The sequence below is a fragment of the Streptomyces sp. HNM0575 genome (genome assembly GCF_012726265.1).
Classification (GTDB): domain Bacteria; phylum Actinomycetota; class Actinomycetes; order Streptomycetales; family Streptomycetaceae; genus Streptomyces.
On record NZ_JAASAG010000010.1, the window covers coordinates 1 to 57671 of the forward strand.

The 57671-nt window shown below is 72.2% G+C and carries 44 protein-coding genes (1 of these 44 running past the window's edge); 13 read left to right on the forward strand and 31 right to left on the reverse strand.

Features of this window, described 5'->3' with window-relative positions:
- Positions 1 to 502 precede the first annotated feature (502 nt).
- The 3 genes from proC to HCC61_RS22565 all read right to left on the reverse strand — a co-directional run bounded on the left by proC (position 503) and on the right by HCC61_RS22565 (position 3128).
- Positions 503 to 1312, reverse strand: a complete 810-nt coding sequence (gene proC / locus HCC61_RS22555; protein ID WP_169138194.1) for a pyrroline-5-carboxylate reductase — start codon at positions 1310 to 1312, stop codon at positions 503 to 505.
- Positions 1313 to 1459: 147 nt separating this feature from the next.
- Positions 1460 to 2197, reverse strand: a complete 738-nt coding sequence (locus tag HCC61_RS22560; protein ID WP_169138196.1) for an ABC transporter permease — start codon at positions 2195 to 2197, stop codon at positions 1460 to 1462.
- 118 nt (positions 2198 to 2315) lie between these two features.
- Complete coding sequence (locus HCC61_RS22565; RefSeq protein ID WP_169138648.1) at positions 2316 to 3128, reverse strand: ABC transporter ATP-binding protein; 813 nt, start codon at positions 3126 to 3128, stop codon at positions 2316 to 2318.
- 252 nt (positions 3129 to 3380) lie between these two features.
- Here HCC61_RS22565 and HCC61_RS22570 point away from each other — a divergent pair, with 252 nt between their 5' ends.
- Both HCC61_RS22570 and HCC61_RS22575 read left to right on the forward strand, forming a co-directional pair.
- Entirely contained in the window at positions 3381 to 3758 is a 378-nt protein-coding gene (locus tag HCC61_RS22570; protein WP_169138198.1) for a hypothetical protein, read from the forward strand.
- 244 nt (positions 3759 to 4002) lie between these two features.
- Positions 4003 to 5679 carry a SulP family inorganic anion transporter gene (locus HCC61_RS22575; protein ID WP_169138200.1) on the forward strand — a complete coding sequence of 559 codons (1677 nt, stop codon included), beginning with the start codon at positions 4003 to 4005 and terminating at the stop codon, positions 5677 to 5679.
- Positions 5680 to 5767: 88 nt separating this feature from the next.
- Here the strand turns inward: HCC61_RS22575 and ilvD are convergent, their stop codons facing one another.
- From ilvD to HCC61_RS22595, 4 genes are all read right to left on the reverse strand, one after another.
- Positions 5768 to 7609, reverse strand: coding sequence for a dihydroxy-acid dehydratase (gene ilvD / locus HCC61_RS22580; protein WP_169138202.1), 1842 nt, complete (start codon positions 7607 to 7609; stop codon positions 5768 to 5770).
- Positions 7610 to 7949: 340 nt separating this feature from the next.
- On the reverse strand, positions 7950 to 8570 hold the full coding sequence (locus HCC61_RS22585; RefSeq protein ID WP_169138204.1) for a TetR family transcriptional regulator: 621 nt from the start codon (positions 8568 to 8570) through the stop codon (positions 7950 to 7952).
- 14 nt (positions 8571 to 8584) lie between these two features.
- On the reverse strand, positions 8585 to 9460 hold the full coding sequence (locus tag HCC61_RS22590) for a sugar phosphate isomerase/epimerase (protein ID WP_169138206.1): 876 nt from the start codon (positions 9458 to 9460) through the stop codon (positions 8585 to 8587).
- A gap of 347 nt (positions 9461 to 9807) precedes the next feature.
- A complete protein-coding gene (locus tag HCC61_RS22595) occupies positions 9808 to 10740 on the reverse strand; it encodes a Ppx/GppA phosphatase family protein (RefSeq protein WP_169138208.1) in 933 nt (310 codons plus the stop codon).
- 48 nt (positions 10741 to 10788) lie between these two features.
- Here HCC61_RS22595 and HCC61_RS22600 point away from each other — a divergent pair, with 48 nt between their 5' ends.
- Positions 10789 to 11862, forward strand: a complete 1074-nt coding sequence (locus HCC61_RS22600; RefSeq protein ID WP_346777338.1) for a hypothetical protein — start codon at positions 10789 to 10791, stop codon at positions 11860 to 11862.
- 85 nt (positions 11863 to 11947) lie between these two features.
- Here the strand turns inward: HCC61_RS22600 and HCC61_RS22605 are convergent, their stop codons facing one another.
- The gene (locus HCC61_RS22605; RefSeq protein ID WP_169138210.1) at positions 11948 to 13897 is read right to left on the reverse strand and encodes a sigma-70 family RNA polymerase sigma factor; all 1950 of its coding nucleotides are present in this window, start codon (positions 13895 to 13897) and stop codon (positions 11948 to 11950) included.
- Positions 13898 to 14208: 311 nt separating this feature from the next.
- Here HCC61_RS22605 and radA point away from each other — a divergent pair, with 311 nt between their 5' ends.
- Both radA and disA read left to right on the forward strand, forming a co-directional pair.
- A complete protein-coding gene (gene radA / locus HCC61_RS22610) occupies positions 14209 to 15630 on the forward strand; it encodes a DNA repair protein RadA (protein WP_169138212.1) in 1422 nt (473 codons plus the stop codon).
- Between the two features lie 70 nt (positions 15631 to 15700).
- On the forward strand, positions 15701 to 16828 hold the full coding sequence (disA, locus tag HCC61_RS22615; protein WP_169138214.1) for a DNA integrity scanning diadenylate cyclase DisA: 1128 nt from the start codon (positions 15701 to 15703) through the stop codon (positions 16826 to 16828).
- Between the two features lie 136 nt (positions 16829 to 16964).
- Here disA and HCC61_RS22620 read toward each other — a convergent pair whose 3' ends face one another.
- Entirely contained in the window at positions 16965 to 17837 is an 873-nt protein-coding gene (locus tag HCC61_RS22620) for a hypothetical protein (protein ID WP_169138216.1), read from the reverse strand.
- 421 nt (positions 17838 to 18258) lie between these two features.
- Here HCC61_RS22620 and HCC61_RS22625 point away from each other — a divergent pair, with 421 nt between their 5' ends.
- On the forward strand, positions 18259 to 19215 hold the full coding sequence (locus tag HCC61_RS22625) for an A/G-specific adenine glycosylase (protein WP_169138218.1): 957 nt from the start codon (positions 18259 to 18261) through the stop codon (positions 19213 to 19215).
- Between the two features lie 206 nt (positions 19216 to 19421).
- Here the strand turns inward: HCC61_RS22625 and HCC61_RS22630 are convergent, their stop codons facing one another.
- The 3 genes from HCC61_RS22630 to HCC61_RS22640 all read right to left on the reverse strand — a co-directional run bounded on the left by HCC61_RS22630 (position 19422) and on the right by HCC61_RS22640 (position 22185).
- The gene (locus HCC61_RS22630; protein WP_169138220.1) at positions 19422 to 19886 is read right to left on the reverse strand and encodes a VOC family protein; all 465 of its coding nucleotides are present in this window, start codon (positions 19884 to 19886) and stop codon (positions 19422 to 19424) included.
- Positions 19887 to 19980: 94 nt separating this feature from the next.
- Positions 19981 to 20466: a helix-turn-helix transcriptional regulator gene (locus tag HCC61_RS22635; protein WP_240969206.1), complete on the reverse strand. Its 486-nt coding sequence runs from the start codon at positions 20464 to 20466 to the stop codon at positions 19981 to 19983.
- A gap of 12 nt (positions 20467 to 20478) precedes the next feature.
- Positions 20479 to 22185, reverse strand: a complete 1707-nt coding sequence (locus HCC61_RS22640; RefSeq protein ID WP_169138222.1) for an MDR family MFS transporter — start codon at positions 22183 to 22185, stop codon at positions 20479 to 20481.
- 142 nt (positions 22186 to 22327) lie between these two features.
- On the opposite strand from HCC61_RS22640, the gene HCC61_RS22645 reads away from it, so the two are divergent.
- Positions 22328 to 22897 carry a TetR/AcrR family transcriptional regulator gene (locus HCC61_RS22645; protein ID WP_169138224.1) on the forward strand — a complete coding sequence of 190 codons (570 nt, stop codon included), beginning with the start codon at positions 22328 to 22330 and terminating at the stop codon, positions 22895 to 22897.
- A gap of 96 nt (positions 22898 to 22993) precedes the next feature.
- On the opposite strand, the gene HCC61_RS22650 is transcribed toward HCC61_RS22645, so the two are convergent.
- Positions 22994 to 23731: a M23 family metallopeptidase gene (locus tag HCC61_RS22650; protein ID WP_169138226.1), complete on the reverse strand. Its 738-nt coding sequence runs from the start codon at positions 23729 to 23731 to the stop codon at positions 22994 to 22996.
- A 491-nt stretch (positions 23732 to 24222) separates the two neighbouring features.
- Between HCC61_RS22650 and HCC61_RS22655 the strand changes: the two genes are divergently transcribed.
- A complete protein-coding gene (locus HCC61_RS22655; protein ID WP_169138228.1) occupies positions 24223 to 26994 on the forward strand; it encodes an NACHT domain-containing protein in 2772 nt (923 codons plus the stop codon).
- Between the two features lie 252 nt (positions 26995 to 27246).
- Positions 27247 to 30006, forward strand: a complete 2760-nt coding sequence (locus tag HCC61_RS22660) for an NACHT domain-containing protein (protein ID WP_240969207.1) — start codon at positions 27247 to 27249, stop codon at positions 30004 to 30006.
- A gap of 179 nt (positions 30007 to 30185) precedes the next feature.
- Here HCC61_RS22660 and HCC61_RS22665 read toward each other — a convergent pair whose 3' ends face one another.
- The 10 genes from HCC61_RS22665 to HCC61_RS22710 form a co-directional block, all read right to left on the reverse strand.
- Positions 30186 to 32714 (reverse strand): ATP-dependent Clp protease ATP-binding subunit, encoded by a 2529-nt coding sequence (locus HCC61_RS22665; RefSeq protein WP_169138230.1) that lies wholly within the window; start codon positions 32712 to 32714, stop codon positions 30186 to 30188.
- A gap of 1004 nt (positions 32715 to 33718) precedes the next feature.
- Positions 33719 to 34051 carry an Lsr2 family protein gene (locus HCC61_RS22670; protein ID WP_169138232.1) on the reverse strand — a complete coding sequence of 111 codons (333 nt, stop codon included), beginning with the start codon at positions 34049 to 34051 and terminating at the stop codon, positions 33719 to 33721.
- Between the two features lie 189 nt (positions 34052 to 34240).
- Positions 34241 to 34768, reverse strand: coding sequence for an amino-acid N-acetyltransferase (locus HCC61_RS22675; protein WP_169138234.1), 528 nt, complete (start codon positions 34766 to 34768; stop codon positions 34241 to 34243).
- A gap of 195 nt (positions 34769 to 34963) precedes the next feature.
- Positions 34964 to 35371: a BlaI/MecI/CopY family transcriptional regulator gene (locus HCC61_RS22680; protein ID WP_169138236.1), complete on the reverse strand. Its 408-nt coding sequence runs from the start codon at positions 35369 to 35371 to the stop codon at positions 34964 to 34966.
- Between the two features lie 51 nt (positions 35372 to 35422).
- Positions 35423 to 35593: a hypothetical protein gene (locus HCC61_RS22685; protein ID WP_169138238.1), complete on the reverse strand. Its 171-nt coding sequence runs from the start codon at positions 35591 to 35593 to the stop codon at positions 35423 to 35425.
- A gap of 154 nt (positions 35594 to 35747) precedes the next feature.
- The gene (locus tag HCC61_RS22690; protein ID WP_169138240.1) at positions 35748 to 36545 is read right to left on the reverse strand and encodes a type III pantothenate kinase; all 798 of its coding nucleotides are present in this window, start codon (positions 36543 to 36545) and stop codon (positions 35748 to 35750) included.
- On the reverse strand, positions 36545 to 37798 hold the full coding sequence (gene nadC / locus HCC61_RS22695; protein ID WP_169138242.1) for a carboxylating nicotinate-nucleotide diphosphorylase: 1254 nt from the start codon (positions 37796 to 37798) through the stop codon (positions 36545 to 36547). The genes HCC61_RS22690 and nadC overlap by 1 nt, the downstream gene beginning before the upstream one ends.
- On the reverse strand, positions 37795 to 39813 hold the full coding sequence (locus HCC61_RS22700; RefSeq protein ID WP_346777339.1) for an L-aspartate oxidase: 2019 nt from the start codon (positions 39811 to 39813) through the stop codon (positions 37795 to 37797). Before HCC61_RS22700 ends, nadC begins: the two co-directional genes overlap by 4 nt.
- Positions 39810 to 41057: a pantoate--beta-alanine ligase gene (gene panC / locus HCC61_RS22705; RefSeq protein WP_169138244.1), complete on the reverse strand. Its 1248-nt coding sequence runs from the start codon at positions 41055 to 41057 to the stop codon at positions 39810 to 39812. Before panC ends, HCC61_RS22700 begins: the two co-directional genes overlap by 4 nt.
- Complete coding sequence (locus HCC61_RS22710) at positions 41054 to 42037, reverse strand: DUF2520 domain-containing protein (protein ID WP_346777340.1); 984 nt, start codon at positions 42035 to 42037, stop codon at positions 41054 to 41056. The genes panC and HCC61_RS22710 overlap by 4 nt, the downstream gene beginning before the upstream one ends.
- Positions 42038 to 42273: 236 nt before the next feature.
- Here HCC61_RS22710 and HCC61_RS22715 point away from each other — a divergent pair, with 236 nt between their 5' ends.
- Positions 42274 to 43521, forward strand: coding sequence for a beta-eliminating lyase-related protein (locus HCC61_RS22715; RefSeq protein WP_169138248.1), 1248 nt, complete (start codon positions 42274 to 42276; stop codon positions 43519 to 43521).
- 304 nt (positions 43522 to 43825) lie between these two features.
- On the opposite strand, the gene HCC61_RS22720 is transcribed toward HCC61_RS22715, so the two are convergent.
- Both HCC61_RS22720 and HCC61_RS22725 read right to left on the reverse strand, forming a co-directional pair.
- The gene (locus tag HCC61_RS22720) at positions 43826 to 44545 is read right to left on the reverse strand and encodes a response regulator transcription factor (protein WP_169138250.1); all 720 of its coding nucleotides are present in this window, start codon (positions 44543 to 44545) and stop codon (positions 43826 to 43828) included.
- Between the two features lie 145 nt (positions 44546 to 44690).
- Complete coding sequence (locus HCC61_RS22725; RefSeq protein ID WP_169138252.1) at positions 44691 to 45968, reverse strand: histidine kinase; 1278 nt, start codon at positions 45966 to 45968, stop codon at positions 44691 to 44693.
- A gap of 384 nt (positions 45969 to 46352) precedes the next feature.
- Between HCC61_RS22725 and HCC61_RS22730 the strand changes: the two genes are divergently transcribed.
- Positions 46353 to 47471, forward strand: coding sequence for an SAM-dependent methyltransferase (locus tag HCC61_RS22730; protein WP_346777357.1), 1119 nt, complete (start codon positions 46353 to 46355; stop codon positions 47469 to 47471).
- On the opposite strand, the gene HCC61_RS22735 is transcribed toward HCC61_RS22730, so the two are convergent.
- Together HCC61_RS22735 and HCC61_RS22740 are read right to left on the reverse strand one after the other, a co-directional pair.
- The gene (locus HCC61_RS22735; RefSeq protein ID WP_169138262.1) at positions 47457 to 49283 is read right to left on the reverse strand and encodes a PH domain-containing protein; all 1827 of its coding nucleotides are present in this window, start codon (positions 49281 to 49283) and stop codon (positions 47457 to 47459) included. The two genes, HCC61_RS22730 and HCC61_RS22735, sit on opposite strands and share 15 nt — an antisense overlap.
- Entirely contained in the window at positions 49280 to 49789 is a 510-nt protein-coding gene (locus tag HCC61_RS22740) for a PH domain-containing protein (protein WP_169138271.1), read from the reverse strand. The genes HCC61_RS22735 and HCC61_RS22740 overlap by 4 nt, the downstream gene beginning before the upstream one ends.
- 224 nt (positions 49790 to 50013) lie before the next feature.
- On the opposite strand from HCC61_RS22740, the gene HCC61_RS22745 reads away from it, so the two are divergent.
- Positions 50014 to 51198, forward strand: coding sequence for an NADH-quinone oxidoreductase subunit D (locus HCC61_RS22745; protein ID WP_169138273.1), 1185 nt, complete (start codon positions 50014 to 50016; stop codon positions 51196 to 51198).
- 38 nt (positions 51199 to 51236) lie between these two features.
- On the opposite strand, the gene HCC61_RS22750 is transcribed toward HCC61_RS22745, so the two are convergent.
- The 4 genes from HCC61_RS22750 to HCC61_RS22765 form a co-directional block, all read right to left on the reverse strand.
- Complete coding sequence (locus HCC61_RS22750) at positions 51237 to 53573, reverse strand: hypothetical protein (protein ID WP_169138275.1); 2337 nt, start codon at positions 53571 to 53573, stop codon at positions 51237 to 51239.
- Between the two features lie 311 nt (positions 53574 to 53884).
- On the reverse strand, positions 53885 to 54898 hold the full coding sequence (locus HCC61_RS22755; RefSeq protein ID WP_169138277.1) for an ABC transporter substrate-binding protein: 1014 nt from the start codon (positions 54896 to 54898) through the stop codon (positions 53885 to 53887).
- A 187-nt stretch (positions 54899 to 55085) separates the two neighbouring features.
- A complete protein-coding gene (locus HCC61_RS22760; RefSeq protein WP_169138658.1) occupies positions 55086 to 55841 on the reverse strand; it encodes an ABC transporter permease in 756 nt (251 codons plus the stop codon).
- 2 nt (positions 55842 to 55843) lie between these two features.
- Positions 55844 to 56725: an ABC transporter permease gene (locus tag HCC61_RS22765; RefSeq protein WP_169138660.1), complete on the reverse strand. Its 882-nt coding sequence runs from the start codon at positions 56723 to 56725 to the stop codon at positions 55844 to 55846.
- 375 nt (positions 56726 to 57100) lie between these two features.
- On the opposite strand from HCC61_RS22765, the gene HCC61_RS22770 reads away from it, so the two are divergent.
- Positions 57101 to 57671, forward strand: partial view of a betaine/proline/choline family ABC transporter ATP-binding protein gene (locus HCC61_RS22770; RefSeq protein ID WP_169138279.1) — the 5' portion only. 662 nt of this gene lie beyond the right edge of the window; the window shows 571 of its 1233 coding nt (coding positions 1-571); the start codon lies at positions 57101 to 57103; the stop codon falls past the right edge of the window.

Consider the following 57671-nt stretch of genomic DNA (forward strand, 5'->3'; position numbering starts at 1 on the left):
TCGCTGTCATCAAAGAAATCCCCACCCCAAGGACCAAGCCCCAGGGCACGGGGTATCAACATATCTGGCGTTGACTTTTGGCACGCTGTTGAGTTCTCAAAGAACGGACGCTTCCATCACAGACCCACAACAGGCCGCTCCGGGCTTCCCTCTCGGTGTTCCCCGACTCTATCAGACGCTTTTCCCGGTCGTTTCCAAGCCCGGTTTCCACGTATCCGATTCCCCAGCCGGAGGGGGCGCCTTCCGACGCGGCCGCCACATTAGAGGAATCCCCCCGGCACCTCAAAATCGAGACACCGCACACCCCCACCGAACTGATTTCCGCACACACACAGGCACACGAAAAACAGCCCCGTGAAGGGGAGATCACATCGTCAGTGGTTGCCGTCGGACGGCGGGAGCGTCACCGGTGTGGCCATCACGGCTGACCGGCAACTGTTAGAGGCTACACCACGCTCGTACGTGTCCCAAAACGAGTTCCGGGAGGGGGCGCGGGCGTGAATCAGCCCTTGCCGGCGGCCAGTTCGCGGCTGCGGTCGCGTGCCGCCTCCAGGGCGTCCAGTACCGCGGCGCGGACGCGGTGGTTCTCCAGCTCGCGGATGGCGTTGATGGTGGTGCCCGCGGGGGACGTGACGTTCTCGCGCAGGGTCACCGGGTGGTCGCCGCTGTCGCGGAGCATCGTGGCTGCGCCCACGGCGGCCTGGACGATGAGGTCGTGCGCCTTGTCGCGCGGCAGCCCGAGCAGGATCCCGGCGTCGGTCATGGCCTCGACGAGGAAGTAGAAGTAGGCCGGTCCGGAGCCCGAGAGGGCGGTGGCGGCGTCCTGCTGGCTCTCGGGGACGCGGAGGGTCTTGCCGACGCCGTTGAAGATCTCCTCGGTGAGGGCCAGGTGCTCCTCGGTCGCGTGGGTGCCCGCGGAGACGACCGACATCGCCTTGTCCACCAGGGCCGGGGTGTTGGTCATGACCCGTACGACGGGGGTGCCGGGCTGGAAGCGCTCCTCGAAGAGCGAGGTGGGGATGCCCGCGGCTCCGCTGATGATCAGTCGCTCGGCGGGGGTGTGCGGGGCGAGTTCGTCGAGCAGGGTGCTCATGTCCTGCGGCTTGACGGTGAGGATGAGGGTGTCCGCGCGCTTGGCGGCCTCGGTGTTGCTGACGGCTTCCACGCCGTGGCGCTCGCGTAGCTCACGGGCCCGCTCGGAACGGCGCGCGGTGACCAGGAGGTTGGACGGTGACCAGCCGCCCCTGAGCATGCCGGAGAGCAGGGCCTCGCCGATCTTGCCGGTGCCGAGGACGGCGACTTTCTGGGTCATGGGGCGGTTCACCTCGTCCAGTGCGTACGCGTGCTGTGCCTCATCCTCGCACCGGCGCGGGGGACGCGGCGCAACCGTCCGGGTGGTGGATGGCGGCGCCGCGACGGCGGCTTTCACGGCGTACCGGTCCTTACGGCGTACCGGTCGTCACGGCGTGCGGCGCCGCAGGGTTGCCGCGCCCACGCAGAGGACGAGGAGGGCCGAGCCGGCGACGATGACGGCGTCCCGTACGAAGTCGCCCGTGGGGTCGGTGTGTTGGAGGACTTCGTTCATGCCGTCGACGGCGTACGACATCGGCAGGACGTTGGAGATGTATTCGAGGACGGGCTGCATGGTGTCGCGCGGAGCGAACAGGCCGCAGAGGAGGATCTGCGGGAAGATCACCGCCGGCATGAACTGCACGACCTGGAACTCAGACGCCGCGAACGCGCTCACGAAGAGGCCCAGGGCCGTGCCGAGGATCGCGTCGAGCAGGGCGATCAGCAGCAGCATCCCGGGCGAGCCCGCGAAGTCGAGGTCGAGCAGCCAGACGGCGACGCCGGTGGCGATGGACGCCTGGACCACGGCCAGTACGCCGAAGGCCAGCGCGTAGCCGGCGATGAGATCGCCCTTGCCGAGCGGCATGGACAGCAGCCGCTCGAGGGTGCCCGACGTGCGTTCGCGGAGGGTGGCGATGGAGGTGACCAGGAACATCGTCACGAGCGGGAAGATGCCGAGCAGTGAGGCGCCGATGGAGTCGAAGGCGCGGCGGTCGGCGTCGAAGACGTAGTAGAGGAGCACGAGGAGCAGTACGGGCACGAGCAGCAGCAGCGCGATGGTGCGGTGGTCGTGGCCGAGTTGGCGCAGTACGCGCCGGGCGGTGGCGAGGGTGCGGGCCGGTTTCATGGCTGTGTCTCCGGGGGGCGGTGGCGGCGGCTGGTCGGGGTCGGGAGGTGAAGGGGCGTGAAGTCTGAACGGGGGCCGCGTCGGCGAGCGCTTCCGTCGGCAGCCGGTTCAGTCCGGTTCAGTCCGTGGCCGACTCTGCCTTGCGGGCCTCGTCCACGAGGTGCAGGAAGGCGTCCTCGACCGAGCCGGTGCCGGTGCCGGCGCGCAGGGCGTCCGGTGAGTCGTCGGCCAGCAGCCGCCCCGAGCGCATCAGCAGGAGGTTCTGGCAGCGGTCCGCCTCGTCCATCACGTGCGAGGAGATGAGGAGGGTGGTGCCGCGCTCGGCGGCGAGGCGGTGGAAGAGGTTCCACAGGTCGCGGCGGAGTACGGGATCGAGGCCGACGGTCGGCTCGTCGAGCACGAGCAGCTCGGGGGAGCCCAGAAGCGCGACCGCGAGAGAGACGCGGGAGTGCTGGCCGCCGGAGAGGTTCGCCGTGAGGGAGTCGCCGTGGTCGGCGAGGTCCACGTCGTGCAGGACGCGGTCCACCATCGCGGGGCGCTCACGGCGGGGGACGCCGAGCACGGCCGCGTAGTAGTCGAGGTTCTGGCGGGCGGTGAGGTCTCCGTAGACGGAGGGGTCCTGGGTGACGTAGCCGACGCGGGCGCGCAGCGGTGCCGAGCCCGCCGGGCGGCCGAGCACGTCGAGGGTGCCGGTGACCTTCGCCTGGGTGCCGACGATCGCGCGCATGAGCGTCGACTTGCCGCAGCCGGACGGGCCCAGCAGCCCGGTGACCGTGCCGGCGGGGACGTCGAAGGTGAGGTCGTCGACGACCTTGTGGCCGCCGCGGACGACGGTGAGGTGGTCGGCGTGGATGGCCGGGCGGCCTGACCCGGCAGGCTCGGCCGCTGCTCCGGTGCCTCCTGCCGTGGCTGCGGCGGGATGTTTATTCATCATGCGATGAATTGTGGGGCGCGCTCGTCGCCGGCGTCAAGCGGCGGTGACGAGCGCACTTCCCGGAGGGCGGGACGGGGTCCGGATACAGCCATCCGTACGGGCCTTTCACGCCGACTGCATGTGCCGACTTGCGTACGCGTACAGGGCAGTTGACACAATGAATGCTCTTGTCAAGGACGGGATGCCCGGGTTCGTGATGTCTGAGATCGCGATGCCCGGCTTCGTGACCAGCGGGCCGAAGGGGACGTGATGCCGGGCAGCGGGCGCAGCGCAGCGCGGGCACTCGTCACCGCCCTGGTGCTGCTGCTCGCCGCTCTGCTCGGCGTCGAGTGCGCGTGCGCGCAGCCCGGTGCGGTGAGCGTCCGTACGTCGGCAACAGCCCCCGGTTACACGGCAGTTCCGTACGAGCACCCGGGGACGGCCGAGGACGACTGCAAGCCGCGGCACGGGCCGCGTCGCGCCGGGGGCGTGGCGGCGCCCGTCGGAGTTCCCGGGCGTGCGTACGGGCGCGATGTGCGTGCGGGCGCCACGCGGCTTTCACATGCGGTGGCGGCGGGCGTGCGCGAAGCGGCGCCGAGGGGGACCTCCGTCGCCCTGCCGCTGCTCCATCAGACCTTCCGCTGCTGACAGTTCGCGTGTGTCCGGCGTGGCCGCCGGGTCAGGGGTCTGCGCCGGGTCGGGCGCGGGCCGCCGGCTGACCTGCCCGCCGGGCGCATCCGCCTCCGTAACGACAGGTCCGTTCCATACGGCCGGTCCCGTACGGCCCGCCCCCGTACAACGCTTCAGCGAACCTCTGCAACGACCCGTTCCCGCCCGTCCTGCCGCGCGTGACCTGCGCCGCCGGGACGGCGGGACGGGCTGGAGATACCCCATGTCCTCTTCGAAGCCTTCTCCGACGTCTTCTCCGAAGCCCGGTGTGCGCACGGTCCTGCGTGCCGATGTCACCGCGTCCCTCGTCGTCTTCCTCGTCGCCCTCCCCCTGTGCGTCGGCATCGCCTTCGCGTCCGGTGTACCGGCCGAACTGGGCCTGGTCACCGGGATCGTGGGCGGGCTCGTCACGGGGCTGCTGCCGGGCAGCAGCCTCCAGGTCAGCGGCCCCGCGGCCGGTCTGGCCGTTCTCGTATACGAGGCCGTGCAGTCGTACGGCCTCGGCGTGCTCGGCGTACTGGTGCTGGGCGCGGGCCTGTTGCAGCTGGCCATGGGCGCGCTGCGGCTGGGCAGGTGGTTCCGGGCGATCTCGGTCGCCGTGGTGCAGGGCATGCTCGCGGGGATCGGGCTGGTGCTGATCGCCGGGCAGGTCTATGCGCTCGTCGGCGCGGAGGCACCCGGCACCGGCCTCGGAAAGCTCGCGGGCCTGCCGGGCCTGGTGGCCGGGCTGCTCGGCGGTGAGACGGCTCCGGCGGCCGCGCTTCTCGGGGCCGGGACCGTGGCGGTGCTGGTCCTCTGGCCGAAGTGGCGGCCCGGCGCGAGGGTGCTGCCCGCGCCGCTGGCCGCCGTGGGTCTGGCTACGGCGGTGACGGCCGTCTTCGGGCTCCCGGTCGAGCGCGTACGGGTGCGGGGGCTGCTGGAGGCCGTACAGCCGCCCGGTGCCGGCGACTTCGGGGCGCTGCTGTCGCCCGGCGTGCTCGCGACGGTGGCCGCCTTCACGCTGATCGCGTCCGCGGAGTCGCTGTTCAGCGCGGCGGCCGTGGACCGGCTGCACGGCGGTCCGCGTACGGACTACGACAGGGAGCTGATGGCGCAGGGCGCGGGCAACGCGGTGTGCGGGGTGCTCGGCGCGCTGCCGATGACCGCGGTGATCGTGCGCAGCTCCGCGAACGTGTCGGCGGGTGCGCGTACCAAGGCTTCGCGTGTGCTGCACGGTGTGTGGCTGCTGCTCTTCGCCGCGGCGCTGCCGTGGGCGCTGGGAGTGATTCCGGTGGCGGCGCTCGCGGGGGTGCTGGTGCACGCGGGCTGGAAGCTCATCCCGGTACGGGAGTTGGGGCCGCTGTGGCGGGAGCATCGGGCCGAGGCGGTGGTGCTGGGGGTGACGGCGCTGGCGATCGTGGGGATCAACATGTTCGAGGGAGTGCTGATCGGGCTGCTGCTGGCGGTGGTCAAGTCCGCGTGGGAGATCTCACACGTACAGGTGGAGACCGAGGAGCCGGGCCGCGACTCCGGTCGAGGTGCCGGTCAGGACGGGGGCGTTGGGGCGGGAGCGGGCCCGGGTGCGGGAGCGGGCTCGGGTGCGGCCGCCGGTGGGGACGCGCGGCTGGCGCTGCGCGTACGGGTGCTGGGCAATGCGACCTTCCTGCGACTGCCCAAGCTGCTCGACCAGCTGGAGGCGCTTCCGTACGACCGCAGGGTGGAACTCGATCTGGCGGGGCTGCGGCATGTCGACCATGCGTGCGGGACGGCGCTGGCCGCGTGGGAGGCGCAGCACAACTCCCGGGCGGCGGCGGCCGGTTCGGAGGTCCGGGGCTCGGCGGACGCGGCGGGCACAGCGGGCGGCGGACCCTCCGCACCGGGGGTACGGCCCGCGGACGCGGGGCACGCGCCGCACGACTAGCGAGCAGCGCGCAGCGCGAACAGCCCTCGTCGCCCGGAGGCCGCCCGGCCGGATGGCCTCCGGGCGCCTGGCCCCCAGGCCCCTGCCCCTAGCCGCCGATCTGCGTCAGGTCGCGCACCGCGCCCTTGTCGGCGCTGGTGGCCATCGCCGCGTACGCCCGCAGCGCCGTGGAGACCTTCCGCTCGCGGTCGCGCGGCGCGTACGTGCCGTTCAGCGCGGTGCGGCGGGCGGCGAGTTCCTCGTCGGGGACGTTCAGCCGGAGGGTGCGGTTCGGGATGTCGATGACGATCTCGTCGTCGGTCTCGACGAGCGCGATGGCGCCGCCGCCGGCCGCCTCGGGCGAGACGTGCCCGATGGACAGGCCCGAAGTGCCGCCCGAGAAGCGCCCGTCGGTGATCAGCGCGCACGCCTTGCCGAGCCCGCGGCCCTTGAGGAACGACGTGGGGTAGAGCATCTCCTGCATGCCGGGGCCGCCCTTGGGGCCCTCGTAGCGGATGACGACGACGTCGCCCTCCTTGACCCGCTTGGCGAGGATGGCCTCGACGGCCTCCTCCTGCGACTCGCAGACCACGGCGGGACCGGTGAAGGTGAGGATCGACTCGTCGACGCCCGCCGTCTTCACGACGCAGCCGTTCTCGGCGAGGTTGCCGTACAGAACGGCGAGGCCGCCCTCCGTGGAGTACGCGTGCTCGATGTCGCGGATGCAGCCGCCCTCGGCGTCCGTGTCGAGCGAGTCCCACTGCTCGGACTGCGAGAACGCCGACGCGGAGCGGACGCAGCCGGGCGCCGCGTGGAACAGCTCCGTGGCCTTGGACGAGGGCGAACCGCCGCGGATGTCCCAGCTCTTGAGCCAGTCCGCGAGCGACGGCGAGTGCACGCTGTGCACGTCCTCGTTCAGCAGGCCCGCGCGGTAGAGCTCGCCGAGGATGGCGGGGATGCCGCCGGCGCGGTGCACGTCCTCCATGTAGTACGTGCCGTTGGGCGCGACCTTCGTCAGACAGGGCAGCGAGCGCGAGAGCGCGTCGATGTCCGCCATGGTGAAGTCGAGTTCGGCCTCCTGGGCGGCGGCCAGCAGGTGCAGGATCGTGTTGGTGGAGCCGCCCATGGCGATGTCGAGGGCCATGGCGTTCTCGAAGGCCGGGCGGGCGCCGATGCTGCGGGGCAGCACCGTCGCGTCGTCCTGCTCGTAGTAGCGCCTGGCCAGCTCGACGACCGTCGCGCCGGCGTCCTCGTAGAGCGCCTTGCGGGCGGTGTGCGTGGCGAGGACGGAGCCGTTGCCGGGGAGGGACAGGCCGATGGCCTCGGTGAGGCAGTTCATCGAGTTGGCGGTGAACATCCCCGAGCAGGAGCCGCAGGTGGGGCAGGCGCTGTCCTCGATGCGGCGCATGTCCTCGTCCGAGACGCTGTCGTTCGCGGACTCGGAGATGGCGCTGATCAAGTCGAGCTTCCGGACTGTGCCGTTGACGAGGGTCGCCGTGCCGGACTCCATCGGCCCGCCGGAGACGAAGACCGTGGGGATGTTCAGGCGCATCGCGGCGTTCAGCATGCCCGGCGTGATCTTGTCGCAGTTGGAGATGCAGATCAGGGCGTCCGCGCAGTGCGCCTCCGTCATGTACTCGACGGAGTCCGCGATCAGGTCGCGGGACGGCAGCGAGTAGAGCATTCCGCTGTGGCCCATGGCGATGCCGTCGTCCACGGCGATGGTGTTGAACTCGCGCGGGATGCCGCCCGCCGCGTGCACGGCCTCGCTGACGATCCGGCCGACCGGCTGGAGGTGGGTGTGGCCCGGCACGAACTCCGTGAAGCTGTTGGCCACCGCGATGATCGGCTTGCCGAAGTCCTCGCGCGCTACGCCCGAGGCCTGCATGAGGGCTCGGGCCCCCGCCATGTTGCGGCCGTGGGTGACGGTACGGGACCTCAACTCGGGCATGGTGGCACTCCTCGTACGGTACGTGCGCCTTCCGACGACGCGTGGGGTCGTCCGGTGCTCGCCGCCCGGCACCGGGCTTGCGGCGCCTCGACTCGGCGGCGGCTCGCACATGCGCAGGCCCCGAGGGTACGCCCCGGGACCGGGATCCGGACCACGGGATCACATGATGAGACCTTGCGGTGGGGCGGACCGTGACGCGGTTCCGGAGGGGGGTTCTGCGGGGCGGTTCCGTGGGGACGGTTCCGCGGGGCGGTTCCGTAAGGCGGGGGCGCCGGGGAACGGCCTTTCACGGCTGTGCGCTCGCGGCGCGCACGTACGTACGCGGCTCCGCGGCCCGTCCTCAGCCGGTCAGATGGCGCTGCACCACCGGCGCCAGCCGCGGAATCAGCTCCTCCGGCCGGGCCGAGGCGATCGGCTCCACCTTGATCACGTAACGCAGCATCGCCGTGCCCACGAGCTGCGCGAGCGCCAGCTCCACCCGCAGCGCCGCGTCCGGCTCGTCGAGCCCGGCGGAGACCTGCTCCAGCCCGGCGGCGACCCGCTCCAGCAGGTTCCTGGAGACGAGGCCGCGGAAGATGGCGGCCGCCGTCTCGTTGCTCACGGCGGAACGCAGGATCGCCAGCAGCGGATCGCGGGTGGCCGCGTCCTCCCAGATGCCGAAGACGTAGCCGACGAGCTGCTCGCCCCACTCCTCGGGGCTGCCCGACAGCAGCATGTCGGGGATGCCCAGGGCCGGGGCGAACGCGCCCTGCACGGCGGCGGCGAAGACCTGCTCCTTGGTGCCGAAGTAGTGGTGCACGAGCGCGGAGTCGACGCCGGCGCCGCGTGCGATGGCGCGGATCGAGGCCTTGTCGTAGCCGCGTTCGCCGAACTCCGTACGTGCCGAGCCGAGGATCCGGTCCCGCGTCGCGGGCTCCCCCTCGGCCTTCTCCGCGGAGGCGGGACGGCCGCGTCTGCGCACCGGCCCTCCGTGGCTCACCGCTGCCCCTGCGGGGACGCGGACGCTCCTCCGGGCGCCGAGGCTCCGCCGGGCGCGCCCCCCACGCCCGCCGGGGCGAGATGCAGCCGCGTGTACGCGAGCGCCTCGGCGAGGTCGCTCTCGCGCTCGGCGGCGGACATCGCGCGGCGGGTGTTGACCTCGACCACCACGTGGCCGTCGAAGCCGTTCTCGCCCAGCCGGTGGAGCAGTTCGGCGCACGGCTGCGTGCCGCGCCCCGGCACCAGGTGCTCGTCCTTGTTGGAGCCGTTGCCGTCGGCGATGTGGACGTGGCCGAGGCGGTCGCCCATGCGGTCGACCATGGCGAGGGTGTCGGTGCGCGAGGTCGCCGTGTGCGAGAGGTCGATCGTGAAGTGCCGGTAGTCGTCCTGGGTGGGGTCCCAGTCGGGCGCGTAGGCGAGCATCTCGCGGTCGCGGTAGCGCCACGGGAACATGTTCTCCACGGCGAAGCGCACGTCGGTCTCCCCCGCCATCCGCCACACGCCCTGGACGAAGTCCCGCGCGTAGTTCCGCTGCCACCGGAAGGGCGGGTGCACCACGACCGTCGAAGCGCCGAGCCGCTCGGCGGCCGTACGCGCCCGCTGGAGCTTCACCCAGGGATCGGTGGACCACACGCGCTGGGTGATCAGCAGGCAGGGCGCGTGTACGGCGAGCACGGGCACGCCGTGGAAGTCGGAGAGCCGGCGCAGCGCCTCGATGTCCTGGCTGACCGGGTCCGTCCACACCATGACCTCGACGCCGTCGTAGCCGAGGCGTGCCGCGATCTCGAAGGCCGTCGCCGTCGACTCCGGATAGACGGAGGCCGTGGACAGCGCGACCTTCACATCTGGGACGTGCGCAGCAGGTTGAACCACAGCAGACAGCCTAAGGCTCCGCGCGGAAGGTCCTCCGGGGCGTCGAAAGCGGGCCCGGCGTCACGTACGCGCCGGTCGTACCGCTGGTCACACCGTCTCCGGGGCGGAACGTGGAGGCCACGGCCCCGCTCGTACGGACCCGACCGCCGTGAGCGATCTCACGGCGGTCGCGCGGGGTGAACGGGAACCGGGCGGCTGCACACCGGGGCGGTACGGCAAGGCCGTATGCAGGGCCTCGTCCGGCCTCATCCGACCTCGAACCGCGCCGGCAGCGCGCCAGAAGCACGCCTTGAACCGCGCCTCGCAGCGCGCCTTGAACCGCGCCTGGAGCGGGCCGCGAGGCGCCCTCACGACCTCCGCAGATGGTCGAGGCGGCGCAGGATCACGCCCTCGCGCAGCGCCCAGGGGCAGATCTCGACCTTCTGCACACGGAAGAGGTCCATGGCCGCCTCCGCCACCAGTGCGCCGGCGAGGAGTTGACGGGCCCTGCCCTCGGACACGCCGGGCAGCCCGGAGCGTTCGTCCGCCGTCATGGCCGCGAGCCGCGGGACCTGCTCCTCCAGCGCGCCGAGGGTCAACTTCCGCTCGACGTACGGGCCTTCGGCGGAGCGTGCCGCCCCCGCGATGCGCGCGAGCTGCTTGAACGTCTTGGACGTGCCCACCGCGTGGTCCGGCGCGTTGAAGCGGCTGAACTCCCCGACGACACGCGCGATTTCGGCCCGTACATGACGGCGCAGCTCCCTGACGTCGGTGGCCTCCGGCGGGTCGTCCGGCAGCCATGCCGTGGTGAGCCGGCCGGCGCCCAGCGGCAGGGAGACGGCCGCATCGGGCTCCTCGTCCTGGCCGTAGGCGATCTCCAGCGAGCCGCCGCCGATGTCGAGCAGCAGCAACCTGCCGACGGACCAGCCGAACCAGCGGCGGGCGGAGAGGAAGGTCAGCCGTGCCTCGTCCTCGCCCGTGAGGACCTCCAGCTTGACGCCGGTCTTCTCCGCGACGTGCGACAGGACCCGCTCGGCGTTCGCGGCCTCGCGCACGGCGGAGGTGGCGAACGGCAGCAGATCCTCGACGCCCTGGTCCTCGGCGACCTGGAGCGCGGCGGTCACGGTGGCTGCGAGGCGCTCGACGCCCTCGGAGCTGATCGCGCCGTTCTCGTCGAGGAGTTCGGCGAGTCTCAGCTCTTCCTTGTGTGAGTAGGCGGGAAGGGGACGCGCGCCGGAGTGCGCGTCTACGACGAGAAGGTGGACCGTGTTCGAGCCCACGTCGAGGACACCGAGTCTCATGCCGTCACGCTAGCCGTATCCGGCGACGCCACGGCTACGCTGGGGCACGTGGGAAAGACGAAAGCGGCGAAGCGCCGTAAGCAGGGCGTACGCGCCGATACGGGAACGCCGGGACAGAACGCACAGCAGCAAGCGCGCCAGGCACGGCAGGCGCGCCTCGCACAGCGGACACAAGAGCCGGACGAGGCGGAGGAGACCGACGGGCGGGAGCCGGGAGACGGTCCCGGCCCGCGCGCCGAGGAGACCGGTCTCGACTTCCCGCGTGCGTGGGTGGAGTTCGCCGACCCCGCCGACGAGGAGCAGGTCTTCCGCTGCGATCTGACGTGGCTCACCTCGCGCTGGAACTGCGTCTTCGGGCGGGGCTGCCAGGGCATCCGCCCGGGCCGCGCGGACGACGGCTGCTGCACGCTGGGGGCGCACTTCTCCGACGAGGAGGACGAGGATCGCGTCGCCACGCACGTGGCACGGCTGACTCCGGAGACCTGGCAATTCCACGACGTGGGCACGGAGTCGGGTTGGGTCGAGAAGGACGAGGACGACGGTGAGCGGCAGACGCGTCGCTGGGAAGGTGCCTGCATCTTCCACAACCGGCCGGGATTTCCCGGGGGTCAGGGCTGTGCGCTGCACATGCTCGCGCTGCGTGAGGGCCGTGAGCCGCTGGAGACGAAGCCGGACGTGTGCTGGCAGCTGCCGATCCGCAGAACCTTCGAATGGGTCGAACAGGCCGACGGCGAGCAGGTGTTGATCGTCTCCATCGGCGAGTACGACCGGCGGGGCTGGGGCCCGGGAGGGCACGACCTGCACTGGTGGTGCACTTCGGCGCCCTCGGCGCACGGGGCGAGCGAGCCCGTGTACGTCTCGTACAGGCCGGAGTTGACCGAGCTGATGGGCGAGGCCGGCTACGAGATCATGGCCGGGATGTGCGAACAGCGTCTCCGGACGGCGGACGCGGACGCGGGCGCGGGCGACGGCAGTGCCGGTACCGGTTCCGGTGCGCACGCGGGAACGGACAACGGCGCCCGCACCGGCTCCGGTTCGGCCTTCGTACCGCTGCCGCTTCTCGCTCCGCACCCGGCCGACCGGCCCGTGTCACCTCGGCAGCAGCAACCGCAGCAGAACTGACCGGCGGCGGCACCGGCCCGGCGGTCACGCCCCCGCGGCAGGATCCTCACCGGCCCGGCGCCCCGCCCCTCAGCGGGGCGCCGGGTCAGTCGGCCGCCGACGAACTGGCTCCGCCCGACGACGGGGGATCGGACGGGGGCGGCGTCGACGGATCGTCGGACGGCGGCGGGCTGGTGGGGTCGTCCGACGGCGGAGGAGTCGGATCCTCGGACGGCGGCGGCGTCGGGGAGCTGGAGCCCGAGCCCCGCCCCTGCATCGTGACGACGGCACCGGACGGCGCGACCCGGATGTGCGCGGACCAGTACCCCGCGGGCTCGCGGCTGCGGATCACCGTGACCCGTACGGTCATGGTCTCGCCCGGGCTCAGCACGCCGCTCGTACGGCTGAACGCCAGCCACGGCGCGCCGCCCGACATCGACCAGCGCACGGGCGAACTCCCGCTCGCGGAGAGCCTGATGAGGGTCGAGTCGCCCGCCGCACGCGCGTCGACGCTGAGCCGCCCGGCCTCCGTGGTCCGGCCGTCCGCGGACTCGCCGTGCTTCGCACGCTTGCCGTCCTTGCCCGAACGGCCGTGCTTCTTGCGGGAGTCGGCGTCCTTGCTCTGGTGCCGGTGCCCGTCGTGGGCCCGCACCCGTCCCTGCGCGGCGTTCTCGAAGGGATGCCCTCGCAGGGACGATTCGTCGTCCCTGCCGGCCGAGATGGAGGAGCCGTCCGATTCGCCCGTGAGCGGAGCGCCGCGGTAGGCGGCCCACAGCGCGAGCACGGGCGCGGCGACGACCGTGGCCACGACCGTGGTGGTCACGGCCCTGCTGCGCAGCCGGTCGCGTCGCGCGCCACGGTCCTTGATCTCCATCGGGAAGCCGGTCTTGTCGAAGCGGGGCGTGTGGCGGCAGCGCGCGCGCCGCACCGCGAGCACCGCCGCTTCCACGGCCGGGCGCGGGGCCTCCAGCACGGCCAGCACCGCCGTGCCCGCCGGTGCCGTACCCGGCCAGGCGACTCCCGACATGGCGCGCTCGGCGGCCCGGCGGCAGTGCGTGCACTCGTCAACGTGCTTGACGAGCTCGCGCCGGAAGGCCGGTCCGAGCAGCAGCTGGTCCTCCCCGGCGAGCCCCGAAACCACCCGGCAGCCACCGGACTTGACGACGGCGAGCGCGGCGCGGGTGCGCTCGACCTCGCAGGCGGCCTGTGAGAGCAGCACGCTGGCGGCCTCCGCGCTCAGCGACAGCACGGCCGCCACCTCGTGCGCCGGCAGCCCGTGGCGTACGGCCAGCTCCAGCGCCTCGCGCTGCTCGGGCGTGGTGCCCGCGGCCTCGGGCCAGGCGAGCGCGGCGAGGTCCCGGCGGCGCTGGGTGCGGGCGGCCTCGGTGAGATGGGGGGCCGTGGCGGGCACGGTGCCCCGCTTGCCGTCGCGGCCGCTCTGCTCGGCCAGTCTGCGCAGGCAGACCCAGCGGGCCAGCGCGTACAGCCACGGGCGGTGGAGGGTGCGGCGCACGGGGGCACGGTCGCGGTCGAACTGCCGCTCGGCGATCACGAGCGTCTCGCCCACGGCGCTGATCGCGGCGTCGTGCTCGCACATCACCGACAGGCAGTACGTGAACAGGCCGTCCAGATACGGCTCATAGCGCGCCGTCCCCGATTCCGGCGAGCCCTCGGCGGCCTGTCCGGACGCGGCGGTCGCCACGGCCGTCGGGACCGAGCCGGAGGCCGGGCCGTCCGCAACGGAGGCCGCAGCGCCGCGACTTGTGCGGGCACGCGCCCGTCCCTCGGGGGGCGGCGGGACCGCGCCGGCCGTCGGGCCCGAGGTCGCCCCCGCGCTCGCGCCGGCCGCGGACGCGGTGCCCGCTGTGCCCGCCGGGGCGTCGGCGGCGGCCGAAGCCTCCGCCGCCGGCCCGGAGTCGGCCGCACGCCCGGAGGACGCTCCGGATCTGCTGAAGACCTTCGACGCACCGGAGCGTTGGTGCCGCTTCGGCCGCCGCACCGAATGCGCACGGTGTGCACCGGTGGTGTGCGTGGGGTGGTCGCGCCTGCTGCTCATCACCCGGAGACGGTAGGCGTGCGGGGCTTCCGCTGCGGACGGAGTTGCCCAGGTTTAATCCTTACGGGTGACCAGATCCCACGAAAGGGGATGTACGGTACCTCGTAGGACCGGGCGCGTTCACTCGTGGGTGACGGCTACGCCCTTGCACCGGGCGCGAGTTCGTGCCGCGCCGACCGTCCGGCCGCCCGCCGGCACCGCCTCCTCCGTGCTCCTCCGTGCCGCCCGCCCGCACCGCTCCCGCCGCTCCCCGGGCCGAATGACCCTGCCGCGGACCCCGGTTGTCGGTGCTTCCGTCTACGGTGACGTCCATGGCTGCCCGTAAGACCTCCGCCAAGGACCGCCCCGCGTACCGCTGTTCGGAATGCGGCTGGCAGACGGCCAAGTGGCTCGGCCGCTGCCCGGAGTGCCATGCGTGGGGCACCGTCGACGAGGTGGGCGGCGCCCCCGCCGTGCGCACGACCGCGGCCGGCCGCGTCTCGGCGTCCGCGCTCCCCATCGGCCAGGTCGACGGCACGCAGGTCGCCGCCCGCGGCACCGGAGTGCCCGAGCTGGACCGCGTGCTCGGCGGCGGGCTCGTCCCCGGAGCGGTGGTCCTGGTCGCGGGCGAGCCCGGCGTGGGCAAGTCGACGCTGCTGCTGGACGTCGCGGCCAAGGCCTCCGACGAGGAGCACCGCACGCTGTATGTCACGGGCGAGGAGTCCGCGGGCCAGGTGCGGCTGCGCGCCGACCGCATCGGCGCCATCGGAGACCACCTGTATCTGGCCGCGGAGACCGACCTCTCCGCCGTGCTCGCGCACCTCGACGAGGTGAAGCCCAGCCTGCTGATCATGGACTCGGTCCAGACGGTCGCCTCGCCCGAGGTCGACGGCGCCGCGGGCGGCGTCGCACAGGTGCGGGAGGTGGCCGCGGCCCTGATCCGCGCCTCCAAGGAGCGGGGCATGTCCACGCTGCTGGTCGGCCATGTCACGAAGGACGGTTCGATCGCGGGCCCCCGTCTGCTGGAGCATCTCGTCGACGTGGTGCTGCACTTCGAGGGCGACAGGCACGCCCGGCTGCGCCTGGTGCGCGGCGTGAAGAACCGGTACGGGACGACGGACGAGGTCGGCTGCTTCGAGTTGCACGACGAGGGCATCACCGGTCTCGCCGACCCGTCGGGCCTGTTCCTGACCCGCCGCGCGGAGCCGGTGCCGGGCACCTGTCTGACGGTGACGCTGGAGGGGCGGCGTCCCCTCGTCGCGGAGGTGCAGGCGCTGACGGTGGACAGCCAGATCCCCTCGCCGCGGCGCACGACGTCCGGGCTCGAGACCTCCCGTGTATCGATGATGCTGGCGGTGCTGGAGCAGCGCGGCCGTATCAGCGCGCTCGGCAAGCGGGACATCTACAGCGCGACGGTCGGCGGCGTGAAGCTCTCCGAGCCGGCCGCCGATCTCGCGGTCGCGCTGGCGCTCGCGAGCGCGGCGAGCGACACCCCGCTCCCCAAGAACCTCGTGGCGATAGGCGAGGTGGGGCTCGCTGGCGAGGTGCGCCGTGTCACAGGCGTGCAGCGCAGGCTCGCCGAGGCCGCCCGTCTGGGCTTCACCCACGCCCTCGTGCCGGCGGACCCCGGCAGGGTTCCGGAGGGCATGCGCGTGCGCGAGGTCGCGGACGTCGGGGAGGCGCTGGCGGTACTGCCCGCCCGTTCCCGTGCGACGGGCAGGCTTCAGCCCGGGTCCGCCGCGCCAGCGCAGTAGGGTGCTGCGCGCGCCGCCGGTAGACTTTGCCCCGGTCCCGCCCGTACGCACGAACGACCGAAGGAGTGCCGTGGCAGCCAATGACCGGGCAGCAGCTCCCGGCAGGACCGGTGGGGGAGGTTCCGGTGCCGAGGGCCTGATGCGCGCCACGCTGAGCGCGGTCGCGCCCGGTACGGCCCTGCGCGACGGCCTGGAGCGGGTCCTGCGGGGCAACACCGGCGGACTGATCCTTCTCGGCATGGACAGGCACGTCGAGCCGCTGTGCACCGGCGGTTTCGTGCTCGACGTCGACTTCACGGCGACGCGGCTGCGCGAGCTGTGCAAGCTGGACGGCGCGCTGATCATCGACCGCGACGTCACCAAGATCGTCCGGGCGGGCGTGCAGTTGGTGCCGGACCCCTCCATTCCGACGGAGGAGACGGGCACCCGGCACCGCACCGCACAGCGGATCTCGATCCAGACCGGATATCCGGTGGTGTCGGTCAGCCAGTCGATGCGCCTGATCGCGCTCTACGTCGACGGGCAGCGCCGCGTGCTGGAGGACTCGGCCGCCATCCTCTCCCGCGCCAACCAGGCCCTCGCCACGCTGGAGCGGTACAAGCTGCGGCTGGACGAGGTCGCGGGCACCCTCTCCGCGCTGGAGATCGAGGACCTGGTGACGGTGCGCGACGTCTCCGCCGTGGCGCAGAGGCTGGAGATGGTGCGCCGCATCGCCACGGAGATCGCGGAGTACGTCGTGGAGTTGGGCACGGACGGGCGGCTGCTCTCCCTCCAGCTCGACGAGTTGATCGCGGGCGTCGAGCCCGAGCGCGAGCTGGTGGCGCGGGACTATGTGCCGGAGCCGAGCGGGCGCCGGTCCCGTACGGTCGGCGAGGCCCTCAGCGAGCTGGACCGCCTCACCCACTCCGAGCTGCTCGAACTGCCCACGGTGGCACGGGCGTTGGGCTACAGCGGCGCCCCCGAGACGTTGGACTCGGCCGTCTCGCCGCGCGGTTTCCGGCTGCTGGCGAAGGTGCCGCGGCTGCCGGGCACGGTCATCGAGCGGCTCGTCGAGCACTTCGGGGGCCTTCAGAAGCTGCTCGCGGCGAGCGTCGACGATCTTCAGACGGTCGACGGAGTCGGCGAGGCACGGGCCCGCTCGGTGCGGGAGGGGCTCTCCAGGCTCGCGGAGTCCAGCATCCTGGAGCGGTACGTCTAGTACGGGGCAGCGGCCACGGGAGCCACACAGTACGGGCAACGGCCTCTGAATCCACATCCGCATCCGCACCGCGCAGGGCGCGCGGCACGAGCCTGGCGCACGGTGCGCGCGCCGCCCGGCGCCGCCGCCGGGCCTCCTATTTCAGTTCGAAGGAGGCGTCGAGCTTCTTCAGGCCCTTGACGTCGACTTCGATCTCGTAGTCCCCGGGCTCCGCCGAACCCCCGGCGGGCGTACCGCAGTCGGCCACGCTCGCCTCCCGGTGCCAGATGAAGGTGTGCTTCGAGGTCCCGCTCGCGGGCACCTGGTACAGCGCCGGCTTCTCGTCGCGTACGCAGTCGTCCGAGGCCCAGATCTTCTCGTCGTCGGCGTTCTTGATGGTGACGACCGTCGCCGTACGTCCCAGGTCGAGCTTGCAGGCGGTGCCGCGCTTGTTGGTCGCGGTCAGCTCGAACTTCGGCTTCTCGCCTGCCTCGTACTCCTTGTGGACGCTGCGCAGGGACACCGTGACGCCCTTGCCGCAGCCGGGCAGCTTGGAACCCGCCGGTACGGCCGCGCCGCCCGCGGAGCCTCCCGTACCGCCGCCGCCTGAACTCCCGCCCCCGGAAGCGGAACCGCCGCCTGCGCTGTCGCCGCCCGTGGAGCCCGTGGCTCCGCTGCCGCCGGGCTTCCAGCCCGAACCGCCGGCCGACCCTCCGCCGCCCGCGCCGCCGGAGCCTCCGTCTTCGCCTCCGCCGCCGGAGCCGCCCTGGGAGCCGCCCTCCGTGGACTCGTCCCGCCCGCCCGGGTGTTCGGTGATCGCCGGACCGGAATCCGTCGGCCCGGGGGTGATCGTGCTGACGGGCGGCTTGCCGTCGTCGCCCTTGCCCTCGTTGCCGCTGTCACCGCCGCCAAGGCCGAGCGCCCAGACCGTCAGCAGGACAAGCACCCCCACGACGGCAAGAGCAACTGCCCTTCTGCGCCAGTAGATGGAGGAAGGCAGGGGGCCGATCGGATTACGCAGTGATCCCACGCGGAAACCTTACGAGACGACATGGACGCCGCAGCCCGGTACCCTGCGCACGATGCGGCAACTTTTGTGATGAGCGTGCGGAACAGCCGTGAGGGCTCAGCGAAATCGCTGCACACACACGGCTCGTGGGTCGATATGACGGTCCAACGTCCGGCTTGCCGGCCGAGTGCCCGTCCGCCGCCACGGACCCGATCTCGCCGCTGCCGCCGCCCACTTCACATCCGTGGGCCCCAACTCGTCCCGCTCATAAGGGCATTGCGCGACGGCCCCGGCGGCGTACCCGCGATCGGACGGCGGCCGCGCGGCAACCACACGGCAACCACGTGGCCACAGGCCTGCGCCGAGAGTCTGAGGACCACTCTCGTCGGCCTGTGCGTCGCGTTTCACGGGCGGCTGCCTCCGTGTCAGGATCGGTCCTGCCATGACTGCGACCACCGAGACCGCACCCCCCGAGCCCGAGCCCGGACCCGAGTCGGCGGAGACCGCCGGCTCCGTCGAGCAGACCGCCCGCGCCCTCCACGCCCCCGTCGTCGACTGGTTCGACGCGCACGCCCGAGACCTTCCCTGGCGCCGCCCCGAGGCGGGCGCATGGGGGGTCATGGTCAGCGAGTTCATGCTTCAGCAGACGCCCGTGAACCGGGTGCTGCCTGTCTACGAGCAGTGGCTCGGCCGCTGGCCCCGCCCCGCCGACCTCGCCGCCGAGCCACCCGGCGAGGCCGTACGCGCCTGGGGCCGGCTCGGCTACCCGCGGCGCGCACTGCGTCTGCACGGGGCCGCCGCCGCCATAGCGGAACGGCACGGCGGTGACGTACCGCGGGAGCACGCACAGTTGCTGGCCCTGCCCGGCGTCGGCGAGTACACGGCCGCGGCCGTGGCCTCCTTCGCGTACGGGCAGCGGCACGCGGTTCTCGACACCAACGTCCGCCGGGTCTTCGCGCGTGCGGTCAACGGCCGGCAGTACCCGCCGAACGCCACCACCGCCGCCGAGCGCAAGCTCGCCCGCGCGCTGCTTCCCGAGGACGAGGCCACGGCCGCGCGCTGGGCGGCGGCCACGATGGAACTCGGCGCGCTGGTGTGCACCGCACGCGCGCCCGGCTGCTCCCGCTGCCCGGTCAGGAGCCTGTGCGCATGGCAGCTCGCGGGCGCTCCTGAGCACGTCGACCCGCCCCGCCGCACCCAGACGTACGCGGGTACGGACCGGCAGGTGCGCGGCAAGCTGCTGGCCGTGCTCCGCGAGGCGGTGACGCCGGTGCCGCAGGCCACGCTCGACCGGGTCTGGAACGACTCGGTCCAGCGGGCGCGCGCCCTGGACGGTCTGGTGTCCGACGGGCTCGTCGAGCCGCTGCCGGGCGGGGTCTACCGGCTGCCGCTCAGCTGACCCCGAAGCCGAGGGCCCTGAAGGGCCCGGCACAGAGCGCGGATCCGCCGGTGCCCCCGCGGCACCGGCGGCGGCCCGCCACCCGGGCGGCACCGAACCAGCGGCGGCACAGAACCCGCGGCTCCCCTGAAGCGGCAGCGACGATGTCCGGGTCGCCGGTGCTCTCCCGTTCCCGCCCCGCCCCGCCCTCCGAAGCGGCTACTCCGCTATTCCGCTTCGCCGTCGACGCAGCCGCTCCACGGCTTGCTCAGATCCAGCCCCTCGACGTCGCGCTGCTGGGTGAGCGAATACCAGTTGCCGGACGGATCACGGAAGAGCGCCTCGATGCCGTACGGACGCTCCTGCGGCTCCTGAACGAACTCGACGCCCTTCGCCTTGAGTTCCTCGTACGTCGCCCGACAGTCGTCCGTGGCGAAGACGCCCGCACCCAGCGCACCCTTGCTGACCAGCTTCAGCACGGCCTCGCGGGACTCGGGGTCCAGGCCCGGTCCGTCCGGGCGCATCAGCGTGAGCTGCACGTCCGGCTGACCGGGCGGGCTGACGGTGACCCAGCGCATCTCGCCCATGCTCATGTCCGTACGTTCGGTGAAGCCGAGGGTCTCGACGAAGAACTTCTTGTCCCGCTCCTGGTCGGTGGACCAGACGGTGGCGATGGCCAGACTCTTGATCACGGTGGACTCCGGAACTGATCGCGGTGGTGTGGGACGAACCGGCGGCGGGAGGGCGTCGCCCCCTGGCCCTCCAGGTTCCGTCCGTTTCACCGTGTCAGAGGCGCTCGCTGCCCGCTTCTCCGTTGTTGCGCTCTTCCTCCGCGGGCGGCGACGGCTCGGATCCGGACGCGGGCTGCTCCCTGAATCCGCCGGTGAAGAGCATCGCGTAGCAGCCCGGGATCATGGCGGCCGCACTGTGTCCATGACGCCCTCGGTAGTCGCTGGGGCTGGTGCCGGTCTGCTTCTTGAAGCGCGCGGAGAAGGTCCCGAGGCTGGTGAAGCCCACCATCATGCAGATCTCGGTCACCGACAGGTCCGCCGAGCGCAGCAGCTCCTCCGCGCGCTCGATGCGGCGGCGGCTGAGGTACTGGCCCGGCGACTCCCCGTATGTCGCCTTGAACGCGCGCACGAAGTGATACCGCGAGTAGCCCGCGAAGGCCGCGACCGCGTCCAGATCGAGGCCGGGGTCGGACCACTCGCGGTCCATCGCGTCCTTGGCGAGGCGCATGGCGCGCAGCCGCGCCATGCCCGGCGTGTTCATGCGCTCAGGCTGTCACACGGGACTGACGCTGCCCTCCGGCCTCGCCTCCGGATCCGACGGCTCCCCCGCGGTCTCCCCCGCGCTGTCCGGCGTCTCCTTCGCCGGCCCGTCGCCGCCCTTCAGCGGGACCTCCCTGACGAACCAGGTGGCGACGAAGCCGAGCAGCGCCGCGGCCGCCGCGACCAGGAAGACCAGATGTGTGCCGTCGGCCACCGCGTATTCGTACGCCTCCCGCACCTGCGCGGGCAGCCGCTCCAGCGAGGCGGCGTCCAGCTGCGCGGGAGTGCCGCCGTCGCCGCCGGGGCCGGGACCGCCCGCGCCCCCTGCGCCGCCCGCCGCACCGGCACGCTCGGTCATGGTCTCCCGCACGCGGTCTGCGAAGAGGGTGCCCATCAGGGCGACGCCGAAGGAGCCGCCGATCGTACGGAACAGCGTGGTCGTGGACGAGGCGACACCCATGTCCTTCAGCTCCACGCTGTTCTGCGCGATCAGCATCGTCAGCTGCATCAGGAAGCCCATGCCGGCGCCGAGGACCACCATGTAGAGCGCCGAGGTCGTCCTGCTCGTACCGACGCCGAGCTGCGCGAGGAGGAAGAGGCCGGCGGGGATGAGAGCGCCGCCGATCAGCGGGTACGCGCGGTACTTGCCCGTGCGGGTGGTGGCGCGGCCCGTGACCACCGAGACCACCATCATCGGCAGCAGCACCGGCAGGAGCAGCAGGCCCGAGTTGGTGGCGGAGGCGCCCTGGACTGTCTGCTGATAGAGCGGCAGGAACGTCATAGCGCCGAACATCACGAAGCCCAGCAGGAATCCGATCAGCGTCATCAGCGAGAAGTTGCGGCTGCGGAAGACGCCCAGCGGCAGCACGGGCTCCGCGGCCCGCCGCTCCACGACGAGGAGGGCCACGACCGAGGCGACGGCCACCGCCGAGAGCCCCGTGATCACCGGCGAGGACCAGTCGTACTCCGTGCCGCCCCAGCTGGTGACGAGCACGGCCGAGGTGATCGCCGCGGTGAGGAGCCCGGCGCCCGCGTAGTCGATGCTGCCCTGGGCGCGCCTCGCGGGGAGGTGCAGCAGCGCCACGACCATGGCGAGCGCGATCCCGCCGAGCGGAACGTTGATGTAGAAGGCCCAGCGCCAGCCGAGATGGTCGGTGAGCGTGCCGCCCACCAGCGGTCCGCCGATCATGGCGAACGACATCACCCCGGCCATCATGCCCATGTACTTGCCGCGCTCACGGGGCGGCACCAGCTCGCCCATGATGGACATCGCACCGACCATGAGCCCGCCCGCGCCGAGTCCCTGGAGCGCGCGGAAGCCGATGAGCTGGGCCATCGACTGTGCGGCACCGGACGCGACCGAACCGGCGAGGAAGATCACGATGGAAGTGAGGAAGGCTCCCTTGCGCCCGTACATGTCGCCGGTCTTTCCCCAGAGGGGCGTGGATGCGGCAGTGGTGAGGGTGTAGGCCGTGACGACCCAGGAGAGGTGCTCCAGGCCGCCCAGCTCGCCGACGATGGTGGGCATCGCGGTGCCGACGATCATGTTGTCGAGCATGGCGAGCATGACGGCGATCATCAGCGCGAACACCGACGTACGCACGCTGCGCGAGGTCCCCGCGGCCTGCCCCGCCGGTGCCGCACCGGACTCCCGGCCGGGCTCTCCCGGCTCTCCGGACGGCTCCGGCTCCCCTGGCTCTATGACTGCTTCCGTGCTCATTCCGCTCCCCCGCTCTCCTGCTCGCCGATCTCGTGCCCGCCGATCCCTTACTTGCCGACCGGCTAATCAGTACCATGAGAAAGGTAGGACGCAGCTAGCCGGGCGTCAAGCAAGTTTTGTCGCAGACGAGGAGCCGAGGCTCATGAGCAGGGGCAATACGCGGCAGCGCATCCAGGACATCTCCCTGGAGCTCTTCGCGGCACGCGGTTACGAGAAGACCTCGCTCCGGGAGATCGCAGAGCACCTCGGCGTCACGAAGGCCGCGCTGTACTACCACTTCAAGACCAAGGAAGAGATCGTCATCAGCCTCTTCGACGATCTGGCAAGGCCCTGCGACGAGTTGATCGACTGGGCCCTCGAACAGCCGCGTGACCTGGAGACGAAGCTGGAGGTGCTGCGGCGCTACAGCGAGGTCCTGAACCAGGCGGCGCCGGTGTTCCGCTTCATGCAGGAGAACCAGGCGACGATGCGCGAGCTGAGCATCGGCGAGTCCTTCAAGGGGCGGCTGATGAAGCTGCTCGACGTCATCCAGCTCCCGGGCGCCGAGCTGAGCGATCAAGTTCGTTGCTCCGCCGCCCTGTTCACGATGCACGCCGGCACGTTCACCCTTCAGAACATCGAGGGCGACCCCGAGGACAAGCGGCACGCAGTGCTCGAAGTCGCCCAGGAGATGCTGACCACCGCGCACAGGGACGCGGCCGCACGCGGCTGAGCCCGCCCCCGCCCCGCACGGACGGGCGGGGCCGCGGCGGTCCTGCCGACCGCCGCGGCCCCGTTCCCCGGCCCCGTGGTCACACCGCTCCGGTCGTCACACCTTGACGCCGTGCGAGCGCATGATCTGGACCGGCTCCTTGCCGGATCCGTAGTCGGGGGTGGTGCGGATCTCGAAGTGCAGGTGCGGACCGGACGAGTTGCCGGTCGAGCCCGACAGACCGATCTTCTGGCCGGTGTCCACCTTCTGACCGGGCTGCACGTTCAGCTTCGAGAGGTGCGCGTACTGCGAGTACGTGCCGTTGCTGTGCTTGATCACGATGGCGTTGCCGTACGAGGAGCCGTCGCCGGCGCCGTTCGGCCCGGCCTTGACGACGGTGCCGGCGTGCACGGCCTTAACGGGCGTTCCGGTCGGCACGGCGAAGTCCTGGCCGGAGTGCTTGTGCGACCAGCGGCCTCCGCTGTTGCCGAAGCCCGCGCTCAGCTCGTACTTGCCGGACACGGGCTTGGTCCAGCCGTCGGCGCTCTTCTTGACTCCGCCCTTGCGGTCGGCGCCGCGTGAACTCCGGTCGCCCTTGCTGTCCTTGCTGTCCTTGACGCGCTGCTCGGCCTTCTTCTTGGCCAGCGCCTCCTTGTGCTGCTGGTCGGCCTGGGCGCGCGTGGAGCCCGCCAGCTGCGACGCGGTGCCTGACGCGAAGACGTCGCTCTGCCCGTCCGTGTGGGCGGCGACAGCCGAGCCCGCGCCCAGCAGCACCGAGGCCCCCAGTCCGGCCGCTATTACGGCGACCCTGGTACGGCCACGAGGCGTGTGCGCGTTCCTGGGCGTCTTCGACATACGGGTGCTACCTCCGGAAATGGCTTGGGTGACCCCGAACCGTGGGATCTCGTGGGGACAAATCATTGGTAACCCGCCTGATCCGGCATACCAAAGAGCGTTATTACTAATAGGGCCCGTATGGACAGAGCAGACAGCAAGGCACCCTTACGGATTATTCGGACGCCGCCCATGCGGCCGTCGCGCCGCGACCGGCTTCACGAGGGCCGAGTACGGGGGTCGGGGACCGGCCCGTACGGGGCTGGGACTTTGGTCCCGCGGGGCTCCTAACTCCGGTCGTAGCGGCCGGAAGGGCTGTGCGGCACCTCACCCCGGAACGGAACGCGGGTCCGTACACGACGCGATGGCAGCGCCCTGGTCCGGGCCCCGGATGTGACCCGCGTCGCGTCACCGTGCGTACCGCCCGAAGTACGCGAGCGCGCAGGCCGCGCGGCCCCTGCGACTCGTCAACTCCCGCGCCCGGCGCCCGTTCCGTCGCCTACGATCCGTTCATGGAGCCCGTCACGATCGCCGCTCGAATAGCCTCCGCCGCGGTCGGACCGATCGTCAGGAGACTGTTCGTACAGGAGGGCCCGGGAGCGGCGCTGACGGACAGTCCGGTACGGATCTCCTCACTCGTCTCCTTCAGGGGCGAGCAGCGCACCCTGACCGGGAAGGACCTGCGGAAGCTGGCCGGGGAGCTGACGGAGCGTGGCGCGCGTACCGCGGGCCCGCACGAAGGCCCCGACGAGGAGACGAAGCGTGAGCTGGCCGACGCCCTCGCGGTCGCGCTGCACAGCCTCGGCGACCTGGACATGGACGATGTGCAGGCCGTACGCCTGGGGCCGGAGGGCCTGGCCAGGCTGCTGAACCGGCCGCGCTCGCTCTCGGCCGGCGCGGAGGCCCACTTCAGGCCGCTGCTGCACACGGCCTGCCTGCACATCCTGGACTTCTTCACCCGCCGCTCCACGTTCGTCGCGCGCACGCTCGCGGAGCAGACGCAGCAGCTGGAACGCATCATCAGCACCACCGATCTGCTCCTCGAACGCGTTCCGGCGCGCTCGGCCGAGGACGCCCGCTTCGAGCAGCGCTACGCCGAGCACATGGCCCGCAAGCACGGCGAACTGACCATCTACGGACTGGACTTGGGCGGCGCAGCCCGCGAGTGGCGCCTCGACATGGCCTACGTTCCGCTGGAGGCGACGCCGGACGCGCACGAGGGAGACGCCCACCAGGAAGACGCGGACGCGAGCGCGGATGCGGGCGGCGCGGGCGCGGAGGCGGAGCAGGACGCGGAGGCGGAGCAGGACGCGGGTCCCGTTGCCGCCGCCGGTCCCGGACCGCTCCCCGCCGATCGCGCGCTGGCCGGCCACGACCGGGTGCTGCTGCGCGGCGGCGCCGGTTCCGGCAAGACGACGCTGATGCAGTGGCTGGCCGTGACGGCCGCGCGCCAGAACTACGACGAGCAGATGACGCATCTGCTGGGCCGCGTCCCCTTCGTACTGCCGCTGCGCCGGATCGCGCTCGACGGGCTGCCCTCCCCGGACCGCTTCCTGCACGCCGTGCGCAGCAATCTCGCCGGTGCGCAGCCCCACGGCTGGGCGGAGCGCGTGCTGACGGCGGGCCGCGCGCTGCTGCTGATCGACGGGATCGACGAGGTGCCGGCGGACCGGCGCGACGAGGCGCGGCGCTGGCTGCGGGAGCTGTGCGGCGACTTCCCGGGCAATCTGTGGCTGGTGACGTCCCGTCCGTCGGCCGTACCGGAGAACTGGCTGGCCGCGGCGGGCTTCACGGAGCTGTCGCTCTCGCCGATGTCGCGTCACGACGTGGCGGCGTTCATCAGGCGCTGGCACAGCGCGGCGGAGGCGGGGCCCGGGCTGGCCGAGGACCTCGTCGCGGCCGTACGCAGCAACCCCGACCTGGGGCGTCTCGCCGTCAACCCGCTCATGTGCGGACTGCTGTGCGCCCTCAACCGCGAGCGGCACGGCGCCCTTCCGTACGGCCGCTCGGACCTCTACGACGCGGCGCTGTCGATGCTGCTGGACAGCCGCGACCGTGAGCGTTCCGTGCCGGTGCCGGACGGGCTGGGGCATCTGACGAAGGAGGCCCGGCTACTGCTGCTGCAACGGCTGGCGCACTGGATGATCCGCAACGGCCGTACGGAGATGGACGAGGAGGACGCCGTCGCGCAGCTCGCCCGCTCGCTGCCGCTGACGGCGGCCCCGGCGGAGACCGGTGCACGGGAAGTGCTGCGGCATCTCCTCGACCGTACGGGGGTGCTGCGCGAACCGGCCGAGGGGCGCGTGGACTTCGTGCACCGGAGCTTTCAGGACGCGCTGGGCGCGAGGGCCGCGGTCGAGGAGGGGGACTTCCCGCTGCTGCTGGACAACGCGCACAAGGACCAGTGGGAGGACGTGATCCGGCTGGCGGTCGCATACGCGCGGCCGCGGGACCGGGCACGGCTGCTGCGCGGGCTCGTGGCGCAGGTGCCGGAGGAAGCGGAGGCACCGGGCGAGGGGAGTGCGGGTCGCGAGGGCCGGGGCGGGGCGCGGGCGGGCCGCGAGGACCGGGGCGGGGCGCGGGCGGGACACGAGGGCCCCGGCGTGCGGAACCTGCTGCTGGCGGCGGCCTGTCTGGAGCACGCGACGGATCTGCATCCCCGGATACGGCAGGAGGTCACGGCCAGGACCTCCCGCCTCTTCCCGCCCAGGAGCATGGCCGCGGCCCGCCATGTCGCCGACATCGGCGGCCCGATGCTGCTCGGGCTGCTGCCGGGCCCGGACGGGCTCACCGACTCGGAGGCCGCGTGCGCGGTCGTGGCCGCCTCCCGTACGGGAACTGACGCGGCGCTTCCGGTGCTGGCGCGCTTCCGCGGACACCCGTCGCTCGCTCTGCGCCGGCAGCTGGTGTGGGCGTGGCACCGCTTCGACACGGACGAGTACGCGCGCGAGATCATCGCCCATCTCGACGAGAGCGACCTGTACTTCACCGTGCACCACACCGGCCATCTGCGGGCGTTGCGCGCCATGGGCGGACGCGCCCGCGTCCAGGTCGTCGGCCGGTACCACCCGGACCAGCTGCTCCAGCACCTCGACCACGGCAGGCTGACGCACCTGTGGCTGCGCGACGGCTACGCGCGCCACGGTCACGGCGGTCAGGAGTGGCTGTCGGCCTTTCCGCACCTGCACACGCTCGTCGTCCCGGAGACGGCACCGCGTTTCACGGCAACTCTCCCTCCGCACCTGACGGTTGTGCGGGAGAGCGACATGCCTTCCGTGGGCTGACTCCTCCGGCACGCGGGGGCGCGGTGCCCTTGGGGGGTTCGGGCGCCGGATCGACGGGATCGGCCGGTGCCCCGGTCCGCGACGTCGCCGTGCGCCCCCTTCCGTGACCCCGAGCCCGCCCTCCCCGCCGTGGCCGAGCCCCGACCCGTCCTCATAGGGTGGGCGGCGAACGTGACCTGACGCACATTCAGGCCATCAAGTGCCCCGGCCGACAGGACAGTCGACATCACCCTGCCGAAAGTCACCAATCCCATGGATCAACCCGCCGAACCCGTCGTACGGCTCGCGTCCTCCGTCGTCGAACCGCTGATCGGCCCGCTGCTCGTGCCGTCGGACGTCGCCGCCGACGTGCCCCTGTCCGGTTCTTCCGGGCGGCTGATGGCGCGGATGGTCGCCTTCCGCGGTGAGGACCCGGCACTCGGCTGGGACGAACTCTTCGAGACCGCGGCGGAGTTGGTGCGCCTCGGGCTGCGGGCGACCGGCCAGCGGCTGCCGGCGGCCGAGGAGTCCGGCACGGCGGCCGTGCTCGCGCGCTCGCTGTGGGTCGCCGGCGAGCTCGACATGACCGACGCCGAGGCCGTGGGGCTGGGTCCGTCCGCGTACGCACGGCGCCTGCACTCCGCCGTACCGGGTGCCGACCGCGAACTGTCCTCCGAGGCCGCATGGTTCTACGACGAGCTGCTGGCCGCCGTCTGCCTCCACTTCCTCCGCCTGCTGATCCGGCGCTCCCCCGGCCTCGCCGGTCGCCTGCCCGAACAGGCCCGCCACATCGGCGAACTCGTCGAACTCAACGACATGGAGGCGGCCAGCAGCACGCGTGACCCGCGGTCGCCCGAGGATACGGAGTTCGAGGAGCGCTATCTGCGGCACGTCATCGAGCAGTACGACCGCGTCACCATCTGCGGCATCGACCTCGACAATCCCGCGACGCCCGGCGACTGGCCGCTGGAGGCCACCTATCTGAGCCTGTCCGCGGAGTTCAGTTCTCCCGCGGCGTACTCCGCGGGCACCGGCGCCGGGGCGGGCACCCCGGGCACCCCGGATACGCAGGTCGCTTCGTCCGAGGAGACCGCTTCCGACGAGACCCTGTCCGACGCGAGCGCGCCGAACACGGCGGACGGCACCGCACCCGAACCGCCGGCGTCCGCCTCCGCGGACACCGTCACCACCGCCGAGAAGGCGCTGACCGGCTACGAGCGGATCCTGCTGCGCGGAGTGGCCGGCTCCGGTAAGACCACGCTCATACAGTGGCTGGCCGTCTCCACCGCGGGCGCCACGCTCCCGGAGGACCTGAAGGGGCTGCGCAGCCGCATCCCGTTCGTGCTGCCCGTACGGCGGTTCGCCCGCGAGGGCTTTCCCGAGCCCGGCGAGTTCCTGACCGCGGCAGGCCACGGACTCGCAGACGAAGCACCTGACGGCTGGGCCGCCCGCGTGCTCACCGGCGGTCGCGCGCTCCTCCTCGTCGACGGCATCGACGAGGTGCCGGAGCCCCAACGCCGGGCGCTGCACGAGCAGTTGCGTCCCCTCCTGCGGCAGTACCCCGGCAATCCGTGCCTCGTCACCTCCCGCCCCACCGCCGTAGAGGCGAACTGGCTGGCCGGGGACGGCTTCACCGAGCTCACCCTCGCCCCCATGAACCGCGACCAGGTCGCCGCCTTCATCACCGCCTGGCACTCCGCCGCGCGCACGGACAGGTCGGAGGAGGACGACGCGCAGCTGGACCGGTACAAGGAGATGCTGCTCCGGTCCATCCCGATCCACCGCGAGCTGCGGGTGCTGGCCACCAACCCCCTGATGTGCAGCCTCATCTGCGCCCTCAACGTCGACCGGGCCGGCTTCCTGCCGCACGGCCGCAAGGAGCTGTACGAGGCGGCCATGGCGATGCTCCTCCAGCGCCGCGACCCGGAGCGCCAGGTGGTGAACGCGGACACGATCGAGCTGGCACGAGCCCCCCGCGAACGGCTGCTGCGCAAGCTGGCCCATCGCATGCTCGTCGACGGGCAGCCCGTGCTCGACCAGCGCAGCGCGCTGCGGGAGATCGAGAAGTACGCCGCCACGCTCCCTTCCGTCGCGGCCCAGCACGCGTATCCGGAGCAGATCCTCGGCCATCTGCTGCTGCGTACGGGCGTGCTGCGCGAACAGGCCGACAGATCGGTGGAGTTCGTGCACCGCACCGTGCAGGACTATCTCGCCGCGAAGGAGATCGTCGAACAGGGCGATCTCGATCTGCTGCTGGAGCACGCCCACGAGCCGGAGTGGGACGAGGTCATCCGTATGGCAGTCGCCCACGCACGCCCCGCCGAGTGCGCCAGGCTGCTGCAAGGGCTGCTGGCACCCGGTGCGCTCGGCATGAAGCGCCAGCGGCGGCGGCTGATGGCCGCGGCCTGCCTTGAGCACGTCACCGAGGTCGATCCGGACACCTACGCCCGCGTGCGCCGCGAGACGCGCAACCTGGTCGCGCCCAGCGACGACGACTCGGCGCTCAGGCTCGGCTTCGTGGGTCCGATCGTCCTGGAGATGATCCCGGACCCGGCGACGGTCCCGGACGAGCAGGCGTACCGGCTGGCGCTCACCGTGACGCGCATCGACGACGACGCCGCGGTGGACTACCTGGCGCGGCTGCGCGACCGGAAGTCACTGAAGGTACGCAACGAACTCGCCCGCGGCTGGCGCAACTTCGAGACCGAGCGCTACGCGGAGGAAGTCATCCGGCACCTCGATCCGGAGGCGCTCTTCCTGCCCGTACGGGACCGTCAGGAGCTGGCGGCGCTGCGCAGGCTGGGCGGCCGTCCACAGGTGCAGATCGGCGGTCACTTCACGCCTGGCGAGCTGATCGACGGGCTTGGGCCCGACCGTCTCACCCATCTGTGGATCTCGTGCGACCTGGGCGCAGGCATGCGCATGGGGTGGCTGAGCGCGTTCCCCGCCCTGATGTCGCTCCGCGTGGACCAGCGACTTCCGCCCGTCAGCGACGTGCCGGAGGGTGTACGGATCATCGTCACGGACCGCTGAGCGGCGGGGTCGGGCGGGCGGAAGCGTCCCCTTCCGGACGCGGAGCCGACCCCGGGCCCGTGAGGGATCGCCCCATACCGAACCCGCCACCGAAAACGCCTGCGCGCCGTGGCAGCGGTGCCGCCACGGCGCACAGGCGTCGGTCGTACGGACGCGAACTCCGGCCCGTCAGCCGGGAGTCACGCCTCCTTGGAGAGGTTCGGGCCGCCGCCCGCCGCGGACTCCACCGGAGGTGCGTCCGGCAGCGCCGCCTTCTCCTCACCGCGGAAGGTGAACTTCTTCTCCTCGTCGGTCTCACCCTCGGTGTCCACGACCACGATGTGGCCCGGACGCAGGTCGCCGAAGAGGATCTTCTCGGACAGCTGGTCCTCGATCTCGCGCTGGATCGTCCGGCGCAGCGGCCGGGCGCCCATCACCGGGTCGTAACCCCGCTTCGCGAGCAGCTCCTTGGCGTCCGTGCTCAGCTCCAGGCCCATGTCGCGGTCCTTGAGCCGCTCGTCCACCATCGCGAGCATCAGGTCGACGATCCGGATGATGTCGTCCTGCGTCAGCTGGTGGAAGACCACCGTGTCGTCGACACGGTTGAGGAACTCCGGGCGGAAGTGCTGCTTCAGCTCGTCGTTGACCTTGGCCTTCATCCGGTCGTACCCGGCCTTGGTGTCGCCCTGGCCGGCGAAGCCCAGGTTGAACCCCTTGGAGATGTCCCGGGTGCCGAGGTTGGTCGTCATGATGATGACCGTGTTCTTGAAGTCGACGACCCGGCCCTGGGAGTCGGTCAGGCGACCGTCCTCCAGGATCTGGAGCAGGGAGTTGAAGATGTCCGCGTGGGCCTTCTCGACCTCGTCGAAGAGGACCACGGAGAACGGCTTGCGGCGGACCTTCTCGGTCAGCTGACCGCCCTCTTCGTACCCCACGTATCCGGGGGGCGAGCCGAACAGCCGGGAGACGGTGTGCTTCTCGCTGAACTCCGACATGTCGAGGGAGATCAGCGCCTCCTCGTCGCCGAAGAGGAACTCGGCGAGCGTCTTGGACAGCTCCGTCTTACCGACGCCGGACGGGCCCGCGAAGATGAACGAACCGCCGGGACGCTTCGGGTCCTTCAGGCCCGCACGCGTACGCCGGATCGCCTGGGAGAGCGCCTTGATGGCGTCCTCCTGGCCGATGACGCGCTTGTGCAGCTCGTCCTCCATGCGCAGCAGGCGCGAGGACTCCTCCTCGGTGAGCTTGAAGACCGGGATGCCGGTGGCCGTGGCCAGGACCTCCGCGATCAGCTCCTCGTCGACCTCGGCGACGACGTCCATGTCGCCGGCCTTCCACTCCTTCTCCCGCTTGGCCTTCTGGGCCAGCAGCTGCTTCTCCGTGTCGCGGAGGGAGGCCGCCTTCTCGAAGTCCTGCGAGTCGATCGCGGACTCCTTGTCACGGCGGACGTTCGCGATCTTCTCGTCGAACTCGCGCAGGTCCGGCGGAGCGGTCATCCTGCGGATCCGCATACGGGAACCGGCCTCGTCGATCAGGTCGATCGCCTTGTCCGGCAGGAAGCGGTCGGAGATGTAACGGTCGGCGAGCGTGGCCGCGCCCACCAGGGCCGCGTCCGTGATGGAGACGCGGTGGTGCGCCTCGTAACGGTCGCGCAGGCCCTTGAGGATCTCGATCGTGTGCGGCAGCGACGGCTCGGCGACCTGGATGGGCTGGAAGCGGCGCTCCAGGGCCGCGTCCTTCTCCAGGTGCTTGCGGTACTCGTCGAGCGTCGTGGCACCGATGGTCTGGAGCTCGCCGCGGGCCAGCATCGGCTTGAGGATGCTCGCGGCGTCGATCGCGCCCTCGGCGGCGCCCGCCCCGACCAGCGTGTGCAGCTCGTCGATGAACAGGATGATGTCGCCGCGGGTGCGGATCTCCTTGAGCACCTTCTTCAGGCGCTCCTCGAAGTCACCGCGGTAGCGCGAGCCGGCGACCAGGGCGCCCAGGTCCAGGGTGTAGAGGTGCTTGTCCTTGAGGGTCTCGGGCACCTCGCCCTTGACGATCGCCTGGGCCAGGCCCTCGACGACGGCGGTCTTGCCGACGCCGGGCTCGCCGATGAGCACCGGGTTGTTCTTCGTACGGCGCGAGAGCACCTGCATGACCCGCTCGATCTCCTTCTCGCGCCCGATGACCGGGTCGAGCTTGGATTCGCGGGCGGCCTGCGTGAGGTTGCGGCCGAACTGGTCCAGGACGAGGGAGGTCGAGGGCGTGCCCTCGGCGGGGCCGCCTGCGGTCGCCGCCTCCTTGCCGCCGGAGTAGCCGGAGAGCAGCTGGATGACCTGCTGCCGCACCCGGTTCAGATCGGCGCCCAGCTTCACGAGGACCTGGGCGGCGACGCCCTCGCCCTCGCGGATCAGGCCGAGCAGGATGTGCTCCGTGCCGATGTAGTTGTGGCCGAGCTGAAGGGCCTCGCGGAGCGACAGCTCCAGCACCTTCTTCGCACGGGGCGTGAAGGGGATGTGGCCCGAGGGCGCCTGCTGGCCCTGGCCGATGATCTCCTCCACCTGCTGACGGACCGCCTCGAGCGAAATCCCGAGGCTCTCCAGTGCCTTAGCGGCGACACCCTCACCCTCGTGGATCAGGCCCAGGAGGATGTGCTCGGTGCCGATGTAGTTGTGGTTGAGCATCCGGGCCTCTTCCTGAGCCAGGACGACAACCCGCCGCGCGCGGTCGGTGAACCTCTCGAACATCGTTAATCGCTCCTCAGAGCGGTCAGGCAGTAAGGGGACGCTCCCCTCTCTGTCCTTCCGCAGCTTAGTCCCGCAAGCGGGGACCGCTCATTCCATCTGCCGACTCCGGCCCGGCTGCGCCGACGGCCGGCCACGCTCCCGTGGGAAGCACAGTCGGGCCTCCTTCCCCGAACAGTCGACAACAGTTCCAACCCGATGGTGCGAGACGATGTTCCCGCAGGCCAGGCGTATCCACCGTGATTCACTACGCCCACGGCGAACGGCTCTTGGCCGAAACGCTCCCGGCTCGCCGGCATCGCTGCTCGCACCCCCGTGTCATCAGCCCTTGTGCTGCTGTCTTCGCGCTGCTGTCCGGCCCGAACAAGCAGGCAGGACCGACCTGGAACCTTCTTACCCGCTCGCACTGACACTCCATGCGGTGCTTGTCGGAGTCGGCTGAAGGCATCCGCTGAGGGCGAACAGCTTTCAACGCGGTCTTTCTCACTCGGCCACTCTCCGAATCCATACGGGCACACAACGGAGCGTTACGGTCGATGAGCGGTCAACAGCGAGTGACCGGGCGGGGGTTCGGGGGTTCGGGATTCGGGAGTTGCCGCGGTGGCGCGTGGCTGCCGGGCGGTGCGTGAGGTTCGCGGGGTTCGCGATTTCCGGCACCGGGACGACGGACCGGGGAACGGGGCCGGGAGTGGGGCCGCCGCAGGGGAAGCGTCCCGGGGGCGCGCCCGCGGCGGGCGCGAGGCGCTCACGCCGGTGCGGGGCCGCCGCTGCTGCGGGGCTCTCGCGCACGGACGGACGGACACGGGCCGGGACTTCGAGAACGTGCCGTCAGGCGCCGTCGGCGCCGTTCGCGGTGGCGCCGGTTACGGCCCTCGGGAGGCCGCCGTTTGACTGCGGCCTCCCGAGCCGGGGCGTAAGGCGGATCGCGTCGCTCTCGTGCGGTCCGGCGGCGCGGCGGCGGAATGCCGCCGGGCTCGGCCGAGAAGCACCGCACGCAAGTCGCGCAATCAGCCGTTGGCCTTCTCGTAGGCCTCCCGGATATTGGCCGGAACGCGGCCGCGGTCGTTGACCTCGTAACCCTCTTCCTTGGCCCATGCGCGGATCTTCGCGGTGTCCTGACTGCTGCCGCCGCCGGAGGCGCGGCCCTTTCCGCGTGCCGAACGCCCGCCGGTGCGGCGGCCGCCCTTCACATACGGCTCCAGGACCGTACGGAGCTTGTCCGCATTAGAGGTGGAGAGGTCGATCTCGTAGCTCTTCCCGTCCAGTGCGAACGTCACCGTCTCGTCCGCCTCGCCGCCCTCGAGGTCGTCGACCAGAAGAACCTGAACCTTCTGCGCCACCGGATACTCCCATTCGTCATCGATAACTCGATTACTGATACTGACGAAGAAAGCAAACCGCTTTTCGGTGAGAAACACAAACCCTCAGTTGAGTTTGTCCGGTCCACCGGCGGGATTGGCGGGATCTTTCGGACAAAGCGACTCCGTCAACGCTCGGGCGAGTGGTTCGGGCGGTCACCGCGCAGTCACTCAGAGATGCAGAAGCATGCGGCTGTTGCCCAACGTGTTCGGCTTCACCCGTTCGAGACCCAGGAACTCGGCCACGCCCTCGTCAAAGGAACGCAGCAGTTCGCTGTAGACATCGCCGTCGACCGGTGTCTCCCCGATCTCGGTGAAGCCGTGCCTCGTGAAGAAGTCCACTTCGAAGGTGAGGCAGAAAATGCGGCGCACGCCCAGCCAGCGTGCCGTGTTCAGCAGCTTCTCCAGCAGAACATGGCCCACGCCGGTGCCCTTGAGCGCCGGGTCGACGGCGAGTGTCCTGACCTCGGCCAGGTCCTCCCACATCACGTGGAGAGCGCCGCATGCGACCACCTCCGCGTCGTGATCCCGTTCCGCGACCCAGAACTCCTGAATGTCCTCGTAAAGGGTGACCGTCGCTTTGTCGAGCAGGATGCGGTCTCGCGAGTAGACATCGATCAGGCTTCGCACAGCGCGCACATCTGCCGTCCGTGCTCGGCGAACGGTGACTTCTGATACGGAAGGGGATGCTGACGCCATGAACGGACGCTATCGCCCTTGCCGGAGGCGGTGCTCTCCGGGTCCCCGGCGTTCACGGGCGCCTTCCGGCGGCTCTTCCCGCCGTCCTTCACGGGGCCTTCCGCCACGGGATCCGCTGAGCTTCCGAAGGGGGTTCGCGCAGGCTTCCGTGCCGCTTCCGATCGCGGGTTCCGCGTGCGGTTCGGCTTGCGGCGGCTAGTGACTCTCGCGCGGCGTTCTCTCCGGCACATCCACGTGCACATCGTTCAACTGCACCACCCGCAACGCATCCCGTACGGCGTCGAGCTGTTCCGGAGTCATACGCCCGAAGAACTCCACGAGTGCGGCGGCGGCGTTGTCACTCGACGCCCAGGCCTCGTTCATCAGTGCGGCGGAGTAGGCGGCACGCGTGGAGACCGGCTCATATCGATAGGCACGGCCTTCTTGGCGTCTGCGCAGCCAGCCCTTCTGATGGAGGTTGTCCATTACGGTCATGACCGTCGTGTAGGCGATGGACCTGTCGTCCCGCAGATCCTCGAGGACTTCCCGCACGGTGACCGGACGGTTCCACCGCCATACACGGGTCATGACGGTGTCTTCCAACTCTCCCAATGGCCGAGGCACGCCGTGAATAATAGTCGGAGATGTCCCGAATACCGCAGGGGAGAGCGCGGATCAGCTGTCTTTCTTCTGCCGGACGCTCTCCGCGCGTGCGATGGCGGCGTCGACGGCGGCGTCTTCCTTGGCCTTGTTCGCGCCACCCTGGCTCTTCACGATCGTCACGATGAGCGCGATGAACGCCACCGCCATCACGACGGGCGGGGTCAGTGCCGCGATGTACTCCATAGCCTTTCGAGCCTCCTTCTGACAGGCCTCCAGCCTACGGCAGGGCCGCGTACGCCCGTCCCGCCGGGCACCCCGCCGAGCCGGGCGCAGAGCCGGCGCAGCCCGGGCGCGGAAGGGGCGCCGAAGGGGGCCGTCGCGGCGTCAGGTGCGGCGGTCAGGTGCGGCTGACGTTGCGCTCGTAGACCAGGCGCAGGCCGATCAGGGTCAGCCACGGCTCGTGCTCGTCGATGGCCGAGGCCTCCCCGAGCACCATCGGCGCGAGGCCGCCCGTGGCGATGACCGTCACATCGTCGGGGTCGTCGGTGAGTTCGCGGGAGATGCGGTCGACGACGCCGTCGACCTGGCCCGCGAAGCCGTAGAGGATGCCGGACTGCATGGCCTCGACGGTGTTCTTGCCGATGACGCTGCGGGGGCGGGCCAGCTCGATCTTGCGGAGCTGTGCGCCGCGTACGCCCAGGGCGTCGACGGAGATCTCGATGCCGGGTGCGATGACGCCGCCGACGTACTCGCCGCGTGCCGAGACCGCGTCGAAGGTGGTGGCCGTGCCGAAGTCGACGACGATGCACGGGCCTCCGTACAGCTCGACCGCGGCGAGGGCGTTGATGATGCGGTCGGCGCCGACCTCCTTGGGGTTGTCCATGAGGATCGGCACGCCCGTCTTGACGCCGGGCTCGACGAGTACGGCCGGGATGTCGCCGTAGTAGCGGCGGGTGACCTCGCGCAGCTCGTGCAGGACGGAGGGGACGGTCGAGCAGATGGCGATGCCCTCGACGTTGTCGCCGAGTTCGTCGCCGAGGAGGGGGTGCATGCCCATCAGGCCCTGGAGGAGCACGGCGAGTTCGTCGGCGGTGCGGCGGGCGTCGGTGGAGATCCGCCAGTGCTCGACGATGTCGTCGCCGTCGAAGAGGCCGAGAACGGTGTGGGTGTTCCCGACGTCGATGGTCAGCAGCATCAGTCGTCCACCTCTTCGCGCTCGCCGCGCCCCTCGCGTCCTTCACGTTCTTCGCTCGCGTCGTGCTCTTCGGGCTCCTCGGGCCCTTCGCCGCTCCCGCCGGCGCCGGGTCTCGTCTCCCGCGCCGCGTCCGCGTCCGCATCCGAGTCCGTGTCACGCAGATCCAGGCCCACGTCGAGGATCGGCGAGGAGTGGGTGAGGGCGCCGACGGCGAGGAAGTCGACGCCGGTGGCCGCGTATTCGGCGGCGTTGTCCAGGCTGAGCCGCCCCGAGGACTCCAGCTGCGCGCGGCCCCCGACGAGCGCCACGGCCGCCGCGGTCTCGTCGGGCGTGAAGTTGTCGAGCAGGATCAGGTCGGCGCCTTCCGCGAGCACCGGCTCGATCTGGTCGAGCCGGTCGACCTCCACCTCGATCGGCACGTCGGGGAACTCGGCCCGTACGAGTCTGAACGCCTCCGCGACACCGCCCGCCGCCACCACGTGGTTGTCCTTGATGAGCGCCGCGTCGGAGAGCGAGAAGCGGTGGTTGGTGCCGCCGCCGCAGCGCACCGCGTACTTCTCCAGGGCGCGCAGGCCCGGCGTCGTCTTGCGGGTGTCGCGTACGCGGGTCTCCGCGTGGGTGCCGGAGTCGGCGGCGGTGGCGGCGCGGGAGAGCTCGTCCGCCCAGCGGCGGGTGACGGTGGCGATACCGGAGAGCCTGCACAGCAGGTTGAGCGCGCTGCGCTCGGCGGTGAGCAGATCGCGGGTGCGCGTGCGTACGGTCAGCAGCCGCTGCCCCGCGACGACCCGCTCGCCGTCCTCGACGTGGCGCTCGACCTCGAACTCGTCGGTGCACACCACCGACAGGACCGCCTCGGCGACGTGCATGCCGGCGACGATGCCGTCCTGACGCGCGGTGAAGTCGCCCGTGGAGACCGCGAGTTCGGGGATGGTGGCGACGGTGGTGACGTCGACTCCGTGGTCGAGGTCCTCCTCGACGGCCAGGTGCGCGATGTCCTCCACCTGTACGGGGTCGAGGCCCGCGTCGGCCAGCAGACGGGCGAGGTCCGGGTCGAGCCCGCAGTCCAGCGGGTCCAGGTCCCACGCGTCGCCGTCCACGCCGGCACCGCCGCCGCAGCCGCAGGAGTCGCCGCAGCCGCCGCCTCCGCCGGACTGCGATGCCGTGCCCGCGGCGGGGCCGCCGATCTGGAGCAGGGGCACGTCGACGGGCTGGGGGCGTCGCTCCTCCGGGGAGTCCGGGAAGGGGCTGGTCACGGCTTCTCCGTAGGGGTGTGTGGTGGCGGGTCCGCCGGCGCCTCGGCCGGGGCCTCCGGACGGTCCGGTGCCCCGTGAGGCTCCGGGCGGGGTGCCGTCGTCGGCGGGAAGCGGGTCGTCCGGGTCGTACGGACGTCGAGAGTACGGCCTGCCTCGTGCAGGCCGACGACGAGGTGCCGGCTCCAGGAGGCGTCGTCCCGGTGCGGGCGGTCCTCGCGCCAGTGGCAGCCGCGGGTCTCCTCGCGGCGCAGCGCGGCGGCGACCAGGACGCGGGCGACGAGATGCAGGTTGGCCGTCTCCCAGGTCTCCACGCCGGGGTCGGCGGGCTTGTGCGCCGTGGCGGCGGGGAGCGCTTCGAGGCGGGCGGCGGCGTCGGCGAGGCTGGCGGCGGAACGCAGGACTCCGGCGCCGCTCGTCATGACGCGCTGGATGACGGGCCGCGCCTCGGCGGGGAGCAGCGGGGTCACGGGGGTGTCCGGGGGTGTGTCCGCGGGTGTGTCCGTGTGAGTGCCCGTGCCGGGTGCGGGCCGAGGCGAAGTCGCCGCGTCCGTACGGGCGTTGGCGGCGGCGTCGGCGGTGGGCCCGTCGGGGGTGGGGGCGGCGGGTTCGGTGGCCTCGGGGGCGGTGGCCCCGGGGGCCTCGGGGGCGGTGGCCCGCCGGTCGGCGTCCCGCGCCACCGTCTCCGCGATCCGCTCGGCGAAGACCAGGCCCTCCAGCAGGCTGTTGGAGGCGAGCCGGTTCGCGCCGTGCACGCCGGTGCAGGCGACCTCGCCGCACGCGTAGAGGCCGGGAACGGTCGTACGGCCGTGCAGGTCGGTGCGCACGCCGCCGCTGGCGTAGTGCGCGGCGGGTGCCACCGGGATCGGCTGGGTGACGGGGTCGATGCCGTTGCTGCGGCACGCGTCGAGGATCGTCGGGAAGCGGGACTCCCACATGGCGGCCCCGAAGTGGCGGGCGTCGAGATAGGCGTGCTCCGTGCCCGGTTCCGCGCCCTGCTCGGCGGCCCGCCGCATGATCGCCTTGGCGACGATGTCGCGGGGGGCCAGTTCGGCCAGTTCGTGCTCACCGGTCATGAAGCGGACGCCGTCGGCGTCGACGAGGTGGGCGCCCTCGCCCCGTACGGCCTCCGAGATCAGCGGCTGCTGGCCCTCCGCGCCCGCGCCGAGATACAGCGCCGTCGGGTGGAACTGCACGAACTCCAGATCGCTCACCTCCGCACCGGCACGCAGCGCCAGGGCCACGCCGTCGCCCGTTGAGACGGGCGGATTGGTGGTCGCGGAGAAGATCTGGCCCATGCCGCCGGTCGCGAGCACGACCGCGGGCGCGTGCACGGCGCCGACGCCGTCGTGCTGGCCCTCGCCCATGACGTGCAGCGTGACGCCGGTCGCGGCGCCGCCGGGCGTCTTGAGCAGGTCGAGCACGAGGGCGTTCTCGACGGTACGGAGACCGCCGCCGTACCCGCCGATCCCGTCGTTGCCGCCGCCTCCGCCGCCCCCGTCGATCCCGCGGTGCACTTCCCGTACGGCCGCGAGGAGGGCGCGGGAGATCTCCGCCCCCGTGGCGTCGCCGCCCGCGTGCGCTATGCGGCGCCGGTGGTGGCCGCCCTCGCGGGTCAGCTCCATCTCGCCGCTCGCGGGGTCGGTGTCGAAGCGGGCGCCGGTGCCGATGAGCCTGCGCACGGCGGCGGGGCCCTCGGTCACGAGCGTGTGCACCGCCTCCTCGTCGCACAGGCCCGCGCCGGCCACGAGGGTGTCGTCGAGGTGCTGTGCCGGGCTGTCGCCCTCGCCGAGCGCCGCGGCGATGCCGCCCTGCGCCCAGCGCGTCGAGCCGTCGTCGAGGCTGGCCTTGGTGACGACCACGGTGCGCAGGCCCGCGGCGTCGCAGCGGAGCGCGGCGGTCAGTCCGGCGACGCCGGAGCCCACGACCACGACGTCCGCGTCGATGCGCCAGCCGGGGGCCGGGGCGCGCAGCGGGGCGGAACCGGCCGCGCCCAGCGGGCCCGTGCCGGGGGTCACCGGAGCGCTCCGAGCGGGAGGGGGATGTTGTCGATGAGGCGGGTGCCTCCGACGCGCCCGGCGACCGCGAGCACCGCCTCGCCGGTGCGCCCGGTGACTTCCGTACGGCCGCCGGCTTCTGTACGGCCGGTGCCCTCCGTACGCCCGCCCGCTTCCGTACGGCCGGGGAACTCCGTGAGGTCGGTGAAGTCCGACGGGTCGATCAGCGCCAAGTAGTCGACGTGCAAGGGCGGTTCGCGGTGCTCGGCCTCGTCCAGGACCGTACGGGCCGCGGCGAGCGCGACGTCCGCACCGCCGTCCGGCAGCGCGTCCCGCGCGGCGAACAGCGCCCGGGAGAGCGCGAGTCCGGTCTGCCGCTCCTCGGGGGAGAGATATCTGTTCCGGCTGGAGAGGGCCATGCCGTCGCTCTCGCGGACCGTGGGCACGGCGACGATCTCCACGGGGAAGTTGAGGTCCGTCACCATCCGCCGGATCAGGGCGAGTTGCTGTGCGTCCTTCTGCCCGTACAGCGCGATGTCCGGCGCCGTCAGGTGCAGCAGCTTGGCGACGACGGTGAGCACGCCGTCGAAGTGGCCCGGTCTGTGGGCGCCTTCGAAGCGGTCACCCATCGGCCCGGCGGCGATCCGGACCTGGGGGCCGCTGGTGCGGTCGCCGGAGCCGGTGCCGGAGCCGTTGCGGTGGCCTGAGCCCGATGCCGGTCCGCGGGTCGCTCCGGGACCCGCGGTCTCGGGATAGACCTCCGCGACCGACGGCGCGAACACCACGTCGGCGCCCGCCTCTTCGGCCATGACGAGGTCCGCGTCGAGCGTGCGGGGATAGCGGTCGAGGTCTTCCGAAGGCCCGAACTGGAGCGGGTTGACGAAGACCGTGACGACGACCTGGCCGTGCGGTCCGACGCTCTCCCTCGCGGTGCGTACGAGCGCGGCGTGCCCGGCGTGCAGGGCGCCCATCGTCATCACGACCGCGCGGCGCCTCGCTGTGGCCGCGCCGTCGGACCCCGTCGCACGGGCGTCCGGCGCGGCTGCGGCGCTCACGGCGCCGTACTCCCTTGCCGTGGCGCGCAGTTCTGCGGCCGTACGGACAAGTCGTATGCCCTGACGGCCGTTTGACGGGTGGTTCGACGGGCGGTTCGCCGGGCTCCCCGCGGCGCCTCCGGCGTCCGTCGCGGTGCTGCCGCCGCCCGCCGCCGTACGCGCCGTGTCCGGCGTCGCCGCGGCCGGTGCGTTCTCCGTCGTGCCGCTCATCGGCCCCGGCCCCCTTCGGACAGTACGTCGAGCAGTTCCTCGGCGAGTTCGGGCTTCAGGAGCCCGTGGTCGATGGCACGGTCCGCGGTGGCGCGCGCCATGGCGAGATAGCTGGCGACCATGCGCGGTGCGTGCGCGCCGAGTTCGGCGAGGTGCGCGGAGACCGTGCCCGCGTCACCCCGCGCGACCGGGCCCGTGAGGGCGGCGTCGCCGGAGCCCAGGCTGTTGTCGAGCGCGGCGCCCAGCAGCGGCCCGAGCATCTTCGCGGGCGCCTCCACCCCGGACGCGCGCAGCAGGTCCATGGACTGCGATACGAGCGTGACCAGGTGGTTCGCGCCCACCGCGAGCGCCGCGTGGTAGAGCGGACGGGCCTCCTCGGCGATCCACTCCGGCTCCCCGCCCATCTCGATGACGAGGGCCTGGGCGGCGAGCCGCAGCTCCTCGGGCGCCGTGACGCCGAACGAGCAGCCCGCCAGGCGCTGTACGTCGACGGGCGTGCCCGTGAACGTCATCACCGGATGCAGCGCGAGCGGCAACGCGCCCTCGCGCAGGGCCGGTTCGAGCACACCCGTGCCGTACCGCCCCGAGGTGTGGGCGATCAGCCGGCCCGGCTGCACGGCACCGGTCCGCGCGAGCCCCTCGATCAGCTCGGGCAGCGCGTCGTCCGGCACGGTGAGCAGCACGAGTTCGGCGCGGGAGAGCACCTCGGGAGGGTCGACGAGCGGTACGCCGGGCAGCAGTTCGGCAGCGCGGCGGCGGGAGCTCTCGGAGACGCCGGAGGCGGCGACCGGACGGTGCCCGGCCTGGCGCAGCGCGGCGGCGAGTGCCGGGCCCACGCGGCCCGCGCCGACGACGCCGACGGTGAGTCGTGCGGGCCGGTCCTCCGCCCGGTGGTGATGGCCGCCCGGGGCGGATCCATACCGGTCGTGGCCGTCCGGGCCGGATCCGTCCGGCGGCTCGGCAGGGTGCTGATCGTTCACGGCTTGGCGGCCTTCCGTATTCCGTTCCGGTCCTCGCCGGGTACCGGACGTCCCGCCCGCCATGCTATTCCCTCGCGGCGGGCCGGGACCCTTCGAGGGGCGCGGCCAGTGGCGGTGCACGCCCCCGCGCAGCGGCCCGCGGCCCGATGGCCCAGGCGGTCCGCAACGGGGCGGCTCCGGCCGTCCGCGGGCGGGCACTCTGGCGGGCCGCCGCGCCGGGCGCGAGGATTCCCGCCATGACGGGATCAGAGCAGCCGGGGCGGGCGGGACGCCCGGAGCGGGCCGACCAGGAGGCACAGCCGGAGCAGGAGGCACAGCCAGAGCAGGAGGAGCGCGCGCGGCTGATCCGCGCCTGGAACGGCGCCCGGCGCAGCCTCGCGACCGGTCCCGCGGAGGGCACCGTCGAAGGGCGGCTGGCCCGTCTCGCGGCCGACGGCGCCGAGGCGTACGACCTCACCGGCCCGCCCGACCTCTACGGCAACGCCGACGGCGTCGTGGGCGAGCTGGAGCGGCGTACGGCCGCCGCCCTCGGCACGGAGGCCGCGGCCTTCTTCCCGACCGGGACGATGGCGCAGCAGGCCGCACTGCGCTGCTGGGCGGACCGTACGGGCGACGACAGGGTCGCGGTGCATCCACTGGCGCATCCGGTGCGCTGGGAGCGGGACGCCCTGCGGCAGCTGACGGGCCTGCGCGTGGTGCACCCCACGGAGGCGCCGCGGCTTCCCACGGCGGACGAAGTGCGGGGCGTGGCCGAGCCGTTCGGCACCCTCGCGCTCGAACTGCCCCTGCGCGAGGCCGGGTTCCTCCTGCCGTCGTGGGAGGAGCTGGAGTCCACCGTCGCGGCGGCACGCGAGCGTGAGGCGGTCGTGCACTTCGACGGCGCACGGCTGTGGGAGTGCACCACGCACTTCGGCCGCACCCTCCCGGAGATCGCCTCGCTGGCCGACACCGTCTACGTCAGCTTCTACAAGTCGCTCGGCGGGCTCTCGGGAGCGGCGCTCGCCGGTCCGCAACCGATCGTGGACGAGGCCGCGGCGTGGCGGCACCGCTACGGCGGGCAGATCTTCCAGCAGTGGCCCGCGGCGCTCGCCGCGCTGGTGGGCCTGGATCGTGAACTGCCGCGTCTGCCCGAGTACGTGGCCCACGCGCGCACCGTCGCGGAGGCCCTGCGCGCAGCGCTGACGGAGGCCGGCAGGGACACGGTGCCGTGGTGGCTGGTGTGGCCGCGGGTGCCGCACACGCATCAGTTCCAGGTCTGGCTGCCGTACGGGGCACGGGAGTTGACCGAGGCGGGCGCACGCCAGGCGGAGGAGACGGGGACGCTGCTGTTCAGGCGCTGGTCGGAGCCGCCGGGCGCGCCGCCGGGGCTTTCGATGCACGAGGTGACGGTGGCCGCGTCCGGGCTGTCGTGGTCCGCGGAGGACGTGCGCGAGGCGGTCGCCGCGTTCCTCGGCTTCCTTCGGGAGACGACGGCTCCGGGGTGAACGTACGGATCGGAGTGAACGTACGGACGAGCGCGGGCGATTGGCGGCGCCGGTGCCGAACGTACGGGCGAGCGCGGCCGGTTGAGGTCGGTTGAGGGGTCGCTTGAGGGGTCGCTTGAGGGGTCGGCGCCGAGGGCTCGCTTGAGGCTCGGTCAAGGGCAACGGCGGTGAACGTACGGATGGACGCGGCCCGTTGGCCTGCCGCGGTGATCGCGTGACGGACGTACCGCGTGGTGACGGATGAACGGTGTGGTCACCGGCGGGCTGAGTACCGCCCGTGCGACGACGGCGCCGGTGCACCGCGTCACCTGCCGCCGCCGCTCCCGCTTCCGCTACCACCGGCCCCGCTCCCGCCCGCCCTGACCAGCTTCGTCTCGTACGCGAGCACGACCGCCTGCACCCGGTCGCGCAGTTCGAGCTTCGCGAGGATGCGGCCCACGTGGGTCTTCACCGTCGCCTCGGACAGCACCAGTTCGGCGGCGATCTCACCGTTGGACAGGCCCTGGGCGACGAGGGTCAGCACCTCACGCTCGCGGTCCGTCAGCCGCTCCAGCCCGTGTGAGAGGGGTTCGGGCGTCGCGGCGGGCAGCACGCTGGAGAACCGGTCGATGAGGCGGCGCGTGGTGCTGGGGGCGACCACCGCGTCGCCGCTGTGCACGGCCCTGATCGCGGCGAGCAGATCGCCGGGCGGCACGTCCTTCAGCATGAAGCCGGAGGCACCGGCCTTCAGCGCGGAGAAGGCGTACTCGTCGAGGTCGAAGGTCGTGAGTATCAGCACCTTCGGCGAACCGGCTCCGCCCTCGCCGCCGGAGCAGATGCGCCGGGTCGCCTCGACCCCGTCGACCCTGGGCATCCGTACGTCCATCAGCACGACGTCGACGGCCGTCGAACGCAGCGTCGCCAGTGCCTCCGCTCCGTCCCCCGCCTCGGCGACGACCTCCATGTCCTGCTGGGCCGCCAGCACCATGCGGAAGCCGGTGCGCAGCAGCGCCTGATCGTCGACGAGCATCACGCGGATCGTCATCGAGGTCCTTCTCCTGTCCTCAACGGGCCTTACGCCGGCTGATGTCGGGTGCCCATGGGCTCGGTCTCGGGGATTCGGTCCCGGGGGCTCGGTCCAGGGGGCTCGGCGCACCGGCGACCGATGCCCGGTGCCCGGTGACGGGGGCTCAGTGGGCGGCCTTCAGCGGCAGCACCGCGCTGATGCGGAAGCCGCCCCCCGGCCGCGGTCCGGTCTCCAGGCTGCCGCCGACCATGCCGACCCGTTCGCGCATCCCGATGAGGCCGTGACCGAGCCCGTCGGTGCCGCCGTCCTCGTACAGTTCGCGCTCCGCGCCCCGTCCGTCGTCCTCGGCGAGCAGCGACAGTTCGTCCGCGCCGTAGCGGAGCCGGACGGTCGCCCCGACCTCCGGTCCGCCGTGCTTGCGTGTGTTGGTCAGCGCCTCCTGGACCACGCGGTACGCGGTCAGTTCGACGCTGCTGGGCAGCGGGCGCGGAGTCCCCTCTATCGTGAAGCCGACCGCGAGACCCGCGCCCCTGACCTGCTCGATCAGCTCCGACAGCTGCTCCACGCCGGGCTGCGGCAGATACTCGCCGACCCCGTCCCGGCCGTCTCTTCCCTCGCGGCCCCCGTGCCCGTTGGCGCCGCCCGCCGCGGCGACGCCCTCGCCCGTGCGCAGCACTCCCAGCAGCCGGCGCATCTCCGCGAGCGCCTGGCGGCCCGTGCCGGAGATGGTCTCCAGGGCCTGCTTGGTCTGGTCGGGCGCGGAGTCCAGCACGTACGCGGCGCCGTCGGCCTGCACCACCATCACGGAGACGTTGTGCGCGACGACATCGTGCAACTCCCTTGCGATACGCGCCCGTTCGGCGGCGGCCGCGATCTGGGTCTGCGCCTCGCGCTCCTTCTCCAGCCGGGTCGCCCGCTCCTCCAGCTGTGCGTAGTAGGCACGGCGGGTGCGCAGCGAGTCGCCGAGCACCCAGGCCAGGAGGAACGTCACCGTCATGAAGACGTCGCCGAGGATCGCGGCGACCAGGGTCTGGCCCTCCTCCGGCCAGCGCACCGCGGCGATGGTCGGCGCCACGAGCGCGGCGCAGAGGGCGAAGCGGGACGCCCAGCGGATGCTGCGGGAGGCGACCGTGAAGACGATCACCAGCATCGCGAAGTTGCTGGGCCCGACGGCGACATGGGTCACGACCTGTGCGACGCCGGTGCCGGTCGCCAGCACCAGCATCTTCTCCGGTACGCGGCGGCGCAGCGCGACCACCGTGCACATCGCCAGGACGATGGGGACCGCGGCGATCTGCTCCTTCGGCCCCTGGGGCATGCCCTCGCCGTCGCTCCGCACACTCGATACGAGCCAGACCGCCGACATCATCAGCAGCAGAACAGCCCACCAGCTGTCCACCCAGGTGGGGTGCCGGCGGATGAAATCGTAGATGCGGTTCACATAACACAGCGTATTGAGGGCGGGCACGTGCCGGGGTCAGACCGGCGGCCGATCCCTGAGCGCCCGCATACTCCGCAAGGTGGAGGCCGCCGGTCCGCAGCGCACCCGCCGCTCGCCTAACGTGGCCGCGTGGACACGACGGACGAGGCGGGCGAGGCGGGCGGCGGCGGTACCGGGATCGGCGCCCCGACCGGCGACGGCGACGGCGGCGCCGACGGATCCTGGCTGCCGTGGCGGACCGCGGCGGAGCGGGCGCTGTACGGGGCGGAAGGTGCGGGACCGGTGGGACGGGTGGGCCCTGTGGACCCGGGCCTGGTGGACCCGGTGGGCCGGGTGCAGCACCGGGGCGCGGGCCCCGAACACCCGCCCGCGGAGGGCTTCTTCGTGCGCGAGGCGCCCGCGGCCCACTTCCGTACGTCCGTGCACGCCTCGCCCCTCTTCGCCGTCGCCGTCGCACGCCTGCTGCGCCACGTCGACGACGCGCTCGGCCGCCCCCGCGAACTGGCCATGGTCGACGTCGGCGCGGGCCGCGGCGAGCTGCTGACGGGAGTGCTGGAGGCGCTGCCCGACGAGGTCGCGGCGCGCGTGCGCCCGTACGCGGTGGAGCGTGCGCCCCGTCCCGCGGGCCTCGACGAGCGCATCATGTGGTCGCACCGGCTGCCCGCCCCGGCGGAGCGGACGGGCCTGCTCTTCGCCAACGAATGGCTCGACGACGTACCCGTGGACATCGCGGAGACGGGACCCGACGGCGTTCCGCGCACCGTGCTCGTACGGGCGTCGGACGGCGCCGAGCGGCTCGGCGGCCCGGTCGCGGGCCACGACGCGGAGTGGCTGCGGCGCTGGTGGCCCCTGGCGGCGGAGGGCACGGAGTACGGGGAGCACGGCGAGTACGGCGAGTACGGCGAGTACGGCGAGTACGGGGAGTACGGGCAGTCCGGAGAGGACGCCGCCGGCGGTACGGAGACCGGGCCGGGCCCGGACGCCGATGCCGGGTCCGGTCAGGGTGCCGGGCCCGGGCTGCGTGCCGAGATCGGGCGGCCGCGGGACGAGGCGTGGGCCGCGGCCGTACGCACCCTCCACCGGGGTCTCGCCGTCGCCGTCGACTACTCGCACTTCCGCGAGGACCGCCCGCTCTTCGGCACCCTCACCGGCTACCTCGACGGCCGCGAGGTGCACCCCGTACCCGACGGAAGCCGTGACCTGACCGCGCACGTCGCGATGGACGCGTGCGCGGCGGCGGGCGCGCTGGCCGCCGCGGAGAGCGCCGGGTCCGGCGGCGCGGGCTGCGCGGCTCCCGCCGTGCGCTCGCAACGCGACGCCCTCCACACCCTGGGGATCGACGGCGCACGGCCGCCGCTGTCGCTGGCGTCGAGCGATCCGGCCGCGTACGTACGGCAGTTGGCGTCGGCCGGCGAGGCGGCGGAACTGACGGCGAGAGGCGGGCTCGGCGACTTCAGCTGGCTGATCCAGCCCCTCGGCGGCCTGCCGTCACCCTTCGGCTGACGGACCCCGCCGCTCGGAACTCTCCCGCTCGGAGTCCGTCCGCTCCGGGTTCTCCCGGTCCGGGTTCTCCCGTTGCGGGTTCTCCCGTTGCGGGTTCTCAGCGACGAGCGGTTCGTCAGCCGAAGAGTGCTCCGCGCCGAGCGGGTGCTCCGCGGCGCTCGCGGTCCCCCGGCCCGTCGCACCGCCGGTCTCACCGCCCGCACCACCACCGGTCATCCACCGGTCCGGACGCGCCTCACGGCGTCCCGTCCGCGACCGTTCCGCCTGTGCGTGCACCAGCGCGTGCGCCTCGTCGGCGTCCCGCAGCCGCGCCGCCGTCCAGCCGTTCGCACCGTGGTCGACGGCCACGTCCGCGAGCCGCATCCTGCGCTGCCACGGCCCCTGCACGAAGCGCACGCTCTGCACCTTGGCATGCGGTACGAGCGTGACGCGGCGCCTGATCAGGCCCTGCCTGGTGACGAACACGGCGTCGGTCGTGCCGTGTCCGCAGCCCCGCCACAGCAGCGGCAGGCACCAGCGTGCGCGGCGCGGCACCGGAGCGGCGACGTCCGCAGCGCCCGCGAGGTCGACGCCCGGCAGCACGTGCGCGAGGACTCCGGCCGCCGCCGCCCGCGGTGCGACGGGGATCAGCACGCCGCCCTTGTCCTTGCCCGCGCCCGCGATCTCCAGCTCCACCCGCACCCAGCCGCGCCGCCGCCACAGCAGCGGCTCGGTGATCCGTACGGACTGCACGCGCCCCGGCGGCACGGTGGCGTGCTCGCGGTCCAGCAGACCGTGGTCGAGCCGCAGCCCGTCCGGCGACTCGGCGACCGTCCAGTCGTACTCCTTGAGCAACCGCCCGCCCGTACCGGCCCAGACACCGCCCAGGGCGGGCGCGAGCGCGGCGATGGCACCGAGGACGCTGCCGCTGGCGGAGTAGACGACCGCGGGTACGAGCACGGCCACGAGGAGCGCGCCCCAGCCGGTGCCCATCAGCAGCAGTCCCATGACGAGCGTGCGCGTGTCCACGCGCAGCATCTCGCGGGCGGGCGCCTCTCCGGCCTGCGGTGCGGCCTCGGGGGCGATTCCGGCGGCGCGGGCGAGGAGTTCGGCGCGCAGGGCGACGGCCTCGCGCTCGCCGAGGAAGGCCAGTTCGTCCTTGGCCTCGGTCCCCACGACGTCCAGCTTGAGCTTGGCGACCCCCGCGACCCGCGCGAGCAGCGGGCGCCCGACGTCGACGGCCTGTATGCGGTCGAGCCGGATGTGGGCGGTACGTCGGAAGACCAGGCCCGTACGGATGCGCAGTTCGGTGTCGGTGACGAGGTAGCTGGTGAACCACCAGGAGAAGAAGCCGTACGCCGCCGCCACCGGCAGCAGCACGCCGAAGGCCGCCAGCAGCCAGCCGGGCGTGAGCTGCGTGAACCATTCGCGGGTGCGCTCGAAGTCGTGCACGGCGAAGGCGGCGAGACCGGCGACGGGCGCCCACGCGCGCCGCCAGGGCGTGACGGGGTGCAGCCGCTTGCCCTCGGGCCGCCGCCCGTACGAGTCCTCCTTGCCGGACTCGGCGACGGCCTCCCGGCCCCCGGTGCGGCCCGCGGTGCGTCCGTCGGTACCTGCCTCGGTACGTGCCCCGGTACGTGCCCCGGTGCGTGCCTCAGTCCGTGCCTCAGTCCGTGCCTCTGTACCTGTCTCCGTGCGTGCCTTCGTACGGGTCTCCGTACCGGCACCGGCGTCCGTACCGGGCGCTCGTTCCGGCGGCGGAACGGAGGAGCCCGCGCCGGTTTCCGCCGGATCCGGGGCGGCCTCCGGATCCGGGCCCGGGGCCGCGCTCACAGCCCCGCCGACCTGGCGCCGCCGAGCTCCGTGAGCCGGTCACGGAGCCGTTCCGCCTCCGCCGGTACGAGCCCGGGGATCGCGGCGTCCGTCGTGGCGGCGGCCGTGTGCAGCTGTACGCGGGCGAGCCCGTACCGCCGCTCCAGCGGCCCGGAGGTGACCTCGACGAGCTGCATGCGCCCGTACGGCACGACCGTCAGCTCGCGCCACAGCACTCCGCGGCTGATGAGGAGGTCGTCGGCGCGCTCCGCGTACCGCCACGAGCGCCAGTTGCGCTCCAGCGCACCCCAGCCCCAGGCGCCGACGGCCGCCGGCAGCAGCGCGAAAGCGGACCAGGCCGGGCCTGCGGCGAGCCAAAGCACGGCGGCCGCGGCGAGGATGATCGGCAGCAGTGCGCACAGCAGCACGACCCGGCGCATCCGCACCAGCGCACGCTCGACGCCGTTCCAGTGCACGGGCTCCTGCGGGCTCTTCGTCGCGTCGGGCGTACCCGTCCCCGTCGTCATGCGGCAACCCTACGGCGGGACACGGGCGTCCGGGCAGGGCCCCGGCAAGGTCGTACGAGCGCCCGCCGGTTCCCCGGCCACCGGCTGGCTCCGGGCACGCACAGGGTGGGCTCAGGGCAAGCACAGGGCGGGCTCAGGGCGGGCTCAGCGCTGGCTCCGGGCGCGCTCAGGGAGATGCACCCGCCGCCGGAGGCGGGCGCCAAGACGGGTGCGAGACTGAGCGCATGAGTCAGCGGACGACGACGGACGACCCGGCGGACGGCCGGGGGAGGCAGACCACGGTCGGGGTCGGCGGCGCCGCGGAGAGCTCCGACATGGTGCTCAACATCGGCCCCCAGCACCCCTCCACGCACGGGGTGCTGCGGCTGCGGCTCGTCCTCGACGGCGAACTGATCAGGGCCGTCGAACCCGTCGTGGGCTATATGCACCGCGGCGCGGAGAAGCTCTTCGAGGCCCGCGACTACCGGCAGATCATCGTCCTCGCCAACCGCCACGACTGGCTGTCCGCCTTCTCCAGCGAACTCGGCGTCGTGCTCGCCGTCGAGCGCATGCTCGGCATGGAGGTCCCCGAGCGCGCCGTGTGGATGCGGACGCTGCTCGCCGAACTCAACCGCGTGCTCAACCACTTGATGTTCCTCGGCTCCTATCCACTCGAACTCGGCGGCATCACGCCCGTCTTCCACGCGTTCCGCGAACGCGAGGAGTTGCAGCACGTGATGGAGGAGATCTCCGGCGGCCGCATGCACTACATGTTCAACCGGGTGGGCGGCCTGAAGGAGGACCTCCCCGCGGGCTGGCAGGCCCGGGCCCGGCGCGCGGTCTCGGGCGTACGGTCACGCATGGACGTCTTCGACCGGCTCGTCACGGGGAACGAGATCTTCCGCGGACGCACGCGCGGCGTGGGCGTGCTCGACCGCGCGACCGTGCACGCGTACGGCGTCAGCGGCCCCATCGCCCGCGCCTCCGGAGTGGACTTCGACCTGCGCCGCGACGAGCCGTATCTGGCCTACGGGGAGCTGCGGGACACGCTCCAGGTCGTCACGAGGACCGACGGCGACTGCCTCGCGCGCTTCGAGGTGCTGCTGGCGCAGGCGCACAACTCGCTGAACCTGGCGGACGCTTGCCTCGACCGCCTCGCGGAGCTCCCGCCCGGGCCGGTCAACCAGCGGCTGCCGAAGGTGGTCAAGGCCCCGGAGGGCGCGACGTACGCCTGGACCGAGAACCCGCTCGGGCTCAACGGCTACTACCTCGTCTCCAAGGGCGAGAAGACGCCGTACCGGCTCAAGCTCAGGTCGGCCTCGTTCAACAACATCCAGGCGCTCACGGAACTGCTGCCGGGGACGCTGGTCGCCGACATGGTGGCGATCCTGGGGTCGTTCTTCTTCGTGGTCGGGGACATCGACAAGTAGCGGGGCGGCCCGGCCGGGCCGGGGCGGCGGAGCGCCGGTCAACTCACGTTGCGCACCCCGGTGTTGGACCTCGCCTTGGAGCCGGCGGAGTTCCCGGAGTTACGCGGCTTGGGCGCCGAGTGCCCGGGCTTCGACTCCGACTCGGGCTTCGGGCCGGGCTTCGACTCGGACTCGGGCTTGGCACCCGGGTCGGCCTTCGAACCGGACTCGGGCTTGGACGCGGGCTCCTGCTCGGAACCCTGGTCGGGCTTCGAACCGGGATCAGGCTTGGAGGCGGTCTCGGGCTTCGAACCGGACTCGGGTGCCGGGTTCTTCTGTGCTCCCGGGGTCTTGTCCGTCTCCCCCGAGCCCTTGTCCGTGTCCTTCTCGTCCGTGTCCTTCTCCGCTGCCGGGTCCTTCTCCGAGGCCGGGGTCTTCTCCGAGGCCGAAGTCCTCCCCGTCTCGGGGGACTTGCCCACCTCCGGGTTCCGGTCCGCCTTGGGCTCCTGCTTGGAGTCGGCACCCGGCTTCGGGTCGGCACCCGGCTTCGGCTTGGCAGCCGGTTCCGGCTTGGACGTCGCTCCCGGCTTCGACTCCGGTTCAGCCGCGGCCGGTTCGGGCTTCTTCGCGGTCTCCGCGTCCTGCTTCTTCGCGGTCTCCGCGTCCTGCTTCTTCTCCGCCTCGGCCTTGCCCGCCGCCTTCGCGGAAGCGGTCGTCGGTGAGGCAGCGTCCTTCTTCGGGCCCTGGGAGGCGGTCTGCGCCGCGGACTCGGCCGAAGCCGAACCGGCCTCGTGCGTACGGGACTTGGAGTCCGCCTCGGAACCCGGACGTCCGGAGTCCGTGCCCCCGGCCTCGTCCTCGTCCCGCCTGGCGGCGTGCCTTCCGGTAGGGCTCGAGTCCTTGGCCTGCCCAGCGTCCTTGGAGTCCTTCGACCCCGTCGGCGCCTTCGGCTCCGCGGGCGCCGACGCGGGCTTGCCGGGGCCGTGCTGCGTGCCTGCCGCGTCCCCGGCGCTGCTCGTACCGTTCCTGCCGGCATGCGAATCCGAACGGCCCGCACCGTGCTGTGCGGCACGCCCGTTCACCGCGGGCTGCGAGCCCTTCTCCGGCTGCCCGGTACCCGGGGTACCCGGCCCCTTCGCCGACTGCCCCTTGTCCGCCGGGACTTCGGGCTTCTTGTCCGCGGGGGCTTCGGGCTTCGCCTGCGATCCGGGCTTCGCCGCGGCATCGGGCTTCGCAGCCGCGGCTGGCTTCGGAGCAACGCCGGGCTTCGCCGCCGCACCCTCCGCGGACACCCCGCCCTCCGCGGACGCCCCGGACTTCTCAGCGCCGCCGGGCTTCGCGACACCCTCGGGCTTCCCGGCGCCGCCGGGCTTCGCCGCGTCGTCGCCGGACTTGACCCCGTCGCCCGCCTTCGCCCCGTCACCGGACTTCGCCGCCGCCTCGTCCTTCCCCCGTACCGTCTCCGGCTGCTCACGGCGGTCCCGCCGCTCGAACAGCTCGGACGCCTCGCGCGGTTGACGCGTCCGCGCCGGTACGGAAGAGGCCGCCGGGGCCCCCGGCTGCGGAGCCGGCGGACGCTTCGGGCGCCGCTTCGGCTTGGTGCCGCCGGTGCCGAAGAAGTCGAACCTGCCGGTCTCCGGCTCGGTCTGCCTGCGCTCCTCCGCAGCGGGCCGCGGCTTCTGGAGCGCCGCACGCCGCACGGCCTCCCGCTCCTGCTCACGCAGTTCGCGGTCCTTGCGCAGCTGCTCCTGCCGCTCCTGCCGCTCCTGCTCTTCCTTCTCGTCGCGCTCCTGCCTCCGCGCGACATTGCGGCTGAGGTTGCGCAGCGCCTCGTTCGCCTGGAGATACGTGAGCGGAGTGGGCGCACCGGAGGGATGGCGGTGGTCGGTGGCCGATGCCGTGAGGGCCTTCGTCGGTTCGCCGGATTCGAGTTGGAGCTGCCGCCGCCCCTCCAGGGCGGCGGCCCGTTCGGTCTCGGCGTGTGCGTAGCGGCGCAGCAGGTCCGCGTGTTCGCTGCGCAGCCGCGCCAGTTCGTCCCGCTTGTCGCGCAGCCTGCCCCTGGTCTTCTCGCGGGCCTGGCGGATCTCGTCGACTTCGCCTTCGAGTTCGGCCTGGCGCTCCTCGGCCCGCCACTCCATGCTGGCCTGCTTCGCCTTCAGCTCGCCGACGCGTTTGCCGGCCGCCCGGTCCCAGGCCCGCAGCATCACGGCACCCGTCACGGCCGCCGCGGCGGCACAGGCGGAACAAACACGCAGCAGCACCGTGTCCGTGTCACCGACACCGGCTCCACCGAACAGCCAGGGGCCTCCTGCGCAGAGCAGCGCCGCCACTGTGACCGATACCGGCGCGAGGATCCGGTGCAGTGGCTGCGAATGGCGATGACGTCCACGAGGCATGGCCTGGAATGTACCGTGCAAGACTCCGGTCAGGCACCGGACGAGGGGCATTGTTACTCCCCCACAACCCGGTGCTGTCCTCTTTCGCCGGGGCTTGTCCGCTTCTGGAATTCCCCGCTCCGCCCGCCCCCCGACGGCCTGTGAAGACCGGCCCGGGGGCGGCAGACGGAGAGCGAGAAGCACGGAAGCGCGAGAAGCGGGGAAGCAGGCGCCGCCCCGCCCGCGGCGTCAGAGGAACGTCGGCATCAGAGAAGCTTTCGCGTACGAGGAGCTTCGGGGCAGAGAGGCTTCGGCTCAGGGAAACTTCGGCGTCAGAGGAGCTTCTTGGACTTCAGGTAGTCCTCTGCCACGTCCTTGGGCTTCTGCCGCTCGGCGTCCACCTTCCTGTTGAGGTCCGCGAGATCCTCCGTCGTGAGCACCTTCGTCAGCTTCCCCAGGGCGGCGGAGACGTTCTTGCCACCCGCCTTCTTCGCGTTGACGACGGGCAGCACGTTGTCGGCGTTCTGAAGTCCCTTGTCGTCCTCCAGCAGCACGAGCCCGAAGTCCTCGAGCGTCGCGTCGGTGGTGGTCGTCAGCACCAGCTGGTCGGTGCCGTCCTTGACGGCCTCCTTCGCCTGGGTCGTCCCGACGCCCTTGGGGTCCAGGCCCGTCACGTCGATGTCGTACGTCTTCTCCAGGCCGGGGCGGCAGAAGGGCCGCTCCTCGCACTCGTCGCTCGCCGCGAGCTTGATCTTCTCGCCCGACTTACCGAGATCCGAGAGCGTCTTGAGCTTGTGCTTCTTCGCGAAGTCCTTGCTGACGGCGAAGGCGTTCTGGTCGACGGCATCGCCCGCGGGCAGCACCTTCAGACCGCGGGGCTTCGTGAACTTCTCCAGCGCCGCGACCGTCTTGTCCGCGTCGTTGGAGGCCACGGGCTTCGCCTTCGGCCCGTGCTCCTTCGCGTTCAGGAACTCCGCGAGCGTCGCCGCGTACTCCGGTACGACGTCGATCTCGCCCTTCTCCAGGGCGGGTTCGTACAGCTCGCGGTTCTTCAGCTTGCTGATCGTGGTGCTGTATCCCGCCTTGGTCAGCAGCTTCGAGTACAGCTCCGCCATGATCTGCGACTCGGTGAACCCGGCCGAGCCGACGACGAGTTCGCCCTTCGAGCCGCCGTCCGCAGAGCCGCCGCCCTCCTTCTCCAGGCTGCTGCCGCCGCACGCGGTGAGCGCGCCGGCGAGCAGGGCGACGGCGCCGACGGCCGCCGGAAGTCTCCGCGCACTGCCGCGGGCCGAGGACACCGGACCGTTCGGGGGCTTCGAGTTGTTCGGGGTCACTGCCTCGTTCATCTTGTCCACACCGTTCGTAGGAGTACGTGGGTCAATGGGATACGGATGCACCCGAGGCGTCGGAACCCCGGGCCGAGGGCGTCGCCGGTCGGAGGCCGGGTGCCGGGTGCCGGATGTCACGTGCCGGGTGTGATGTCACGTGCCGGGTGTGATGTCACGTGCCGGGTGTGATGTCACGTGCCGGAAGTCAGGACGTCGGCTGTGCGGGCATCACCTTTTCATCGAAGCCCGTGGCCGTCGATCGTGAGCGCGGACCGGACTGTGCCCTCCCGCTGCGGCGCCGGCCCCGCATCGGGTCCAGCAGCCGCTCCCCGGTCACCAGCACGCCCTCCACCAGCAGCGCGAGCACCGCGACCAGCGCGGCGCCCGCGACGACCTGCGGGGTGTCGTACGTACCGAAGCCCGCCGTGATGATCCGGCCGAGCCCGCCGCCGCCCGGCAGCGCGGCCAGCGTCGCGGTCGCCACGACCTGTACCGCCGCGGACCGTATGCCCGTCATGATCAGCGGGAAGGCGAGCGGGACTTCGACCCGCCACAGCAGCTGCCATCCGGACATGCCCATGCCGCGCGCCGCCTCCACCACGTCGCGGTCGGCCTCGCGCATCCCGACGTAGGCGTTGGTCAGCAGCGGCGGAAGCGCGAAGAGCACCAGGGCGATGATCGTCGGCAGGGAGCCGTGGCTGCCGAGCGGGCTGAGCGTCAGCAGCACCAGCACCGCGAACGTCGGCACCGCGCGCCCCACGTTGGAGATGTTCACCGCGAGCGCGCCGCCGCGGCCCACGTGCCCGAGCCACAGCGCCACGGGCAGCGCGAGGGCACATGCGCTGCCGAGGCAGACCACGGTCAGGAAGAGGTGCTCGGTCAGGCGGTGCGTGACGCCGTCGCCGCCCGCCCAGTTGGCGCCCGTGACCAGCCACGTCCACGCGTCCAGGAAGAAGCCCACCGTCACGCCCCCTTGCCGGCCGGCTCGGGCGGGGCGGTCACCGCAGGGCCGCCGGAGCCGGTGCCACTCGTACCGTCCACGCCGCCCCCGTCCCCGTTACCGTCCCCGCCGGCGTCCGTACGGCCACGACCGCGACCCCGCCCGCGACCGCGGAGGCGTCCTCCGCCGCGTCCGCCGGTACCTCCCGCACCGCCCTTGTGCGCCGTGCGCACCCACGGCGTCAGCAGCCGCTGCAACCCCAGCAGCAGCACGTCGGCGGCCACCGCCAGCAGCACGCAGATCACCGAAGCCGTCAGCACCTGCGCCCTGAAGAAGCTGTCCATGCCGTCGTAGATGAGATTGCCCAGCCCGCCGTAGCCGACGATCGCCCCGACCGTCGTCAGCGCCACCGCCGAGACCGTCGCGATGCGCACGCCCGCCATCAACGCGGGCAGCGCGAGGGGCAGTTCGACCCCGAAGAGCAGTCTGTACGGGCCGTAGCCCATGCCGCGCGCCGCCTCACGGGCCTCCTCGGGAACGGACTCCAGGCCCGCCAGGATGTTCCGCACGAGCACGGTCAGCGAGTACAGCACCAGCCCCGTCACCACGACCGACGCGCCCAGCCCGAAGAGCGGCAGCAGCAGCGCGTACATCGCGAGCGACGGCACCGTGTAGAGCACCGTCGTCAGCCCGAGCACCGGCCCGTACGCGCGCTGCCAGCGCCGGGCCGCCAGCGCCAGCGGGAAGGCGACGATCAGCGCCAGCAGCACCGAGGCGAGAGTGATCCAGACGTGCTGCACCGTGGCGTCGGTCAGCTCCTGGCCGCGCGTACGCACGTACTCCGCGCAGATCCAGTCGTTCGCGGTGAGGCACTCGCCGCTCTTCTTCGCGGCGGCCCCGGCCAGGACCGGCACGTGCCCGACGCCGCTCAAACCCCCGCTCACCCCGCTCAACCCGCTCACCCCGCCTCAGGTCTCGTGTCCGCCGTCCCAGGTCCCATGTCCCGCTCCCCGCCGCACCGGTCGCACCCGTTCTCGCACCCGTCGCGTACGAGCCGCCTCACGCACCGGCGCCCCGCGTCCGTGCACCCCGCCTGCGAGCGCCTCTACGTCCGCGTCCAGGCGGCCCGCTCCGCGTCCGTAAGCATGCCGGGAGACCTTACAGTCCGCTACCGACAGCCGCCCCGAACTGCCACACTCCTGCAACACACACTTCATCCGGCGCCCGGAAGAATGCGCCCCGGACCATGGACGGCCGAGCCGAGCGATGAGATTGAGACGATGATCCGCTTCGAGAACGTCACAAAGCGCTACCCGGACGGCACCACCGCCGTGCACGAACTGTCGCTGGAGGTGGCGCGCGGCGAGCTCGTCACGCTCGTCGGACCGTCCGGCTGCGGCAAGACGACCACGATGAAGATGGTCAACAGGCTCATCGAGCCGACGTCCGGGCGCATCCTGCTCGACGGCGAGGACATCTCCGCCGTCGACCCGGTCGAGCTGCGGCGCCGCATCGGATACGTCATCCAGCAGGTGGGCCTCTTCCCGCACAAGACGGTGCTCGACAACACCGCCACCGTGCCCTACCTCCTGGGCTGGTCGAAGACCGAGCGCCGCAAGCGCGCGGCCGAACTGCTCGACCTGGTGGGCCTCGACCCGTCCCGCTACGGCGACCGCTACCCGGACCAGCTCAGCGGCGGCCAGCGGCAGCGCGTCGGCGTCGCACGCGCGCTCGCGGCCGATCCGCCGGTGCTGCTGATGGACGAGCCGTTCGGGGCCGTCGACCCGGTGGTGCGCGAGCACCTCCAGAACGAGTTCCTGAAGCTCCAGTCCACCCTCCACAAGACGGTGC

Excerpts from the sequence above, each read along its gene's own strand:
- proC (WP_169138194.1), bottom strand. The coding sequence starts at position 1,312 with ATGACCCAGAAAGTCGCCGTCCTCGGCACCGGCAAGATCGGCGAGGCC.
- HCC61_RS22560 (WP_169138196.1), bottom strand. The coding sequence starts at position 2,197 with ATGAAACCGGCCCGCACCCTCGCCACCGCCCGGCGCGTACTGCGCCAA.
- HCC61_RS22565 (WP_169138648.1), bottom strand. The coding sequence starts at position 3,128 with ATGAATAAACATCCCGCCGCAGCCACGGCAGGAGGCACCGGAGCAGCG.
- HCC61_RS22570 (WP_169138198.1), top strand. The coding sequence starts at position 3,381 with ATGCCGGGCAGCGGGCGCAGCGCAGCGCGGGCACTCGTCACCGCCCTG.
- HCC61_RS22575 (WP_169138200.1), top strand. The coding sequence starts at position 4,003 with ATGTCCTCTTCGAAGCCTTCTCCGACGTCTTCTCCGAAGCCCGGTGTG.
- ilvD (WP_169138202.1), bottom strand. The coding sequence starts at position 7,609 with ATGCCCGAGTTGAGGTCCCGTACCGTCACCCACGGCCGCAACATGGCG.
- HCC61_RS22595 (WP_169138208.1), bottom strand. The coding sequence starts at position 10,740 with ATGAGACTCGGTGTCCTCGACGTGGGCTCGAACACGGTCCACCTTCTC.
- HCC61_RS22605 (WP_169138210.1), bottom strand. The coding sequence starts at position 13,897 with ATGAGCAGCAGGCGCGACCACCCCACGCACACCACCGGTGCACACCGT.
- radA (WP_169138212.1), top strand. The coding sequence starts at position 14,209 with ATGGCTGCCCGTAAGACCTCCGCCAAGGACCGCCCCGCGTACCGCTGT.
- HCC61_RS22625 (WP_169138218.1), top strand. The coding sequence starts at position 18,259 with ATGACTGCGACCACCGAGACCGCACCCCCCGAGCCCGAGCCCGGACCC.
- HCC61_RS22635 (WP_240969206.1), bottom strand. The coding sequence starts at position 20,466 with ATGAACACGCCGGGCATGGCGCGGCTGCGCGCCATGCGCCTCGCCAAG.
- HCC61_RS22640 (WP_169138222.1), bottom strand. The coding sequence starts at position 22,185 with ATGAGCACGGAAGCAGTCATAGAGCCAGGGGAGCCGGAGCCGTCCGGA.
- HCC61_RS22645 (WP_169138224.1), top strand. The coding sequence starts at position 22,328 with ATGAGCAGGGGCAATACGCGGCAGCGCATCCAGGACATCTCCCTGGAG.
- HCC61_RS22650 (WP_169138226.1), bottom strand. The coding sequence starts at position 23,731 with ATGTCGAAGACGCCCAGGAACGCGCACACGCCTCGTGGCCGTACCAGG.
- HCC61_RS22655 (WP_169138228.1), top strand. The coding sequence starts at position 24,223 with ATGGAGCCCGTCACGATCGCCGCTCGAATAGCCTCCGCCGCGGTCGGA.
- HCC61_RS22660 (WP_240969207.1), top strand. The coding sequence starts at position 27,247 with ATGGATCAACCCGCCGAACCCGTCGTACGGCTCGCGTCCTCCGTCGTC.
- HCC61_RS22665 (WP_169138230.1), bottom strand. The coding sequence starts at position 32,714 with ATGTTCGAGAGGTTCACCGACCGCGCGCGGCGGGTTGTCGTCCTGGCT.
- HCC61_RS22675 (WP_169138234.1), bottom strand. The coding sequence starts at position 34,768 with ATGGCGTCAGCATCCCCTTCCGTATCAGAAGTCACCGTTCGCCGAGCA.
- HCC61_RS22685 (WP_169138238.1), bottom strand. The coding sequence starts at position 35,593 with ATGGAGTACATCGCGGCACTGACCCCGCCCGTCGTGATGGCGGTGGCG.
- HCC61_RS22690 (WP_169138240.1), bottom strand. The coding sequence starts at position 36,545 with ATGCTGCTGACCATCGACGTCGGGAACACCCACACCGTTCTCGGCCTC.
- panC (WP_169138244.1), bottom strand. The coding sequence starts at position 41,057 with ATGAGCGGCACGACGGAGAACGCACCGGCCGCGGCGACGCCGGACACG.
- HCC61_RS22715 (WP_169138248.1), top strand. The coding sequence starts at position 42,274 with ATGACGGGATCAGAGCAGCCGGGGCGGGCGGGACGCCCGGAGCGGGCC.
- HCC61_RS22720 (WP_169138250.1), bottom strand. The coding sequence starts at position 44,545 with ATGACGATCCGCGTGATGCTCGTCGACGATCAGGCGCTGCTGCGCACC.
- HCC61_RS22740 (WP_169138271.1), bottom strand. The coding sequence starts at position 49,789 with ATGACGACGGGGACGGGTACGCCCGACGCGACGAAGAGCCCGCAGGAG.
- HCC61_RS22745 (WP_169138273.1), top strand. The coding sequence starts at position 50,014 with ATGAGTCAGCGGACGACGACGGACGACCCGGCGGACGGCCGGGGGAGG.
- HCC61_RS22750 (WP_169138275.1), bottom strand. The coding sequence starts at position 53,573 with ATGCCTCGTGGACGTCATCGCCATTCGCAGCCACTGCACCGGATCCTC.
- HCC61_RS22755 (WP_169138277.1), bottom strand. The coding sequence starts at position 54,898 with ATGAACGAGGCAGTGACCCCGAACAACTCGAAGCCCCCGAACGGTCCG.